The sequence below is a fragment of the Janthinobacterium sp. 61 genome (assembly GCF_002846335.1).
Taxonomy (GTDB): Bacteria; Pseudomonadota; Gammaproteobacteria; order Burkholderiales; family Burkholderiaceae_D; genus Janthinobacterium.
Window position 1 is genome coordinate 509,285 of sequence record NZ_PJMQ01000001.1, and the last position, 56,984, is coordinate 566,268.

Sequence of the window (56,984 nt, forward strand, 5' to 3'; positions counted from 1 at the left end):
CTCACGTAGTCTTGCCAGAAAATATACTTCGAGCCTGCATGAAAAACATCATCCTGATTTCCGCCGCCTGTTTGCTGGCGCTGCTGTCGACCATCGGCGCCTCCCTGCCATATCCTATCCTGCCGCCTTTGTTTGCCGCCGAGGCGCCGAACGCCTTCAACAATTTCCTGGGCTTGCCGTCGAAACTGCTGTTCGGCCTGGCGCTGACCATCAATCCGCTGGGTTTGCTGATCGGCTCGGCTTTGCTGGGACCCTTGTCGGACCGCTACGGCCGCCGTCCCTTGCTGATGCGCACGGCCGTGGGCGCCGCCATCGGCCACGCCATCACGGCCTGGGCGCTGGTGATACAGTCCTACCCGCTGTTCATTGTGGCCCGTTTCATCACGGGTTTGCTGGAAGGAAATGGCGCCGTGGCGCGCGCCATGCTGGCCGACCAGTTGACAGGGCCGCTACGCCTGCGCGCCATGTCCTGGCTGAATGGCGCCTTTTACCTGGGCTGGCTGGTGGGCCCGATCCTGGCGGGCGCCACCTTGCATTGGGGCGTGACGGTGCCGTTCTGGATTGCCGCCGCCGCCCTGATGCTCGTCGCCGTACTGGTGGCCGCCGGCTTGCCGCGCGAAACGCCGTCCTTGCTGACGACGTCGTGGTGGCAGGTGGCGCGCGACCGCCATTCTCTGAACCTGTTGCGCCATGCGGAGCTGCGCACCCTGTTCATCGTGCAACTGGCACTCACCTGCGGCGTGGCAAGCTTTTATGAGTTTTATCCGCTGTGGCTGGTCGAGACGGCCAGTTACCATGCGCAGGAAATTGCCTGGGTGAATGTGGGCCTGTGCGGCACGATGACCATCACTTCGCTGCTGGCGGGCGGTCCCAGCCGCCATGCGCCGCTGCTGCGGGCCAGCTGGTATGCCTGCGGCGTGGCGCTGGCCGTAGGGATCTTGGCGCTAGGCAATATCTGGGTGGGCATCTCTGCCATCGTGCTGTTCGGCATTCCGAATGCGCTGTACAACACGGTGATCCAGGGCTGGTGCGCCGAGCGCTTCAGCGCGCACGGGCAGGGCGCCGTGATGGGCTTGCTGGCCACCACTTTTTGCATCGCCAACATCGTCGTGGCCCTCAGCGGTTCCGTGCTGACCTTGATCGACACGCGGCTGATCCTTGTCGCGGGCGCCTTGTCCGCCGCCTGGGCCGCCTGGCGCATGGCGGCCTGGCGCCGGCAGCTGGACGGCGCCGTGGACGCCAAGGCGGTGGCATGAGCGCGAGTACGTCCGAGCAGACCTTGTTCCTGCTGAAGATGCGCGGGCCGCAAACGGCGCAGCAATTGGCGGCCTTGCTCGATATCACGTCCATGGGCGCGCGACGCCAGCTGGAAGCGGCGCAGGGCAGGGGCCTGGTGGCCTTCGAGGACCTGGCCGACAAGGTGGGGCGCCCGTCGCGGCGCTGGGCGCTGACGCGGGAGGGCCACGCGCGCTATCCTGACCGCCATGCCGACCTGACCCTGGAATTGATTGCGCAAGTCAAAACCCTGTTCGGCGACGAGGGGCTGGATAAGTTGATCGTTGCGCGCGAGCGCAGCAGCGAAGCCGCCTACGCCAGGCTGGTCGACTTGCGGCTTGAATTGGCGCAACGAGTCGATAGCCTGGCGCGGGCGCGCGATGGCGAGGGTTACATGGCCCATGCCGAGCCGCAGGACGATGGCAGTGTCTTACTGGTGGAAAACCATTGCCCGATCTGCGCGGCGGCCACGGCATGCCAGAATTTCTGCCGCTCGGAGCTGGCCATCTTTCAGCGGGTGTTAGGGGACGATTGCAAAGTGGAGCGCAGTGAATATCTGCTGGACGGGGGGAGGCGCTGCGTGTATCGGATCATGCCGGTGGATGCGTCGTCGGCCGGGTCGTAGGTCGGGTTAGCGCTGCGCGCGTAACCCGACATCACCATTGGCGCCAACAATGCGTCGGATTACGCGCGGCCTTGCCGCGCGAATCCGACCTACATCGCTTACTTTTTGGCAGCTTTCGGCTTGGCGGCAGGCGCCGCCTTGTCAGCCGCGGCTTGTGCGCCCGCCGTGGCCTTTTCCGTGGCCTGCGCCACCTGCGCGCTGGCCTTGGCAATTTGATCTTCCACGGTCTTCACAGCTTGCTTGGTGGCCTTGGTCACTTGCTCGTAGCCGAGGAAGGCATTGTCGATGGCGGCCTTGACGATGGCCACGGCGTTTTCCGAGCCCGGCGGCACGTTTTTCGTGACGTCGTAGATCAGGGCGCTCAGATTGCTTTTCGCTTCGGCCACATGGGCTTCTGCGGCCGTGGTGAATTCCGTGTGGATTTCCTTGATGATGTCGTCGAGTTGTTGTTTATAGGCTTTTGCACCGGCCACACCTGGTTGCAGCTGGGCGGCGGCGGCGGCCATGGCGGCCTTCGGATCCTTGGCCTGGCTGATTTCCTTGCTGGCGGCAAGGCCATCTTCGATGCCGGACTTGGCGGTGGCCATGTTCAGCGCCAGTACCTGTTCCACGCCTTGCACGGCTTTGGAGGTGAGCGTGTTGAAGGTCATCAGCTGGAATTCAAACAGGGCCTTGGTGGCCGATGCGAATTGTTCGGGATTCGTAAACATGTGGTCTCCTCGGTTTGAATAGATACGTTCTTATCGTTCCATACTCTTTCGACGCCGCATTGCCATCGCTTGCTCTCAAGCCGGTGCCCCGTGTGGTCATGGCCCCATTATTTAACAAGCGCAGGTTTTTCGCAACGGCTATCTTTGTAAGGTCCTGAAGCCAGTTCCCAGCCAAATCCCAGGGTGGACTGGGCGCACGACAGGGTGCCGTCGACCTTGCTGCGCCACTGGTACCAGGGGGCCGGTCCGGCCATTGCGCAGGCGCACGCTGCCAGCAGGGCCGTGGCGATCAGGTATTTCATAAGTGCTCCGAAATTAATGCCTATGGGCATTGTAGCGCGCTTGCCATTCAGGGGGCGTGCGATTGCGGCGCGGCGGCGGGCAGTTGCAGGGTGAAGGTGGTTCCGCTGCCGGCTCCCGTGCTGCTGATGGCGTCGATATGGCCACCCAGCACGCCGGTGACGATGTTGTGCGCCACATGCAGGCCCAGGCCCGAGCCACCGGAACCGAGCTTGGTCGTGAAGAAGGGGTCGTAGACATGCACCAGGTCGTCGGCGGCGATGCCCACGCCCGTGTCGGCGATGGACAGGGTGATCGTCTGCCCGTCGTCGCTGCCGCGCGCGGTGATGGCGATACTGCCGCCGCTGCGGCCCTCGAAGGCATGGCGCAGGCAGTTCTCCAGCAGGTTGCTGAGCACCTGGCCCAGCGGACCTGGGTAGCTGTCCATGGCCAGGCCGTCCGGCACGTCTTGCGTCAGGCTCAGGCCGGCGGCCTTGAGGGGCGTGGACATGGGCAGCATCAGTTCGGCGACGAACTGGCGCAGCAGGAAGTGCCGGCGCTGCGAACTGGCGCGGTCAACGGCGATCTGCTTGAAGCTGGAGACCAGGTCGGCGGCGCGCTGCAGGTTGCGCAACATAATGGCATCGGCCTCGCTGGCCTGCGCCAGGTAGGCGCCCAGTTCGGAGCGGCGCAGGCCGCCCTGGAGGCTGGCCTGAATTTCTCGCGTGCGCTCGGCCATGGTGGTGGCGACCACCAGGCCGTTGCCGATCGGCGTATTGAGTTCATGCGCGATGCCGGCCACCAGCGCACCGAGCGCGGCCAGCTTGTCGCGGCGCACCAGTTCTTCCTGCGTGATGGACAGGTTTTCCAGCGCTGCGGCCAGTTCGCGGTTCGCCTGTTCGGAGTGTTCCTTGGCCTGCGTCAGGGCAGCCGTGCGTTCGTCCACCAGCTCTTCCAGGTGGGTGCGATGACGCTGCAGCTCGCGTTCATGGCGCATGCGGCCGATGGCGATGCCGGCCAGGTCGGTGGCCGTGTCGATCAGCTCCAGGTCGCGCGCATCGGGCTTGCGCACTTCGCGGTAATACATGGCGAACGAGCCGAGCACGGCGCCATCCTGGCCGAAGATGGGACGCGACCAGCAGGCGCGCAAGCCGAACGGCGCCGCCAGCTCGCGGTAGGGTGCCCACAGGGGATCGCGCATGATGTCGCTGACCACCACCGCTTCGCGCAGGAACATGGCCGTGCCGCAGGAGCCCACGTCGGGGCCGATGGCCACGCCTTCGAGCAGGGCCATGTACTCGGGCGGCAGGCTGGGGCCGGCGGCGCTGTGCATGTGAATGCCGTCATCGTCGAGCAGCATGATGGAACAGAGTACGCCGCGCGACTGGCCTTCGATCAGGAGCAGCAGCTGGTTCAGGGTGGGGCTCAGGGGCGCACCCTTGGCGACCATTTCCAGCAAGGCGCTCTGACCCGCGCGCATCGCTTCGGCGAGGTTGCGTTCGGTCAAGTCGATGATGCGCGCATGCACGAGCTGGCGGCCCGGCACGGACAATCGCATCAAACGGATTTCGCAGGCGATCGGGTGGCTGTCGCGGTGACAGCAGCTGGCGCGAAAGACGACGATCTTGCCTTGCAAGGTATCGAGGATCTTTTCTTCCAGTAATTGCTGCGAGGCGCGGCCATCGTCCTGCTGCCTGGGGAACAGCGGCTCCATGCCGCCTTGCAGCAACTCGGCCAGCGGCATGCCGAACAATTCTTCGGCCAGGTGGTTGGCATCGATCAGCAGGCAGTTGTCGATATCGAACAGCAGCACGGCGTCGGGCGAGCCGGCCAGGATGGAATGGTAATTGACTTCCAGTGTTTGCGGATGCAGGGGCCTCAGTGGCGCGGCAGGGGTGGCGGCGGGGCGGGCAGCGGGCGTTACCGCCTTGTGCAGCGCCAGTTCCATGAGGATTTTTTCCGCCACGTCGCGCGCATTGAAGGGCATCTTGATGTAGTCGCTGGCGCCGGCGCCCACGCTACGGCCCTGTTCCTCGGCGCTGGGGCTGGCTGACATCAGCAGCAGCGGCACGCCATGGCTTCCTCCCGCATTGCGCAGCCGCATGCAGGTCGCGCCGATATTCGTGCCTGCCAGGGCCGCGTCGAGCAGGATCAGGTCTGTGCCGCCGGCCGCCAGTTCCACGCCTTCGTCGATATCGCCCGCCAGTCCCGTCCCCAGGTTATGCCGATCCAGTACATACAGCAGTTCGCGCACATCGTTAGGTGAATTGCTCACCAGTAGCACTTTGGCCCGGTCGGCGATGGTAGAAATCAACTGATTCATGGTGTCGCGTCCTTACGCGTTTTGTGAGGCTAGTATTACATCAAGGCAAGTAGGAGTAAACGATAATTCTTGGTGACCAAAAGCAATGCGTTTGCGTGCTGTTTTACGCTGCGGTTTGCGTAGTCCGTGGCGCCAGTTCGGCGCGCGCCAGTTCGATGCGCGGGTAATTATCCTCGATCCAGTCGACCAGCACGGCCAGGCGTTCGGCCGCTTCGCGTCCCAGCGGCGTGAGGCTGTATTCCACCTTGGGTGGTATCACCAGGTACGCCTGGCGCAGGACGAAACCGTCGCCCGCCAGCGCCTCCAGGGTTTGTGCCAGCATTTTTTCGCTGACCCCGCCTACTTCGCGGCGCAGTTCACTGAAGCGCCGTGTGCCGCTCAGCAGTAGTACCAGCACCAGCACGGCCCAGCGGCTGGTCAGGTGGCTGAGCACGGCGCGTGACGGACAGGCGGCCGCCAGCAGGTGCGCTCCCTGGTTTTGCCGGGCGAGGGCGGTGCGCAGGCTGGCGCCGGGAGTGTCTGTGGACATGATAGTTGGCCTTCAATTTGAGTGTTGATTCATACTTACCAAAAGGTACGTACTTACAATAAGTAAGTAATAGTCCTATTATAGGGTTTTACCCACCACCCTCCAAGGAAAAATCATGATCGTCATCACCGGCGCCACAGGTAATCTGGGCCAGCACGTCATCGCCAGCCTGCTCGAATCCGTCCCCGCAGCCACCATCATCGCTGCCGTGCGCAATCCGGCCAAGGCGGCCAAGCTGGCCGCACTGGGCGTGCAAGTGCGCCAGGCCGACTACAACGATGGCGCCAGCCTCGACGTGGCCTTCAAGGGGGCAACAAAGATTTTGCTGATTTCGTCGAGCGAAGTGGGCCAGCGCGCGCAGCAGCACCAGAACGTCATCGATGCGGCCAGGCGCGCTGGCGTGGCCCTGCTGGCCTACACCAGTGTCTTGCGCGCCGACACGTCGCCGCTGGGCCTGGCCGCCGAACATGTCATCACGGAAGCGGCTATTCGCGCCTCCGGCCTGCCATACGCCTTCCTGCGCAACGGCTGGTATCTGGAAAACCATACGGAACACCTGGCGCCCGTGCTCGAGCATGGCATGGTGCTGGGCGCGGCGCAAAACGGCCGTTTCTCGTCCGCCGCGCGACTTGACTACGCAGCCGGCGCCGCCGCCGTGCTGACGTCGGCCCAGCCGCACGCCGTGTATGAACTGGCTGGCGACCAGGGCTTTACCCTGGCCGAGTACGCGGCCGAAGTGGCGCGCCAGTCGGGCGAGGCGATTGTCTACAAAGACTTGCCGCAGGAGGACTTCAAGGCGGCGCTGGTGAGCGTGGGTGTGCCGGAAGGCTTTGCCGACTTGTTGGCCGATTCCGATGCGGGCGCGGCCAAGGGCGGCCTGGAAGACAATGGCAAGCAATTGAGCGCGCTGATTGGCCGTCCGACGACGAGCCTGTTTGACGCCGTCAAGGCGGCGCTGGCCAAATAAGAGGAGGGGGCCGCGGGTCGGGAAGACTGCGCGGCATTCTGGAATGAAAAAAGCCGCAAACTCGTGAAAGTTTGCGGCTTTTTTGCGAATTAGGTAATGGTGCCCACGAAGGGACTCGAACCCCTACACCCGAAGGCACATGGACCTGAACCATGCGCGTCTACCAATTCCGCCACGTGGGCACTGATACTGCTTGCTGCTGATACTGCTATCTCACTACTTTACTGCGGACTACAACGAAAACGACTCGTTGCTGGTGGTGCCCACGAAGGGACTCGAACCCCTACACCCGAAGGCACATGGACCTGAACCATGCGCGTCTACCAATTCCGCCACGTGGGCATTGTGCTGCTTGTTACTACTGGCTACTACTTTACTGCGGATCACAACAATCAACAACTTGTTGCTGGTGGTGCCCACGAAGGGACTCGAACCCCTACACCCGAAGGCACATGGACCTGAACCATGCGCGTCTACCAATTCCGCCACGTGGGCATTGTTACTGCTTGCTGCTTGTCGCTGCGTGTTCTGCAGCGAGGACAAAATCATAAGGGCTGGCGGGCATTCGGTCAATCAACATTTTGCACTTTTCTTCAAGAAACATGTTTTTTCGCCAGAAAAGGGCTTTTCCCTATGAAAAAAGCCCAAATCTGCCTCTTTTTTCAGCGACTTCCCGCCTGTTTCTGTCCTTGGGTGTGCCGCGCTGCCAGGCCGCCGCAGTGCGGCCGGCTGGCGGGGGAGGGTTTTTGCCCCGGAAATGAAAAAAGCCGCAAACTCGTGAAAGTTTGCGGCTTTTTTGCGAATTAGGTAATGGTGCCCACGAAGGGACTCGAACCCCTACACCCGAAGGCACATGGACCTGAACCATGCGCGTCTACCAATTCCGCCACGTGGGCACTGATGCTGCTGTGACTTACTACTTTTTACTGCTCGAGTACTTGTTGTAAAATAACTTTACAGCAATTCTGCTATTATAGCGACTTGAAGAGTTTTGCGCCAGATGAGCTTTCGCTCCATACTGCACATCAACCCTGTACCGCTTTCCTGCAACTGCATTCCCGTGAAGGTTTGTTGCTGCAAGAGACCAAGATTATAGAGCAATATTTGCCGAAGTCAAATGCATTGCGCAGCTTTTCTCCTTTTTTTCATCGGCGGGGCACTTGTTCGGTTTCCGCTACGCTGTCCGTTAGGCAAACCAAGGCGTCCTCCGGTACACTACCGGACATCACCGTGTCAATATTGACGGTGATGTCATCGGTCTTTGTCTTCCGTTTGATCACTGTCAATAACAACTATAGAAATACTTTTGAGCCAAAATACCCACACCATCCCCAGCCGGGAGGACATTCTCGGCATATTCCGCAGCGTCAACGCGCCTCTCGACCCGCAGTCTCTCGGGAAATCGCTGCAAGTGCATGCCGATTCCATGGATGTCCTGGTCCGTCGCCTGAAGGCGATGGAGCGCGACGGCCAGCTCAAGTCTGATGCCAGCGGTGTTTTCAGCCTGGCCGACCAGAGCGCGCTTGTCGCCGGTCGCGTCACCAGCCACCGCGATGGCTTCGGTTTCGTCATCCCCGACGACGCCAGCGCCGACCTGTTCCTGCCTGAGAAAGAAATGCAGAAAGTACTGCATGGCGACAAGGTCATGGCCCGCATCGTCGGCACGGACCGCCGCGGCCGCCCTGAAGGCACGATCGTCGAAGTCACCTACCGCGCCAATACCCACGTCATCGGCCGCCTGATCCAGGAAAACGGCAACTGGGTGGTGGCGCCGGAAGACCAGCGCATAGGCCAGGACATCCTGGTCACCGGTTCGGTGGGCAAGGCGATAGCCGGCCAGATCGTCAGCGTCGAGCTGACCGAGCAACCGATGCGCTTCAAGCAGCCGGTCGGCAAGATCGTCGAAGTGCTCGGTGCGCTTGATGATCCTGGCATGGAAATTGAAATTGCCGTACGTAAATTCAACGTGCCGCACATCTTTTCCGCTGCCGCCCTGAAACAGGCGGAAAAACTGCCGTTCGACGTGCGCGACGCCGACTTGAAAGACCGTGTCGACCTGCGTGACGTGCCATTGGTGACTATCGATGGCGAAGATGCGCGCGATTTCGACGATGCCGTATATTGCGAGCCCGTCAAGATTGGCCGCACCAACTGCTTCCGCCTGATCGTGGCGATTGCCGACGTCAGCCATTACGTGAAGCCGAACGACGCGCTCGATATCGATGCGCTCGAACGCAGCACATCCGTGTACTTCCCGCGCCGCGTGATCCCGATGCTGCCGGAAAAACTGTCGAATGGCCTGTGTTCGCTGAACCCGGCCGTCGATCGTCTGACCCTCGTCTGCGACGCCGTCGTCAGCGACAAGGGCGAACTCAAGGCTTACCAGTTCTACCCGGCCGTGATCCATTCGGCCGCGCGCCTCACGTATGACGAAGTCGCTGCCGTGCTGGGCAACACCAAGGGACCTGAAGCGGCACGCCGCGCGGACATCCTGCCGCACCTGCAGAATCTGGAAGCCGTCTACCGCGCCTTGCTGAAAGCGCGCACGGAGCGGGGCGCCATCGATTTCGAGACGACGGAAACGTATATCGTTTGCAATAGCGCGGGCAAGATCGAAAAGATCATCCCCCGCACGCGCAATGAAGCGCACAAGATCATCGAAGAGTGCATGCTGGCGGCCAACGTCTGCGCGGCCGATTTGTTGCTGCGCAACAAGCATCCAGGCACCTACCGCATCCACGCCAGCCCGACCAAGGAAAAGCTCACGCAAGTGCGTACCTTCCTCAAGCAAGTCGGCCTGAACCTGACGGGCGGCGACACGCCATCGGCATCGGATTACCAGACTCTGATGCAGCAGATCAAGGCGCGTCCCGACGCGGCCCTGCTGCAAACGATGCTGCTGCGCTCGATGCAGCAAGCTGTCTACAGCCCGGACAATATCGGCCACTTCGGCCTGGCCTACGAGGCGTATGCCCACTTCACCAGCCCGATCCGCCGCTATCCCGACCTGCTGACGCACCGCGCCATCAAGGCTATTCTGCAAGGCAAGAAATACGAGCCTAAGCTGTCCGAAAAGACCGTGCTGAACACCAACGTGTCGAACGCCACGCGCAAGCAGCAGGCGAAGGACAAGGCCGACGGCAAGCCGAAGAAGACGGACCTGACCATCTGGGACGCGCTGGGCGTGCATTGCTCGGCCAACGAGCGCCGCGCCGACGAAGCGTCGCGCGACGTGGAAGCCTGGCTGAAGTGCTACTTCATGCAAGACAAACTGGGCGAGGAATTCACCGGCACCATCACGGGCGTGACCACGTTCGGCGTGTTCGTGCAGCTCGACACCCTGTTTGTCGAAGGCCTGGTGCACGTCACCGAGCTGGGCACCGACTATTTCCAGTACGACGATGCGCGTCATGAATTGCGCGGCGAACGCACGGGAAAACGTTATCAATTGACCGACCGTCTGACGGTGCAGGTGGCGCGTGTCGACCTGGAAACGCGCAAGATCGACCTGCGCCTGGTCACCGATGCGGAACTGGCGGGCGAAGAAGCGCCGGCCAAGCCCAATGGCGGCGGCAAGCGCAAGGGCGAAAAGAAATCCATGGTCAAGCCTGGTCCAGCGACCGAGCAGCGCCACGAAATCAAGGCCAGCGCCAAGGCCGGCAATGGTTCCGGTGGCCGTTCCAATGGCGCCAAGGCGCAAGCCAAGCCTGCAGCCAAGGCAGCCCCGAAGGAAGCCCCTAAGGCGGCAGCCCCCAAGGCCGCCGCGCCCAAGCGCAGCAAGAAAGCTGCCGCGGCACCAGCTGCGGCGGCACCACGTGCAGCAAAAACTGTATCAAAAACAAGCAAAAGCAAGCGATAAAAGAAGCGATAACACATGAAGAATAAAATGATTTTCGGCTTCCATGCCGTCACCTCGCGCCTGCGTCACGAAGCGTCGTCCGTGGAAGAAATTTTCGTCGATGCCAGCCGCGTCGACGGCCGCATGAAGGACATGATCGCCGCCGCCAAGGCTGCCAACGTGCGCGTCATGCCCGTCGACTCGTCGCGTCTGGACAAGATCGTCGGCACGCGCCGCCACCAGGGCGTGATCGCCTTCGCGTCGCAGCTGTCGCTGGCGCGCAATCTCGATGAGCTGCTGGACGCCATCGACGGCCCGCCGCTGCTGCTGATTCTCGACGGCATCACCGACCCGCACAACCTGGGCGCCTGCCTGCGTGTGGCCGACGGCGTCGGCGCACATGCCGTGATCGTGCCGAAGGACCGCGCCGTGGGCTTGAACGCCACCGCCGCCAAGGTCGCCAGCGGCGCCGCCGAAACCGTGCCGTACATCACCGTGACGAATCTGGCGCGCACCATGCGTGAACTGAAAGAGCGCGGCATCTGGCTGATCGGTACTTCGGATGACGGCGAAAAAGGCTTGTACGAAGCCGATTTCACGGGCCCGACGGCCCTCGTCATGGGTTCCGAAGGCGAAGGCATGCGCCGTTTGACGCGCGACACCTGCGACATCCTTGTCAGCATCCCGATGTTCGGCTCCGTCGAAAGCCTGAACGTGTCGGTCGCTTCCGGCGTGTGTCTGTACGAAGCCCGCCGCCAGCGGATTGCTTTAGAAGCTTAAGTTCGCGTCATTTGGGGTCAGACCCGCCGGGTCTGACCCCTGTTTGCCGTTGAGGAGCCTCTCAACGGCAGCTCCCTCCAGCAGTTCCCCGCCGAATACGCTACCATTTGCGTCTTGTCTCTTACCTATTCAGAAATCCGCCTTATGTTCCACCACCTGCGCGAAGATATCAACAGCATCATTGAACGTGATCCCGCCGCCCGCAATGGCTGGGAGGTGCTGACCTGTTATCCTGGCTTGCACGCCATCGTCATGCATGGCTGGGCGCACTGGTGCTGGATGCGGCACATGAAGTGGGTGGGGCGCTTCATTTCGTATATCGCCCGCATCATCACGGGCATTGAAATCCATCCGGGCGCGGTCATCGGCAGGCGCGTCTTCATCGATCACGGCTTCGGCGTGGTGATCGGCGAGACGGCCATCGTCGGCGACGACTGCACCATCTACCAGGGCGTGACCCTGGGCGGCACCTCGCTGCACAGCGGCGCCAAGCGCCATCCGACCCTGGAGCGGGGTGTCATCGTGGGCGCCGGCGCCCAGGTGCTGGGCAGTTTTACGGTGGGCGAATACGCCAAGGTGGGCTCGAACGCCGTGCTGTTGAAGCCCGTGCCGTCCGGCGCCACGGCTGTCGGCAACCCGGCGCACATCGTGCAAAAGGATGTCAGCGCCTTGCGCGAGGGCAGCACGGCGCATTTGTTTGCCGCGTATGGCGTGACGCCCAACGGCGACGATCCGCTGTCGAAAGCCCTGCAGGGACTGATCACGCATGCGGTGGCACAGGAAGAGCGCATCGAAACCATCCTCGCCACCCTGAAGGCGGCGGGTATATGCTGCCAGGCCGTGCCCGAGTGTGATAAATTTGATTCCGAGCAAATGAACAAGCTGGTCGATTAAGGATACAGGCATGACTACAGACGTAAACGCAGCAGAAATGAACACCGACAATCCGAATTTGCTCGACCCCTTCGAGATCCGCGTGCTGGCCGTGCTGGCCGAAAAGGAAGCGCTGACGCCGGACAGCTATCCGCTGTCGCTCAACGCGCTGACGAACGGCTGCAACCAATTGTCCAGCCGCGACCCCGTCATGGCCCTGTCCGAGGAAACCGTCTACGACGTGCTGCAGCGCCTGATGCAGCGCAAATTCGTCAACGGTATCACGCAGGCCGGCGCGCGCGTTGCCAAGTACGAGCACCGCATGCGTATCAAGTGGTCGCTGGAACAGGACAAACTGGCCATCCTGACGATATTGATGCTGCGCGGCCTGCAGACGGCTGGCGAGATCCGCAGCCGCAGTGGCCGCGTGCATGAATTCAAGTCGGTGGCGGAAGTGGAGTCCGGCCTGCAATTCCTGATCGACAAATACCCGCCGCTGGTGGCCAAGCTGGCCGTCGCTCCCGGCGCCAAGGAGCCGCGCTACGGCCACTTGCTGGGCGGCGAAGAAGCACTGGCGCAGATCGAGACGGCGGCCGGTTTTGCCGGCGCCGTCAGCGCGCCGCAGCAGGGCAGCCGTGTCGCCCAGCTGGAACAGGAAGTGCTGCAATTGCGTAGCGACTTCGATGGCCTGGCGGCGCAGTTCGAGGCATTCCGCAAGCAGTTCGAATAACGTCACTGCACGCATGACTTTTTCCTTCCTGTGCCGCTCCTGCGGCGAGACCCATACGGGCATGCCCAGTTTCGGCGCCGATGCGCCGTGGCTGTACGAACAGATGGCGCCCGCCGAGCGCGAAGCGCGCTGCCAGCTCGACAGCGACGCCTGCATCGTCGACGAAACGCACTGCTTCGTGCGTGCCACCATCGACATTCCCGTGCATGGCTCGGTTGAGCCGTTCAGCTGGGGCGTGTGGGTGTCGCTGAGCGGCGAGAGTTTCGACGCCTGGGACGCCTGCTTCGACGATGCCAAACGGGCCCATATCGGTCCCTTCTTCGGCTGGCTCAGCACGCAGCTGCCCTTGTATCCGGCTACCATGAACTTGAAAACCCGCGTGCACCTGCGCGACGATGGCCTGCGTCCATTCCTCGAGCTGGAACCGACGCAGCACCCGCTGGCGGTGGAACAGCGCGACGGCATCACGGCCGAGCGCGTGGCCGAGCTGTATGCGCTGCTGGTGCATGGCGCGTGACAGGCCCGGCTTCTCAGCCGCTCCCTGTCAGTTCGGCCCCGTTTCCGGTATCATTCGGCATGAATAATATTTCCTTCCAACCGTTTGTTATTGGTGTCGCTGGCGGAAGCGGCAGTGGCAAGTCCACCGTATCCCAGCAAGTGCTGGCGTCGTTTGGGGCCGACATGGTCTCCGTCGTGATGCAGGACGATTACTACTGCGACCAGACGCACCTCTCCCCTGAAGTCCGCCGCCAGCAGAATTACGACCATCCGCAGGCGTTCGAATGGCCATTGCTGGTCCAGCACATCCAGGCATTGCGCAACGGCAAAGCCATCGAGATGCCGGAGTACGACTTCACGCTGCACAATCGCTCCAGCAGGACCATTCTGGTCAAGCCGGCCCCGGTGATCGTGATCGAGGGCCTGTTTGCCTTGTATGACGCGGACTTGCGCGACATGATGTCGCTGAAGATCTTTGTCGACACCGCCTCCGACGTGCGCTTCATTCGGCGCATGCAAAGGGATATTACTGAACGCGGGCGCTCGGTGGAGAGCGTCATCGAGCAGTATCTGGAAACCGTACGCCCGATGCACAAGCAATTCATCGAGCCCACCAAGCGCAATGCCGATGTCATTTTGCCGCATGGTGCCAATGGTCCCGCAGTCGACATGATTACCGCCAAGGTGGCCAGCGTCATTGGTCAATTGAAACCGGCCAGTTGAAGCGAGCCACTTGAAGTAGCCGGTCGCGTCATATCACCGCTCCCCCATCGATTCCGAAAACGTCTTGGTGATCGGTTTCGTCAGATAGCGCAAGACAGTTTTGCGTCCCGTATTGATTTCCACGGTAGCCGTCATGCCCGGCTGGATCAGGATCGGCTCGCCATTCTTGCCCATCAGCTTGCGCCCGCTGGTCTTGATCTGCACGCGGTAGTAGGGCTGTTCGTTGCCCTTGTTGTCCTCGCTCAAGGTATCGGCGCTGATGTAGCTGACGGTGCCGCGCAGGCGACCGTAGATGCCGTAGTCGTAGGCGTCGAGCTTGACGGCCGTGGGCAGGCCGGGCTTGATGAAGGCGATGTCGGCCGGTTTTACTTTTGCCTCGATGATCAGATCGTCGTCTGTGGGCACGATCTGCAGGATTTCCTCGCCCGGCTTGGCCACGCCGCCCAGGGTGGTGAGCCGCACATTGCGCACGATGCCGTCGGTGGGCGCGTAAATGTCCGTCGAGCCCAGCTGTTCCTTGCGCTGCGTCACCGTCTGCAGCACGCCGGCCAGGTCTTCCTGGGCTTTCACCAGGTCCGTCTGGCTGTCCTGCAGGTATTTGTTGCGCCGGTTGGTGATCTGCGCCTGGATGTCGACCACCTGCCGCCGCAGTTTCAGTACTTCGGCGCGGCTAACGTCCCCCGTTTCCAGCAGCGGCAGATTCATTTCCAGCTCCTCCCTGATCAGCTTCATGGCGCTGTCCAGCGCGCCCACTTCGGCCTGCACGGCGCCCTGGCGCTTGCTGAACAGGGCCAACTGATTGGTGCGGAAATCGGGATAAGCCTGCAGTTCTGGCGGGAATTTGGGCGCGCCGCCAAACACTTCCGCCTGCAGGCGCGCCACGGTCGCCTTCAGTCCTGCCGCCTTGGCCGTGCTTTCCAGGTAGCTCGTCTCGGCCCGCGTGCGGTCGAAGCGCGCCAGCAGTTCTCCCTTTTTCACCACGCTGCCTTCATGCACGCGCAGTTCTGCCAGCACGCCGCCATCGGCCACCTGGATGATCTGGTTGCGCGAACTGGCGATCACCTGGCCGTTGGCGCGCGTGACCTGGTCCAGCTCCGCCCACGAAGCCCAGGCGATGACACAAGCCAGCGCCGCCGTGCAGCTCCAGATCAGCACCCGGCCCCGTTTGGCTTCTTCCCGCGTTGCCACTTTGGCGAGTTTCATGCGACGGCCCCTTGCGCCACTGGCGCAGTGGCGGCTACCGGCGTGGGCACCGCCTGCGGCTTGCCCGACAGCTTGGCCAGCACGGCATCGCGCGGCCCGTCGAGCAGCACTCGGCCCGCCTGCAGCACCACCAGGCGGTCGAGCAGGGGCAAGAGGGCGTTCTTGTGCGTGGTGGCGACCATGGTCACGCCTTCGGCCGCCAGTTCACCGAGCAGCCCGACGATGCGCGATTCCGTCTTCGCATCCATGGCGCCAGTGGGTTCGTCGAGCAGCCAGATGCGCGGCTTGGCCAGCAGCAGGCGCGTGACGGCGATCAGCTGGCGCTGGCCGCCCGAGACGCCACGTCCGCCTTCGGTAATGGCCAGCGCCAGTCCCCGCGGCTGGCCCAGTATCAGTTCGATCAGGCCCGTGCGTTTTGCCGCGGCCAGGATCGCTTCTTCGCCCGGGTCGGCCAGTCCCAGCAGCAGGTTGTCGCGCAGGCTGCCGCTGAACAGCCGCGTTTCCTGCGGCAGGTAGCCGATCATTTCGCGTACCACGGCTGGCGCCAGCAGGGCCATGTCGACGTCGCCCAGATACACCTTGCCTTCGGCCGGCTGGTACAGGCCCGAGGCCAGTTTCAGCAGGGTGCTCTTGCCCGAGCCGATGGCACCCACCAGGCCGACTCTTTCGCCGGGGCGGATGGCCAGGTTTTCCACTTCCAGCGCCACCTTTTGCGCGCCGCCATACGTAAAGCGGATGCGTTCGAAGCGCAAGCCCGTATCGAGGCTGCGCGGCGTCAGCGCGAATTGCGCATTGTCGGCTTCGTTGGGCAGGCTGATGACCTGCTCCAGGCCGTCGATCGAGGCGCGCGCGTGCGCCCACTGCACCATTACGGCTGGCAGTTGCACGATGGGCATCAGGGCGCGGTTGCTGATGATGGTGCACGCCATCAGGGCGCCCATGGTCATCTGGTTTTCCGCCACGAACCACGCACCCATGGAGATCAGCGCCACGTTGGTCAGTTGCTGGAAGGCGGCCGTGATGTTTTGCGACAGGGCCGCATAGTCGCGGATATTCTGTTCCGCGTGGCTGCTCTCGGCCACCAGTTCGGCCCAGCGCGCCTGCATCATCCATTCGGCGCTGCTGCCCTTGAGCGTTTCCACGCCATCGACGGCTTCCACCAGCAAGCCCGCCTTGCGGTTGCTGGCATTGAGGTTCTTGCGCGTGTGGGCCTGGATGGCGCGCTGGAACATCAGTCCGCACACGAGGGCCAGCGGCAGGGCCACCAGCGGCACCACCACCAACCAGCCGCCGATGATGGTGATCATGGCCAGGAAAATCAGCGCGAAGGGCACGTCCGTCAGCACGAACAGGGACGTCGAGGTGAGCACGCCGCGCACCATCTCGAAGCCTTTCACTTGCGCCGCCAGGGTGCCGACGGAAGCGGGACGCGCCTCCATGCGGATGCCCAGCATGCGCTGGAAAAACCACTCGGACAGTTCATGGTCGACATCGTTGCACGAATGGTCGACGATGCGGCTGCGCACCTGCTTGAGGATGAATTCCAGGCCGATCGACAGGGCTACGCCCACCACCAGCACCCACAGGGTGCTGAAGCTCTGGTTCGGGATGACGCGGTCGTACACCTGCATGGAGAACAGCGAGGTGGCCATGGTCAGCAGGGTCACCAGCGCCGTGGCCAGCACGGCGTCGACAAATACGCTCTTTTTCAGCCACAGGGCATTGCGCACCAGGCCGAGTGCACCGGGGCGGGCGCCGTTTTTCTCGCTGCGGCGGGGCAGGCCCACGCAGGCCAGGCCGGCCAGCGAGGCCAATTGCAAGGCGCGGCCATCGACGCCTTCGCCGCGCCAGGCGCCGTCGGCACCGCGCGACTGCAGCAAGCCCCAGCCCGTGCTGGCACTGTAGACGGCGAACGGCAGCTCGCCCGGCGTCGGTTCGTGCAGCAGGCGCGCCACGCCTTCCAGCCCCCCCGCTTGCCACGCGGTGGTGAGCACTACGCCAGGGGCGCCATTGCCATCGATGTCATCGAGTTGGCGCTGCAGGTCGGCCAGGCGGGCGGCAGGCAGGTGCTGGCCCGTCAGGCGCGCGGCGCGTTCGATGAGTGTCAGCAAGCCATGTTTGATGGAGGTATCCACGCTGTCTCCTGTTGGCATCATGTCGGTGTCAATTCGGTGTCAATTCGGGCGTGCCAGGCCTGCCGGCGCCGTGCGCCCGGCCAGCGTGCCCGTTTGCGCGGCCAGGCGCAGGCTGGCGGCAATCGCCTGCGCGCGCGTGTCTTCCAGTGAAAACTGCGCCTGGGTCGCTTCGCGCACTGCGTTGAGCACATCGTTCCAGGTCTTGCGCCCGATCACGTACTGGCGCGCATACGATTCGAACACCTGCGTCGATGTGGTGCTGGCCTCGCCCGCATTGCCCAGGCGCTGGCGGCTGGCCTCGGCCTCGTTCCAGTCCAGCGTAAAGCGCTCGCGCACGTCGCGTTCGGCCGCATCGTGCGCGGCGCGCGCGCCTTCGCGTTTGGCGACGGCTGCGTCCACGCCAGCCTTGGCCGACAGGCCGGCGCCCGGCTGCGCCTGCAGCACCAGCATGGCGCGCGTGCGATTGTCGGCATTGATGCCACCCGTGGGCTTTTCCATGCGCAGCACGACTTTCGGCATGTAGGCCGAGCGCTGCAGGGTGATGTCGGAATCGGCTGCCTGCGCCTCGAAATCGAGGCGTTGCAGGGTAGGGGAGTAGGCTATGGCCTGGCGCATGACCCGTTCCAGGCTGGCGTCGGGCCGCGGTTCGCCCACGCCAATGCCGGTGCTGCTGACGAGGCGCACGGGCTTGCCGGCCAGTTGCGACAGCTGCGCCAGGGCGTTTTCCAGCGCCTGGCGTGCATTCGACACGTCGTTGGCCGCCTGGTAGCTGCGCGATTCGGCCAGGCGCTGGTCCGTTTGCGAACTGACCGACTGGACCACGCGGCGTTTGATCATGTCCAGCAGGCGCTGGTGCTCCGCCAAGCCCTCTTCGGCCGAGCGTACGCGCGCCGTCTGGCGCAGCGCTTCCGTGTAGGCGGCGATTACGCGCAGGGAGAGGGTCAGGCGTTCTTCCTCGATGGCCGCGCCAGCTGCGTCAACCCGGCTGCCGGCGGCATCGATGCCGGCGTCGATGCGGCCACCGCTCCACAGGGGCTGCTCGATGCGCACCACGCCGCCTGTTTCCTGCGAACCGGTGGGCACTTCGGCCGACAGGCTGGGAAAGCGCTGCCATTGCGCGCCATCGAGCTCGGCCCGTGCAGCCGCCTGTGCGGAGCGCTTGCCCTGGACGGCCGGATGGCTTTGCAACGCTTGCTGCAAGATCTGGTCGAAGGTCCAGGAGGTGGCACCCTGGGCGCTGGCGAAAGAGGATACCGATGCCATGGCCACGGCCGCCAGCAAGGCCGCGATGCCTGGCAGTGAGGATATTGCTGGGAAACCGCGTAATCTCATCCCGTATTTTTCCGGCACTAGGCCTGACGCATTTCAAGGTGTGGCGGGAGCGCGCTGTTTTGCGCTCCCGCTGCCGTGCCAGGCGCGACGCCTGGCGTGGGTGCCCTGCCTCAGACGACGAAGTTGGCCGCCGTCAGTTGCGTGATGTTCACCCCGCTCAGCAGTACCAGCGCCGTGTCGATGGCGTTGGCGTTGCTCAGGTCGCTCGAGTGATACACCGTCACGGCGCCGCTGTTTTGCGCATCGGCGATGACGATGTAGCCCTGGCCCGACAAGACGCTGCTGTCGGCCGCGATGGCGCTGGCCGCCGCGCCGATCGACACGGAGGTGCCGTCGAAGATGAACAGGTTGTCGTTGCCAAAGTCCGTGCTCAGATTGACGCCTACGGCCACCGCTGCCGTCAGGTCGGCGATGGCCGACATGTCGATCACGTCGCCGCCCGCCGCTGGCAATCCGGTGTGGAAGTCGGCTACCGTCAGCGGGTTGTGCAGGGCATTCTGGCTCAGTACGAACAGCTGGTTGGCGTCCGTCAGGTCGGCCTGCGCCTGGGATGCCGCCGCTGCGGCGGCATCGGCATTCGCCGCTACCGTCAGCGCACTGGCGTCCGTCAGGTTCGCCTGCGCTTGCGCCGATGCGGCGGCGGCCGCCGCCGCATCGGCGGCCAGGTGCAGGGCGTTGGCGTCGGTCTGGGCGGCCGTCTGCGCCGCTGCCAGCGCCGCTGCCGCTGCCGCATCGGCGGCCTGGGTGAGGGCCACGGCATCGGTCTGGTCTGCGATGGCTTGCACGGCGGCGGCGTGGGCCGCGTCCGCATTCGATATAAGCGCCAGGGCGCTGGCGTCGGTTTGCGCGGCGAGTGCGTTTGCCTGCGCCAGGGCGATGTCGGCCGCCTGCGCATCGGCATTGGCCTGGGCCGCCGCCGCGTCGTCCGCCTGCGCTGCGTTGGCATTGGCATGCGCCTGCGCCGCTGCTGCCGCTGCGCTGGCGGCGGCGGCGTCATCGGCTTGGGCTGCTTGCAGGGCCAGCAGGGAAGCGGCTGCCTGCGCCTGCGCCAGCGGTGCGGCCGCATCGGCGGCATGGGCGGCCAGCGCGGCCGCCGCCGCGTTGTTGGCGTTGAGGGTGGCTGCCGCTGCAGCCGTATCGTCCGCCTGAGCCGCCTGCGTGAGTGCCAGCGAGATGGCGGCAGTGGCCGCCGCAGCTGCGGCGGCATCGTCGTCGTTCTGTGCAGCGGTGGCCGCTGCCAGGGCGCTGGCAGCCGTTGCCGCCGTGCTGACGGCCAGGGCGTCGGCGGCGATGGCGGCCGTGTGCGCGGCGGTGGCGGCGGCGGCATTGGCCGCTGCCTGGTTGGCGGCCGTGTCGTCGGCCTGCGCCGCCTGGGCGGCCAGCAGTGACGCTGCCGCTGCGGCGGCGCTGGCTGTGGCGGCGGCATCGGCGGCTGCCGCTGCCGTGGCAGCCGTTTGCGCCAGCGCTGCGGTGGCGGCCGCATCCGCTGCGGCCTGGTCGTCGGCGACGGCGGCGTCGTGCGCAGCCTGAGCGTTGGCGGCGTTGGCCGCTGCCAGCGCGGCTGCCGCGTCATCGGCCTGCGCCGCTTGCGTGGCTGCCAGGGTAATTGCTGCCGCGACGGCCGCTGCCGCTGCCGCTGCATCGGCGTCATGCGCGTTTTGCGCCGCCAGTTGGGCGGCGGCTGCCGCAGCGGCGGTGGCGGCGACGTTGGCGTCGGCTGCCAGGGCTGCGTCCAGCGCCAGTTGCGCATTTGCCGCAGCCGTGGCGGCCGCGGCCGCCGTGGCATCGTCTGCCTGGGCATTGAGCGTGGCGGCCAGCGAAGTTGCCGCTTGCGCCGCTGCCGCTGCCGCTGCTGCATCGGCATTTTGCGCCGCGACCGCCGCAGTATGTGCTGCGATCGCGTTCGCGGCAGCGGTGGCCGCCGCCGCATCGTCTGCCTGGGCTGCAGCCAGCGCCGCATGGGCGGCCGCCGCATTGGCATTGGCCTGGGCAGCGTCATCGGCCGATCCCTGGGCGGCGAGGAGGAGATTCAGTTTCAGCGTTTTGTCATTGTCGGCATCCGTGGCGTTGGTATCGGCCGTCACGGCGGCGTTCAGGTTGGCGATGGCCGCGTTCAGCGCGGCATGGGCATTGAGGGCAGCCGTGTCGGCCAGTTGTGCCGCCAGCGTCGCGGCCGCCGAGAGCGCGGCCGTGTGCGCGGCATTGGCGGCGGCATCGTCGGCGGCCAGCGCCGCGCTGGCTGCTGCCAGTGCATTGTTGGCTGCCGTCGCGAGCGCGGCCAGCCCTGCATCGGCCGCCAGCGCGGCATCGGCAAGGACTTGTGCGGCGGCTGCAGCGGCCGCCGTGCTGGCCGCCGTGGCGTCGGCACCCAGGGCGGCATTGGTGGCGGCGAGCGAGGCGCTGGCAGTCAAGATTGCCGCATTGAGTGTTGCCGTGGCGGCATTCAGGGCCGCTTGCGCGTTGCTGGCCGCCGTGCTGGCTGCCGCGGCAGCGCTGTCGTCGGCCAGGGCCTGGTTCAGCGCCGCCAGCGCGCTCGCCGCCGCTGCCGCGGTCGTGCCGACGGCGAGATCGGCGGCCTGGGCGGCCTGGGTGGCTGCCAGCGAGATGGATGCCGTCAGGGCGGCGGCGGCAGCGGCGATATCATCCGCTTGCGCGTGCTGCGTGGCGGCGGCCGAAATGGCGGCCACGGCGGCGGCTGCCGCGGCGGCGGTGTCGGCGGCGGTAGCGGCGACGGCGGCCGCCGTTGCATTGGTGGAGTTCAGTACAGCCGCAGCGGCCGCCGCATCGTCGGCCAGGGCCGCATTCAGGGAGGTTAGCGCGTTGGCGGCGATGGTGGCGGCGCTGGCGGCGGCACTGTCGGCCAGTTGCGCCGCTTGAGCGGCCGCGTGCGAGACGTTGGCGACGGTGGCGGCCGTCGCAGCCGCCAGATCGTCGGCGACGGCGGCGGCAGTGGCTGCGCTCGCCGTCACGGCGGCGGCGGCCGTGGCGGCCGCATTCGCGTCCGCCTGCAAGGCCGCATTCAGGGCTGCCAGGGCATTGGCCGCCGTCGCTGCCGTCGCGGCGGCGGCTGTATCGGCTGCCTGCGCCGCCTGGGCCGCTGCCAGCGAGGTGGCAGCCACGCCAGCGGCAGTTGCCGCGAGCGTGTCGTCCAGCTGCGCCGCCGTGGCTGCTGCCTGGGACGTCAGGGCCAGGGTGGCGGCGGCGGTGGCGGCATTGTCGGCCGCGAGCGCATTGTTCAGGGCGGTCAGGGATGCAGCAGCCGTGGCGGCTGTCGAGGCGGCCGCCGCGTCGTCCGCTTGCGCCGCCAGGGCAGCGGTGTTCGACAAGCCGGCCGTGGTGGCGGCGACGGTAGCCGCCAGCGCCGCCACCAAGTCGAGCGGATGGGCCGTGGAATAGGCAGCCAGGGCGGCCGCATTGGCGGCGTCGTTGTTGGCGATGGTGGTCAGGGCGGCGGCATCCGTCAAGGCGGCCTTGGTGGCTGCCACGGTGGCGGCCGTGACGTCGAGCGTGTGGGCGGTGCCCAGCAGGACGGCATCGGTGAGGCCTGCAACGGTGGCCGCCGCCGTGGCGGCGGTGGCATTCGCGGTCGCTGCCAGGCCCAGGGCGACGGCGTCCGTCAGGTTGGCCGTCGTCTGTGCGGCGGTGGCGGCAGCTGCATCGACGGTGGCCGTCAAGCCCAGGGCCACGGCGTCCGTCAGGGCGGCCGTGGCGGTGGCTGTGTTGGCGGCGGCCGTGGCGGCTGTCGAGACGGTGCCCAGGGCCACGGCATCCGTCAGGTTGGCGACGGCGGCAGCGGTGCTGGCGGCCGTGTTGGCCGCCGTCGAAACGAGGCCCAGTGCCACGGCGTCGGTCAGGTTGGCCGTCGTTTGCAGGGCGGCAGCGGCTGTCGCGTCGGCCGTGGCAACCAGGCCCAATGCCGTCGCGTCTGTCAGCGCTGCCGTGGCGGCGGCCGTATTGGCAGCGGTGTTTGCGGCTGCCGAGAGCGTGCCCAGGGCCACCGCATCGGTCAGGTTGGCAACGTTCGTCGCTGTATTGGCGGCGGTGGCAGCGGCCGTGGCGAGCAGGCCCAGGGCGGCGGCATCCGTCAGGTTGGCCGTTGCCTGCAATACGTTTGCGGCGGTCGCGTCGGCCGTGGAAATGAGTCCCAGCGCTGTGGCATCCGTCAACGCCGCCAGGTTGGCGGCGGAGGTCGCGACCAGCGCATCGGCATTCGAGATGAGGCTCAGCGCGATGGCGTCGGTCTGGCCAGCGTTCGTGACGGCCGCAGCCGCAGCCGCGTCGGCGGCCGACGACACCAGGCCCAGGGCCACGGCATCGGTCTGGTTGGCAACTAATTGTGCCGTCGTCAGCGCGTTTTGCGCCAGCGTATTGGCGGCCGTCAAGCTGGCGACAGCCGTCTGGGCGGCAATTTGAGCGGCGGCGTCGGCAGTGGAGATGATGCCCAGCGCACCGGCATCGGTCAGTGCGGCTGTGGCAGCGGCGGCAGTAGCTGCGGCCTGTGCCGCGGCTGCGGCGCTGACGGCCGAGATGTCGTTGCCGCCCAGCAGGGCGGCCGTTTCCGCCGCCGAGACGGCGGCAGCGGCGGCGGCGGCGAGCGCGACGGCATCAGTCGCACCGGCGATGGTTTGCAGGCCGGCCGCCGTCAATGCATCGGCGGTGGAGATCCCGGCAAGGATGGTGGCATCGAACAGGGCGGCATCGGCATCGGCGCCATCGGCACCGAGCTGCAAGGCATTGACGGTAGCCGTCAGGGCGATGACGCTGGTCTGGCCGGCCGTGACGTTGGCGGCAAGGGCGGCGAGGTTGGCCAGATTGAATGCATTCAGGGCAACATTAACGTCCAGCAGGCTGGCTTGTGTATTGGCGGCAGCCGCATCGGCATCCGCCTGGTCGGCTGCTTGCTGCAGGGCAACGACATCGGTCTGGTCGGCAACTATCTGGGCATTGGCGGCATCGCTGGCGGCGGCTGCGTCGGCAGCGGCCAAGGCGGCCGCATCCGTCTGGTTAGCCGTCGTTTGCGCTGCCAGCGCGGCGGCGGCATCGGCGTCGGAAATCAATTGCAGGGCGGCGGCGTCCGTCAATGCCGCTTGCGCGGCGGCGCTCACGGATGTGCTGGCAGCCGCATCGGCCGTGATTTGCAGGGCGGCAGCGTCGCTCAGGTTGGCGGTGACGACGGCATTCGCCGCCACGGTGGCGGCAAGGGCTGCTGCGGCGTCGAGCGCGGCGGCATCGCTACTGGCGGCCAAGGCGGCGGCTGCCGCAGCAGCAGCGTCGGCATCGGAAATCAGGGCCAGCGCAGCCGCATCGGTCAGGTTGGCCTGTGCCTGTGCCGCATCCGACGCCAGGGTGGCTGCGTCGGCGATCAGGCCCAGGGTGGGCGCGTCCGTCATGTTCGCCTGTGTCTGTGCATTAGCGGCGTTCGTCGCGGCCGCGTCGGCGGCAGCCTGCAGGGCGACGGCGTCGGTGGCGTTGGCGATGGCAGCGTCCTGGGCGGCAACGCCGGCAGCGGCGTCCGCTGCCATGGTCAAGGCGACGGCATCGGTCAGACCCGCTTGCGTACTGGCCGCGGCGGCGGCATTCGCTGCGGCGGTGGCGGCGATGCCCAGTGCCGCGGCGTCGCTGGCATTGGCGGCTGCCGCTGCATTCGCTGCCGCGGTAGCGGCCGCATTCGAGGCGGCGGTCAGGGCGGCGGCATCGGTGGTGGCGGCCACGCTGGCGGCTGCGGCGGCATTGGCGGCATCCGCATCGGAAATGATGGCCAGGGCGGCGGCATCGGTCAGGCCGGCCTGGATGCCGGCCGCGACGGCGGCGTTGGCGGCGGCCGTTGCCGCCAGGTCCAGCGCGGCGGCGTCCGTGGCATTGGCCAGCGCCGTGGCGGCGGCAGCTGCGGCGGCGTCATTGGCTGAGTTGACAGCCAGTGCCGCCGCATCGGTCAGCGCTGCCTGGGTGTCGGCTGCGGTCGCGACCACGTCGGCTGCATCGGCGATGGCTTGCAATGCCGGAGCGTTGGTCTGGTCCGCTTGCGTTTGTGCCGCATCGGCAGCGGCGTGCGCGGCGGCGGCGGCGGCGGCGGCCGTGACGGCAGCCGCATCGTCGTTTTGCGCCGACGTGGTGGCGGCCTGGGAGATGGCGGCGGTAGCGGCAGCCGCAGCGGCCGCGTTGTCGTCATTCGTGGCGGCGGTAGCGGCCGCTTGCGCGCCGGGTACGGCGGCGGCCGTGCTGGCCGCCAGCGTATCGTCGTTGGTGGCGTTATTTGCAGCGAGCAAGGCTGCTGCCGCTGCTGCTGCGGCCTGTGCCGCCAGCTGGTCGGCCAGGAGGGCGGCATTCGCCGCTGCCAGAGAAGCTGCTGCCGTAGCCGCTGCCGCGGCGGCGCTGGCGTCATCGGCCAGGGCATTGGCCGTGGCTGCTGCGGCCGCCGCGGCGGCCAATATTGCCGCGTCGGTGACGATGATGGTGGTGGATTGGTTGCCCGTGCCACCGGTGCCGCCCGTGCCACCTGTGCCGCCCGTACCACCGGTGCCACCCGTGCCGCCTGTGCCGCCTGTGCCATCGGTACCGCCCGTACCCTGGCCGCCGGTCGATCCACCCGTCCCCGTGCCGCCCGTGCCCGTGCCGCCCGTGCCTCCCGTGCCGCCCGTGCCCGTGCCGCCCGTGCCAGTACCACCTGTGCCACCTGTGCCAGTGCCGCCCGTGCCTGTGCCGCCCGTGCCCGAACCGCCGGCCGCGGCGCCGCCTCCGCCGCCACCGCCTGCCGCAGCGCCAACCAGACCAAGGCCGCCGAGCGCACCCAGCACGCCAAGGCCGCCCAGGCCACCCGCAGCGCCGGCACCTGCTCCGGCACCCGCACCAGCCGAGGCGCCGGCGATATCCACGACACTGCCGCTGGGAATCCCGGCGGCGCCTGCACCCGCGCCCGTGGCGCCTGCACCCGCGCCCGTGGCGCCCGCAGCGCCACCGTTGTTATCGCTTTGCTGCGTGCCGGGATCGGCGCTGGCGTTACCGGCCTGGCCTGCGGCCGCGCCACCGCTACCTGCAGCCAAGGCGGCTGCAGCCACCGCAGCTGCCGCGCCAAGGGCGCCGGCATTGCCGCTATCGGCGCTTCCCGTGACTTCGACGACATTTTCAGGCGGCATGGTCTGGCCGGCATCGGCTCCTTGTATGAGTTCATCGTCGTCATACTGCTTGCGGTCGCCGTTTTTCGGATTGGCGGCTTTTTTTGCAGGCGTCGCGATCTTGGTGGCAGCGCCTTCGGCATTGACGGGAGCTGGAGCTGGATTTTGGGTGGTGGCCATTTTAATGTCTCCGGAAGTTGGTATATATTCGTTCAATTTTTTAAGATATTAAAAAATTAATAATGTAATTCGTTTCCTTACTTACTCCGGCATGGCTTGGGCCGTGGTTGAGCTTTGGTGTCGCCGTTGTTGATAGTGGCAAGTAAAACATAACTGGAAAAAAATCGCTGGCGCTCTTTAGTAATATGAAAAATGTTATTTTTGCATTTGTTTTTTGTGGTTACGCTTGCGCGTATTTTTTTTCACCTCGAATGAGTCCTTCGGGCGATATCTACTGTCAGGACGCGATCTTTACATGAAGGTAAGACCTGCTGTCACTCTGAAGATAGTTTCAATTTTGAAACTATCGATTCTATTTTGATCACTCAGTAAGACTTTATTCTGCCTAGCTTTGCAGGAGGGAATAGTCACGAATTGTCACGAAATGGCCTGTTCCGGCTGAATCTGCTGCCGTCTTCCAGTATTTCTGCGCCTTTCATCCAAAAAGCTGTCTCGCTATCGAATTGCTAGTTGTGGTTTTTTTGTTTTTTGTTGATGTAATGTGATGGCTAATACGATTCTATATAAATAATTTTTTGTAATTATTATATCTATTTGATGCTATCGATTGAGTAGCCTTTATTTGATGCTGAGATGGGCTGATAATAACTATCAGGAGAATAGTTATTATTTCAGGTGGCCGAATGGGGCAAAAATGGAAAACGCCCCGACGGGCGGGGCGTTTTTTGATGAGGCAGGGATCGTGTGCTTGTCAGTCTTCTTCGCGCCAGCGGCGCAACCGGATGGCAGCGTATATCAGCGCCGCGCCTGCCGCTGCGCCCAGCCAGACGGCTGGCATGGCCAGGCTGGACCAGGAATTGCTGAACACATCGATGCGTGTCATGTGCGATCCCCCCTCTGCCAGGGCGTGCATGCGCGGCAGCAGTTCCGGTTCGAACAGATACCAGCTGCCGGGGAGAGTGCCCAGCAGCGCGCGTCCGATGACATTCATCTGTATCCAGTTGACGTCGTTTTCCGTCTGCGTCAGCTTGCCGGCCCAGACCGTCAGGATGAGCAGCAGCAAGGGCACGCCGACTGCCCACAGGAAGACTTTCGACTTGGCCCAGCTCGATACCATCAGCAGCCAGCCCACCGTCGGCAAGGCCCACAGGCAATACACGGGCAGCAAGCCGAACACGCGCAGCGGTCCCAGGTATAGCCCGGGAGAGCCAAGCAACTCGGCAAACACGTGGATGCCGTTGGCCGCCAGCACGCCGCTCAGGATCAGGATCAGGGCCAGCGAAGTCAGGCTGGCGGCGGCCGCCACGATGAGCGGCGCGACCAGCAGGGCGATGGCCGCTTTCGACAGCACCGTTTGCGCATCCGAGACGGGCAGCGATTTCCAGAACAGCACGCTGCGGTCGCGGCGGTCGTCATGCAGGGCGCTCAGGCAATAGAAAAATACCAGGAAGCCCAGCGCCAGGAACAGCGGCGCGGCCGCATATGTATAGTTGTTGGCGACGGCATCGATGATTTCCGTGCGGCGCGGGCCGAAGGTGCGGGTATTGAAGACGGTGCTCCAGGAAATTTCTTCGCCATTGACGATGAGCGCCGCGTGCATTTTGCTCTTTGCAACGGTCGCGGCCGCCATCAGGGCGCCCAGCACCGTCATGACGATGCCGATCAGGGCCGGCGTCCACACCAGCATGCCCTTGTGTTCCCACAATTCACGCCGGAGCAGCCATTGCATCTTGTTTGCAGGGGAAATGCTCATTGGTACGATCCTTTCATGGTCGCGACAAACAGGTCAGCCAGGCTGGGCGTGCGTACTTCGCCCAGGGCAGCCAGCTGGGTGCGGGCGACGCCGTCGAACAGCATCACCGACTTGCCAAACACGCTGCGTTCGCTGATCGGCTGCAGGGCGCGCGCTGGATTGAGGTGTTGCGGGCCCACCATCACCTCGATGTAGCGCTCGCCCACCTCTTCCATGGTCGAAGCCAGCACAATCTTGCCGTCGCGAATGAACATCAGGTCGCTGAGGATGTGTTCCACTTCCTCGATCTGGTGCGTGGTGATGACGATGGTCTTGTTTTCGTCGAAATAGTCTTCCAGCAGGTTCTGGTAAAACTGCTTGCGGTACAGGATGTCGAGGCCCAGGGTGGGCTCGTCGAGCACCAGCAGTTTGGCGTCGATGGCCATCACCAGCGCCAGGTGCAGCTGCACCACCATGCCCTTCGACATGGCCTTGACCTTCATCTTCGGTGCCAGCTTGGTGTGGGCCAGGTAGCGTTCGGCCTTGCTGCGATCAAAACGTGGATGCACGCCGGCAACGAAATCGATGGCGTCGGCCACGCGCAGCCAGCCCGGCAGGATGGCCACGTCGGCGATGAAACACACATCGTCCATCAGCGCGTCGCGCTGCACGCGAGGATCGCGCCCCAGCACTGACAGCTCACCGTCGAAGCCCGTCAGGCCGAGGATGGCTTTCAGGGTGGTGGTCTTGCCGGAACCGTTAGGCCCGATCAAGCCGACGATGCGCCCCGGCGCGATATCAAAGCTGATGCCATCGATGGCCACCTGTTTGCCATACTGCTTGCGCAGGCCCCGAGCGCTGATGACGCTATCGTTGTTCAATGCATTCATGCGCTCTCTCCGTGTGCGCCACTGTCGCGGCTCGCTTGCAGCAGTTGATCGAGGTCCAGGCCCAGTTGCGTGATGCGTTCCAGCATCGCCGGCCATTCTTCGCGCATGAAGCGTTCGCGTTCACTGGCCAGCAATTTGTCGCGGGCGCCTTCCAAGACATACATACCGAGTCCTCTGCGTTTTTCCACCAGGGCATCGTCGACCAGTTCCTGATAGGCGCGCGAGACCGTGATGGGATTCAATTGATAGTCGGCCGCCACCTGGCGCACCGAAGGCAGGGCGTCGCCGGACTGCAGCACGCCATCGAGCATCATGCCCACCACCCTGGCCTTGAGCTGGCGGTAGATGGGGCTATTGTCATTCCATTCCGCGCTCATGGGATGCGCTCCGATAGAGACGGGGCGACGCGGCGCGAGAGTAGTGCTGAGGGCATAGTGACTCCTTTGTGTTTTGTTGATTCGGTGTTGTAGTTAACTATAACACTAAGAATCGGGAATGCAAGCATTCTTTCAGGCAAGCCGCCGCCGCAGGTCCAGCGCATTGAACAGGGCGGCATCTGCTGCCGTGTTGTCGAAGACGCACCAGCTACCGGCCTGTGCCTGCGTGCGCAAGGAGATGGCCAGACTAGCCAGATACTCGGCGGTGTAGTCCGAGCAGTAGATTTTCGGGCTGCCGTGCAGACGGAGGTAGGCCAGGTCCGTGGTCGGCACATGCGGGGCGGCCTGGCCGGCTGGCGGATCGGCGCGCACGCGCGTGATGCTCTGCTGTATCAGTAATTCGGTGGCCTGCGCATCGAACCAGCTGGCGTGGCGCGCTTCGCACGCGAGCATGCCGCCGAAGCGCTGGCGCAGCGCATGGAAAAATACGGCGGGCACGTCTGCCTCGAAATGCAGGCTGGGCGGCAACTGCACCAGCACGCAGCCCAGTTTTGTTCCCAGTTGCAAGGCTTCCCCCGCAAAGCGATCCAGCTCGGCCGCGCTATCGCGCAAACGCCGTTCGTGCGTGATGCTGCGCGGCAATTTCACGCTGAAGCGGAAATGCTCAGGCACGCTGGCGGCCCAGCGCGCGTAAGTGGCGGGCTGGTGCGGGCGGTAAAAGGAACTATTGATTTCGACGCAGTCCAGCACCTGGGCGTAGCGCTGCAGATGACTGCCATCAAGGGGGAAGTGGCTGGCGGCGGCGCTGGAAATGCTCCAGCCGGCCGTGCCGATCAAGGGCGTGGAAAAGGGTGTGGTCATGCCACCATTACAGCAAAGCTTGGCGGGCGCAGCTGTCAGACAAACGCCCGTGGGGCGGTCGGCGCAGGGCTAGTCGATGATGTTGCCGCTGAGATCGTGGCGCGTGATGTTGCCGCGCGCATCGATGGCGATCCAGCCGCCGCGCGGCTGTTCCGGCGGCGTCACGTCGCATTCCCAGTCGGGCAGGACATAGCGCAAAGTCTGGCCGACTTTATGCACGGCAGGGCGGTGCGTATGGCCGTGGATCATCACGGCACTGGCATGTTCGGCAAATACTTGCGCCACCGCGTCGGGTGTGACATCCATGATGTCCATGGCTTTTTCGCCATTGTGCTCGCGGCTGCTTTTGCGCAAACCGGCTATGATGGCCTTGCGCTGCGCCAGCGGCATGGACAGGAACTGTCTTTGCCAGGCGTGCTGGCGCACCATGGCGCGAAACTCCATGTATTTGACATCGTTCGTGCATTCGGCGTCGCCATGCAGCAAGACGATGCGCTGGTCGGCAATCGCCGCCACGTGCGGTTCGCTGAGCAGGGTGGCGCCGGCGGCGGCGGCAAAGCCGGAGCCGACGAGAAAATCGCGGTTGCCGGCGATCCAGTAGACGTGCACGCCAGCATCGCTGACCGCGCGGATGGCAGCCGTCATGCGTGCGTTGAACGGGTCTTCCAGGTCATCGTCGCCGGCCCAGTATTCGAACAGGTCGCCTAATAGATACAGCGCTTGCGCATATTGCGCATGGTGTTCCAGGAAAGAAAGAAACGCCGCGCTGGTGCGCGGGTGCGAGCTCTGCAGATGCAGGTCGGAAATAAAGAGTGCGGCAGGCATTGTCATCGTTCAACGCTCCCAAAAAGTGAAGTGCATGGAGTGGTGCAAACGCTGCAATGCCTGTTATTCATGATGCCAGAGCCTGATTAAGCGGCTTCGACTTTTTCGATGATGACATCGGTCACTGGCACGTCGGCGAACATGCCGGCGCGCGAGGTTTTCACGGCGCGGATGGCGTCGACGACTTCTTTGCCATCGGTAACTTTACCGAACACGGCGTAGCCCCAGCCGTCCTGGCCTGGGTAGTCGAGGAAGCTGTTGTTCTTGATGTTGATAAAGAACTGTGCCGATGCCGAGTGCGGGTCCGACGTGCGGGCCATGGCCAGGGTGTAGGTATCGTTTTTCAAGCCGTTCTTGGCTTCGTTTTCCACGGTGGTATCGGCAGGCTTTTGTTTCATGCCTGGCTCGAAACCGCCGCCCTGAATCATGAAGCCGTCGATGACGCGGTGGAAAATCGTGTTGTCGTAGTGACCGGCTTTCATGTAGGCCAGGAAGTTGGCAACCGTTTTCGGCGCTTTTTCGGCGTCCAGTTCAGCGGTGATCTTGCCCAGATTGGTGGTGATGATGACGGAGGTCATGATGATCCTTAATAAATTAGATGAAGAATGATTCGACGGCCCCCGTGGTTCAGGGCCGCAAAAACGCTATTTTACAGTTTTGCGGGCGCTGATTTGAGTAAAGTCGCCGATTCGATCACCACGGGAGTGACCGGCACGTTCTGGTGCGGTCCCTTGTCGGCAACGGGCACGGCCTTGATCTTGTCGACCACGTCCATGCCGCTGACGACTTTGCCGAACACCGTGTAGCCGAAGCCGTCGCGGCCAGGGTAGTCGAGCGCGCCGTTATTGTTCACGTTGATGAAGAACTGCGACGTGGCCGAATGCGGGTCGCCCGTGCGCGCCATGGCGATGCTGTAGGTCACGTTCTGCAAGCCGTTTTGCGCTTCATTCTTGATCGGCGCTTTTGTCGCTTTCTGCTTCATGTTCTTGTCGAAGCCGCCGCCTTGTATCATGAAGCCATCGATCACGCGGTGAAACACGGTACCCTTGTAGTAACCGCTTTTGACATACCGCAAGAAATTGGCCACGCTTTGGGGCGCTTTTTCCTGGTCCAGTTCCAGCACGATCTCGCCCAGGCTGGTTTTCAGGGCCACGTGCGGCGTGGGATCGAGGGTAGCCGCAGGGCTGGCTGGCGCGGCTGCCACGACGGCGCTGCCCAGGGTGAGACCGGCAAACAGGGTGCAAAAGCGGGCCAGGAAAGACAGGCGTTTCGATTTGATTTCTTGCATGAAGTTGTCCTTGATCGTTATTTTTCTCTAAACTTGCTTTAATTGTAAAGAACTGAAAATTCGGTTGAACATCGTAAAAACCTGATTCATATCGGGCCAGTATGGTTTTTATCAATGTTATACTTGACCGCTAACGCCCTAATTCTAACAAACAAGAACAACACTATAGCGGCTCGACCAGTCTTGGCGCACACGGCAGTTCAGTGGCGCGGCACCCCCGGTGTCCGCGCCTGTCTGTCGTTTTGCCAGGCTGGCGGCCGCTCCACTTGCAAAGTACGATGAGCAATCTAAAGATTTACAACACCCTGGCTCGCGAGAAGCAGGTATTCGTCCCGATGGAAGCGGGCAAGGTACGCATGTACGTTTGCGGCATGACCATCTACGATTATTGCCATATCGGCCATGCGCGCATGATGATGGCGTTCGACGTCATCTATCGTTGGCTGAAAGCGTCCGGTTTCGACGTCACCTATGTGCGCAATATTACGGACATCGACGACAAGATCATCCGCCGCGCAGTGGAAAACGGCGAGACCATTTCCCAGCTGACATCGCGTTTCACCCAGTACATGGATGAAGACACGGCCGCGCTGGGCATTTTGACGCCCGACCATACGCCGCGCGCTACTGAATACGTGCCGCAGATGGTGCGCCTGATCGAGCAGCTGGAAGCGAAGGGCCTGGCTTACCAGGGCGCCGATGGCGACGTCAATTACGCCGTGCGCAACTTCCCCAGCTACGGCAAGCTATCGGGCAAGTCGCTCGACGACCTGCGTGCGGGCGAGCGCGTCGACGTGAACACGGGCAAGCGCGATCCGCTCGACTTCGTGCTGTGGAAGTCGTCGAAAGAGTCCGAGCCGGACGAAGTCAAATGGGATACGAAGTGGGGCAAGGGCCGCCCGGGCTGGCATATCGAGTGCTCGGCCATGTCATGCGCCTTGCTCGGCGAACAGTTCGACATCCACGGCGGTGGCGCGGACTTGCAATTTCCGCACCACGAAAACGAGATCGCCCAATCCGAAGGCGCGTTCGGCCACACCAGCGTGAATTACTGGATCCATAACGGCTTCGTGCGCCTGGACAATGAAAAAATGTCCAAGTCCTTGGGCAATTTCTTTACCATCCGCGAAGTGCTGCAAAAGTTCGATGCCGAAGTGATCCGCTTCTTTATCCTGCGCGCGCACTACCGCAGCCCCCTCAATTATTCGGACGTGCACCTCGATGATGCTCGCCTGTCGCTCACGCGCTTGTACACGGCGCTGGCCGACGTGGTGGTGGAAGAGGGCGCCATCGACTGGAGCGAAGCGCATGCCGCCCGCGTGGCCGAAGCCATGGATGACGATTTCAACACACCGCTGGCTGTAGCCGCCCTGTTCGACCTGGCGACGGAAGTCAACAAGAGCAAGTCGCCGGCCCTGGCGCGTCAATTGAAGGGCCTGGCGGGCGTATTCGGCTTGCTCGAACGCACGCCGCAGCAATTCCTGCAGGCAACCGTTGGCGCTGCCGCCGGCGGCCAGGATGAGGCGGCTGGCATCGAAGCGGCCATCGCGGCGCGCAGCGCGGCGAAAAAGGCGCGCGACTTTGCTCAGTCCGACAAGATCCGGGCTGAACTGTTGGCGGCAGGCATTATTCTCGAAGACAAGCCTGACGGCTCGACGAACTGGCGCCGGGCATGATGCCAACGTCCAGGGAAAACGGGGAAGCCACCAGCATGACGGCCACGGCAGCAGTGATCCAGGTGCCGGCCTACTGGGAAGAGGCGAAGATCGAGCTGATGAAGCGCGACCGCATCATGAAAAAGCTCATCCCGCAATTTGGCGACCTGCACCTGGTCGGCCACAGCGACCCGTTTACCACCCTGGCCCGTTCGCTGGTGGGTCAGCAGATCACGCCCAAGGCGGCGGATGCTGCCTGGAAAAAGCTGCTGCTGGCTTGCCCGAAATGCACGCCTTCACAAGTATTGAAGGCGGGCGCCGAGCAACTGTCCGCCTGCGGCTTGTCCAAACGCAAGACCGAGTACATCCTCGACCTGGCCGACCATTTCAAGGCCAAGCGTGTGCACGCCAGCCAATGGGACCAGATGGATGACGAAGCCGTCATCGCCGAACTGGTGCAAATCCGCGGCATCGGCCGCTGGACAGCCGAGATGTTTCTGATATTTAATCTGCTACGGCCGAATGTCTTGCCGCTCGACGACCCCGGTTTGATCCAGGGTATCAGCGTCAATTATTTTTCCGGCGAACCCGTTTCTCGCAGCGATGCGCGCGAAGTTTCCGCCAATTGGGAACCGTGGCGCACCGTGGCGACGTGGTATTTGTGGCGCAGTCTCGACCCTGCAGCTGCCCCTGCCTCACCCGATGCAGCCCCCGGCGCAGCAGCCGGTACGGTAAAATAAACATAGATGACGCCGCGCGCCCTGGCGCCGTGGCCGGTAAAACCTGGAGGTACAATGACTAAAACGACTTTCCTCAATTTTGAACAGCCGATCGCGGAACTCGATTCCAAGATTGAAGAATTGCGCTTCGTGCAAGACGATTCGGCCGTCGACATCTCGGAAGAGATCGACCGCCTGGCCAAGAAGAGCCAGCAACTGACCAAGGATATCTACGCCAAGCTGACGCCTTGGCAAGTGGCGCAGATCGCGCGCCACCCGCAGCGGCCCTACACCATGGATTACGTGAATGAAATCTTTACCGATTTCCACGAATTGCATGGCGACCGCAGCTACGCCGACGATCTGTCCGTCGTGGGCGGCCTGGCCCGCTTCAACGGCCAGCCCTGCATGGTCATCGGCCATCAGAAGGGCCGCGACACGAAAGAGCGCGCCATGCGCAATTTCGGCATGCCGAAACCGGAAGGCTACCGCAAGGCCATGCGCCTGATGAAAGTGGCTGAAAAGTTCAACTTGCCCATCTTCACCTTCGTCGACACGCCAGGCGCCTTCCCCGGTATCGATGCGGAAGAACGTGGCCAGTCGGAAGCCATCGGCCACAACCTGTACGTGATGGCTGAATTGAAAGTGCCGCTGATCGCCACCATCATCGGTGAAGGCGGTTCCGGCGGTGCACTGGCCATTGCCGTGGGCGATGCCGTGCTGATGCTGCAATACTCGACCTATGCCGTGATTTCGCCGGAAGGCTGCGCCTCCATCCTGTGGAAGAGCGCCGAGCGCGCCTCCGACGCGGCCGAGGCGCTGGGTCTGACTGCCCACCGCCTGAAAGCCATGGGCCTGATCGACAAGATCATCAATGAGCCGCTGGGCGGCGCCCACCGCGATCCGAAACAGATGGCCACCTTGCTCAAGCGCGCCTTGGCCGACACCCTGCGCCAGTTCCATGGCATGAAAACCAAGGATCTGCTGGCCGCACGCCATGAAAAACTGCTGAGCTACGGCAAGTTCAAGGAAACCACGCCGAGCGAGTAAGCGTTATTGGCTACGCAGCAAAATGCTGGGGTTAGACGGGGACGCCGAGTCCCGTCGGGTCCGACCCCTGATTTTCGCCTGCAATGAATAAGTATTTCCAGGGACAGTCCGCTAAACGACACCATCCGTTTAGCCGCCTGTCCCTCTTTGCATTCCCGGAGTCCACATTGAAAAAGCAACAAACCGCCACCGTCGCCGATATCTTTGCCAGCGCGCTGGACGCCTGTGCGCCGCCATCCTGCAGCAGGGTGGGTATCGCCCTCAGCGGCGGCCTCGATTCCTCGGCCCTGCTGCATCTGGCACATGCCTGGGCGCAAGAACACGGCGTGGCCCTGCACGCGTTTCACGTGCACCACGGCCTGAGCCCGAATGCGGATGCCTGGCTGGCGCATTGCGAGCAGTTGTGCGCCGCCATGGGCATCGCCTTCGAAGCGCGCAAGGTGGTCCTGGAAAAGAAGGCGAAGACGGGCACGGAAGAAGCCGCCCGCAAGCGCCGTTATGCCGCCTTGGGCGAGCTGTGCGCCACGCACGGCGTGCGCCTGCTGCTGACGGCCCACCACCAGGATGACCAGGCCGAGACGGTGCTGCTGCAATTGCTGCGCGGCTCCGGCACGGCGGGCTTGTCCGGCATGGATGGTGCCAACAGCGCGCCCGAGCTGCTGGGCAACCCGGACCTGGTGATGGCGCGTCCCTTGTTGCCCGTGTCGCGCAAGCAGCTCGAAGCGTACGTGGCGAAGCATGCGATAGCGCATATCCACGATGAATCGAACGACGATCCTCACTTTGCCCGCAATGCCTTGCGGCACCAGGTGATGCCCGTGCTGGCGCAGGCGTTTCCCGGTTTCCAGGAGCGTTTCGCCCGCAGCGCCCAGCATGCGCAATCGGCGCAGCGCCTGCTGACGGAACTGGCGACGCAGGATCTGGCCGCTTGCCTCGACGGCGATTGCATCGAACTGGCGAAATTGCGTGAGTTAAGCACGGACCGCTGCTACAACTTGCTGCGTCACTGGTTCAGCACGCGCGGCTTGCGCATGCCGTCGACGGCGTGGCTGGCGGAAATGCTGGCGCAATTGCTGGAAGCGCGGCCCGATGCGCAACTACTGGTGACGCATCCCGAATGCCATGTGCGGCGCCACCGCGACCGGTTGTACCTGACGCCCAAGCTCGATGACCTGGCTGGCATGCGCGACAAGAGTGACGCTGGCATTCCCGGCCTGGAAAAGGCTGGCCAGCAATTTGCGTGGCGCGGCGAAGCCAGCATGGCCTTCCCCGCGTATGGCGGCGTGCTGCATTTCGATGCGGTGGAAGAGGGCGGGCAAGGTATCGATATTGCCTGGTTGCAATCTCAAACCTTGACGATCGATTTCCGCCAGGGTGGCGAGCGCCTGAAACTGGCCCTGAACCGTCCCACCAAGAGCTTGAAATACCACTACCAGGCGTTTGACGTGCCCGCCTGGGAGCGCGAACGCCTGCCACTTGTCTGTGCGGCGCAACAATTGCTGTATGCGGCCGGTATTGGCCTCGATTGTCATTGCATGAGCCTGCTGGATCGTCCCCGCGTCGCCTTGCGCTGGGTCTCCTGCTGAGCGTAAGCGCAGCCCCTACGGCCACTCTCGGGGTGGCCGGCAAGTGGCTGCCCATGCGCGCCGGACTGCATGGATTGGTTATTTCCATATGCGCAATCGGTATGAGCTAATGCGCTTTTTAGCTTGTTATTTTGCATTGCGGCATGTAGAGTAAAGCCCTCCTTTTTTATTCTTCTTGAGCGGAAACTTCACTCTTATGGCTTTAATCGTCCACAAATATGGCGGTACGTCGATGGGCTCGACTGACCGTATCAAGAATGTCGCCAAGCGCGTTGCCAAGTGGCACGACGCTGGGCATCAAATCGTGGTGGTGCCATCGGCCATGTCGGGCGAAACCAACCGCCTGATTGGACTGGCCAAGGAAATCATGGATCAACCCGATCCCCGTGAACTTGACATGATCGCCTCGACAGGCGAACAAGTGTCCGTCGGCCTACTGTCGATGGCACTGCTGGCGATCGGCAAACAAGCCGTATCCTATGCTGGCTGGCAAGTCGCGATCAAGACCGATTCCGCCTTTACCAAGGCACGCATCCAGTCGATCGATGACGAAAAAGTCAAACGCGACCTCGATGCGGGCAAGATTGTCATCATTACCGGTTTCCAGGGCGTTGACGAACACGACAACATCGCGACTTTGGGCCGCGGCGGTTCCGATACGTCGGCCGTGGCGATTGCCGCCGCCATGAAGGCGGCCGAATGCCTGATCTTCACGGACGTCGACGGCGTCTACACGACCGATCCGCGCGTGGTCTCCGAGGCGCGCCGCCTGAAGACCATCACCTTTGAAGAAATGCTGGAACTGGCTTCGCTGGGCTCCAAAGTGCTGCAAACGCGTTCGGTGGAATTTGCCGGTAACTACCGCGTTCCCACGCGCGTGCTGTCGTCGCTGACCGACCCGATGTTGCCGCTGGAAATAGAAGCCAATTCAGGCACCCTGATTTCGTTTGAGGAAGATACAAACATGGAACAAGCAGTCATCTCCGGCATCGCCTTCAACCGCGATGAAGCCAAAATCACCGTGCTCGGCGTGCCCGACCGCCCAGGCGTGGCCTACCACATCCTGGGGCCGGTGGCGGACGCGAATATCGAAGTCGACATGATCATACAGAATCAGTCGGTCGACGGTAAAACGGACTTCACCTTCACCGTCTCGCGCGGCGAATACACGCGCGCGCTGGCCGTGCTGGAAGCGAACCGCGAATCGCTGGGCGCGGCCAGCATCACGGGCGACGCCAAAGTGTCGAAATTGTCCGTCGTCGGCGTGGGCATGCGCAGCCACGTTGGCGTGGCATCGCAAATGTTCCGTACCCTGTCGGAAGAGGGCATCAACATCATGATGATCTCCACTTCAGAAATCAAGATCTCCGTGCTGATCGATGAAAAGTACATGGAACTGGCCGTGCGCGCGCTGCATAAAGCGTTCGAGCTGGAAAAAGCTTAAATATCTAAAAATATTGCCCCACGCCCTTGACCAAAGGGGGGGCAATCGATATTATGACGTTCGTCGCTGCAGCGCAGTTAGCTACAGAGACATAGTTGAGTAATCAGCTAGGAGACGTGGCCGAGTGGCCGAAGGCACATCCCTGCTAAGGATGCATACGGCTTATACCTGTATCGTGGGTTCGAATCCCACCGTCTCCGCCAGAATCAAACAAAAAAGCCTCCCCTGCGGGAGGCTTTTTTGTTTGTCTGGACGGAACGGCGGGATTCGAAGGGCTGGGCCGTACTGGCCCAGCCCTCTCCGAATTGCCATTCTGCCGCGCTGTGCGCGGCCGGTGGCCGCACAGCGGCCAACGCCGTCCCCTCACTTCAGGCACTGGCGGCCAGCACATACGCCGCTGTCCACAGCACATACGCCGGCCCAGCCGCACGTATCCATTCTATCCTCCTCATCGCCCCCATCCCTTTGACGGTTGCATAATCTACAAAAGCTGCGCAGAAACTTCGTTCTGGTGAAGCATCACCGTCGCTTAGCGCGAAATCGCGGCCGGCAATTTCGATCTGTCGTCGGGCATGCAGGCGCAGGCCAATCAGTTACTGGTATCGGCGTCCGAATTTGCCGTGCAGGGCGGGCAGGAGGTCGGGCGCGTGGTCGATACGATGGGCGCCATCAATGCCAGCTCGCGCAAAATCGTCGATATTGTCGATGTGATCGACGGCATCGCTTTCCAGGCGAGTATCCTGGCCCTGAATCGATGGCCAGGCACTTGCCTTGCCGGCGCGTGATGTATTGGCAGTCGCCCCTTGCGTACGGGCCATGCGACGGCGCCGTAGGCGGTACAGTGCCGCGCCTGTCAATGTCGCAATGCTCTTGCCTGCGTGCCGCTTACTCATATGGAAGCAACATGAATGCACGGTATCGCACTGCGATCGTCGTCCTGTGCGCCGGCCTGCGCGGTCGAATTGCAGGAACGCATGGGCGTTTCGCTGCAGGACGATGTCTGGCAGCGCTAGCTGTCCTTTCCGCCGCATGATGCGACGGCGTTCGCATATCCCGCATGCGCACAAATAGTAATGATTCTCATTTATAATGCAGATCCATGAGGTATTGATGGGTTGGCGCCCCGGCGCCACGCTCGGTGAAGGAGGGCAAGATGGGCAGTGTGTATGGCAAGGAGGACGTGATCGCGCATGAGCATCGCGTACTGATGGGTGAATATGGCCGCGCGCAGGCGCGCTGCAGTGCGCAGCTGGCCGCGCAGGCTGCCCGTATCGCGCAGCTGGATTCGGAATTGATGCGCGCGCGGGCGCAAGTCGTGATCCGTGATACGCAGCTGGCGCTGGCACGCGACGAGCTGGCTGAACTGGCGGCCAGCGTGCCGGGCTTGCCTACGCGTGCGCGGCTGGCCCGCCGGGTCGAGTGGCTCGGTGAGCGCGTGCAGGAATTGATGCGCGAGTTGCTGCGCTTGCAGTGGCTGCCCGTGCCAGGCTTGCAGGCCGACGTACGTGAGAAAGCCGTGCTGTATGTGGGCAGCTATTTGACCCAGGATGCGGGCCAGGTTGCGCACGGTGCGCACATGGCGCAGCAGGCCGTCGAGCAGGCTGGTGGACGCTTCCTGCACCACGCTGGCGGCGACGCTGGTGCCGACGATGCGGCGGCGCTGGAAGCGGGCCTGGTGGCGGCCGACCTGGTGATTTGCCAGACGGGCTGCGTCAGCCACGATGCCTATTGGCGCGTGCATGACCACTGCCGGCGCACGGGCAAGCAGTGCGTGCTGGTGGACCAGCCGCAAGCCATGCATTTTGTGCGCAAGGAGGCGCTGGTCACCTGACTTTCGTGCCGCTTAACGCCGGCTTAATCCGCATGGGTCACAATGGCCATCCATTCGACGTGATAGAGAGTGCCCATGCTGTCCCTGCAAATCGGCCCCCTGGCCCTTCCTACGGGCCTGGTCCTGCTGTTCGTTTCCCTGTGCGTCGCTTACGGCGTCGCGTGGTGGCTGCGGCGGTACCGCCAGTTGCCGGACGCCGGCCCCCTTGTTTCCGACTTGCTGATCGCCGGCCTGCTGGCGGCGCGGCTGGCGTTTGTCTTGCGCTGGCATGAACAGTATCTGGCTGCGCCCTGGTCCATCCTGAATATCCGCGACGGCGGCTTCATGGCGCCGGCCGGCATCGCTGCCGCGCTGGCCATCGCCGCGTGGCGCTGCCGGCGTCCCGCCATGGCGGCCATGCGGCGGCCCCTGGCCATCAGCGTGGCGTCCGGCGCGCTGGCCTGGGGTGTGTTGAGCGCGGGCGTGGGGCTGGCCTATGACAAGCCGACAGCCTTGCCGGCCGTGGCCCTGCATACGCTAGCCGGCGCGCCAACGACTCTGGCGGCGTTCGCCGGCGGCAAGCCCATGGTCGTCAATCGGTGGGCCAGCTGGTGCCCGCCATGCCGGCGCGAAATGCCCGTTCTGGCAGCCGCGCAGCAGGCGCGCGCCGATATCGTCTTCGTGTATGCCAACCAGCGCGAAGAGGCGGCGGCCGCCAGCGCTTTCCTGGACAGTAGCGGCGTGACCCTGCGCAATGTGGTGCTCGACAGCGAGGCGGCACTGGGCAAGGCGGCCGGTTCCTCGGCCTTGCCCACCACCCTGTTTTATGACGCGCAGGGGCGCCTGGTCGATACCCACCTGGGCGAACTGTCCGATGCCTCGCTGGCCAGCAAGCTGCAGAAAATCGCCGCGCCTGCGCCGTAAGGCGCCTCGCGTCCAGATTCAGCCGTTCATCCGCGAGGATGCGCGGCTTTTTTTTACCCCTTGCCGCTGCCCGGCTCTCTTTGATAGTATACCCCCCTATAGTATTTATCGAGGTGGAATCATGGGACACACAGCGCACAACAAGACCAAGTTGCTCAATCGCGTGAAGCGCATCCGCGGCCAAGTGGAAGGCCTGGAGCGGGGCCTGGAAGAGGGCCGCGACTGCGGCGAAGTGCTGCAGCTGATCGCCGCCGTGCGTGGCGCCGTGAATGGCCTGATGGCCGAAGTCATCGAAGAGCACTTGCGCGAGCACGTGGCCAGCCCCGATCTGGCCAGCGACGAGCGTGCCAGGGGCGCCGACGACATCGCGGGCATCCTGCGCACCTACCTCAAATAATCATCGGAGAGACCAGCATGAAACTGCAACATATCGAGGAAGACCTCTCCGCCTGGCAGCACGAACACGTCTTTGGCGGGGCCAGCGACAAGGCGGAACGCCGCGCGCGCATCGTCATGTGGATCACCCTGGCCACCATGGTGCTGGAAATCGTCGCCGGCTGGTGGTACAACTCCATGGCCCTGCTGGCCGATGGCTGGCATATGAGTTCGCACGCGCTGGCCATCGGCCTGGCCGCCTTTGCGTATGCGGCCGCGCGCCGCTATGCGCGCGATCCCCGCTTTGCTTTCGGCACGTGGAAGATCGAAGTGCTGGCCGGCTACACCAGCGCCATCCTGCTGCTGGGCGTGGCCGTGCTGATGGTGGCCGCTTCCGTCGAGCGCCTGTTCTCGCCGCAGCCCATCCACTATCCGCAGGCGATGGCGGTGGCGGCCTTCGGCCTGCTGGTGAATCTGGTGTGCGCGCTGATCCTCGGCGGGCACCACGACCACGAGCATCACCATGGTCACGGCCACGATCATCATGATCACCACGGTCATCACGACCACCATGGCCATGGCGAAGACCTGAACATGAAGGCCGCGTACATCCACGTGCTGGCCGACGCCGCCACCTCCGTGCTGGCCATCCTTGCGCTGGGCGGCGCGTGGGCTTACGGCTGGCGCTGGCTCGATCCCGTGATGGGCATCGTCGGTGCCATACTGGTGGCCCTGTGGGCGAAAAAGCTGATGCACGAGACGGGCAAGGTCCTGCTGGACCGCGAGATGGATCACCCCGTGGTGGAGGAAATCCGCGAGGCGGTAGAAGTGGAAAACGCCGGCGACACGCCGCGCATCGTCGACCTGCACGTCTGGAGAGTCGGCAGGCAGCTGTACTCGTGCGCCTTGTCCGTCGTCAGCCGCGATCCCTCGCTGACAGGTGCCAAGCTGCGCGCGCGCATCGGCATCCACGAGGAAATTGTCCACAGCACCATCGAGATTATTCGTCGAGCTTGACAATGATGGCGAAAAAAGCGCGCTGATACGGGGCGTAGGCACTATACTGTCGGCTTTTACAGCACACGCTGTTCACCAGACAGAGAAGAAAATGAGCACATTACCACCATGCCCGCAATGCAAATCCGAATTCACGTATGAAGACGGCAGCCAGTTGATCTGCCCTGAATGCGCGCATGAATGGTCGGCCACGGCAGGCGAAGCGGCGGAAGAGGGCGCCAGGGTGTACCGCGATTCGGCCGGCAACATCCTGCAGGATGGCGACACGGTCAGCGTCATCAAGGACTTGAAATTGAAGGGTGGCGGCGGTGTCGTCAAGATGGGCACCAAGGTCAAGAACATCCGCCTGGTCGACAGCGACCACGATATCGACTGCAAGATCGACGGCTTCGGTTCCATGAGCCTGAAGACGGAATTCGTCAAGAAGGTGTAACGCTTTTACCCGTAACACGGCGCGCTGGCTTCATTCCTGCGCGCCGTTTTTTTATTCAGAATCCATGCAAATCGATCATCTCCGCCAGCGCCTGCGCGCGCTGGGCGCCAAGCCCCTGCACGAACAGCGCGTGCTGCGCGACTGGATACAGGGTCAGCCGCACGACCAGGGCCGGCGCCGCGCCGAAGACTTTTTGCCGCTGCCCGTGCGCGAGGCTTTGCCTGCGCTCGACCTCGAATTACAGGGCATGCTGAAGTTGCTCAGCACCCATCCGGGCGCCGACGGGTCCGCGCGCCTGCTGGTGGGGCTGCACGACGGCCAGACGGTGGAAAGCGTGCTGCTGCCGCGCGACGGCCTGTGCGTATCGAGCCAGGTCGGTTGCGCTGTCGGCTGCCAGTTCTGCATGACGGGCCGCGACGGCTTGATCCGCCAGGTGACCAGCGGCGAGATCGTGGCACAGGTGGTACTGGCGCGCACCCTGCGCCCCGTGAAAAAAGTCGTCTTCATGGGCATGGGTGAACCGGCGCATAACCTGAACAATGTGATGGAAGCGATCGAACTGCTGGGCACCGAGGGCAATATCGGCCACAAGAACCTGGTGTTTTCCACGGTGGGCGACCCGCGCGCCTTCGAGCGCCTGCCGCAAGGGCGCGTCAAGCCGGCGCTGGCCCTGTCCCTGCATACGACCAAGCCGGATCTGCGCGAACAGCTGCTGCCGCGCGCGCCAAAGTTGTCGCCGCGCGAACTGGTGGACTTCGGCGAATCGTATGCGCGCCTCACCAGCTACCCGGTGCAATATCAATGGACCCTGATGGAAGGCGTGAACGATGGCGATGACGAGATGGACGGCATCGTGGCGCTCCTGAAGGGCAAGTACGCCGTGCTTAACATGATCCCGTACAACACCATCGATGACTTGCCGTTCAAGCGCCCCAGCTGGGAAAAGGCGCGCGCCATTGCCGCCGCCCTGCACGAGCGGGGGGTGCTGACCAAATTGCGCGATTCGGCCGGGCAGGATGTGGAGGGCGGCTGCGGGCAGTTGCGCGCACGCGCAGCAAAGGGCAAGAAAATGATCGAGATACACGTAGCGTAGAACCGGGGTCAGCGGCGTAGCGGCGTAGGTCGGATTAGCGGGAACCGCGTAATCCGACATTGCGAGGCCAACAATGGTGTCGGATGACGCTCCGCTAATCCGACCTACTCGGCTCACACCCCACCCAGCAAATCGTTTTCATTCAGGATTGCAAACGCGATCTCGGGATGCGCGGCCAGGCAGCGCCGCACGGCGGCCGGAATGGCGGCGCGCGTCTTGCGGCACAGGCCGGGTTGCTCCACCAGGCGTATCTGGAAGCCGCGCACGGTGCGCACTTCGCCGCCGCCCGGCGCGATCTGCAGTTCCACGCCCAGGTTCTTCTTCAGCAGCAGCTGCAGCTTCTGCAGCTGCGCATGCGTGGCGATGCCTTCGATGTGGGCTAGCAGGCGCTTTTCTTCCGTCAGGTTCAGTCGCAGGATGGCAACGTCTGTCTGCGGATCGTGCAGCAGCCGCTCGCGCTCGCAGTCGCACAGCTGCGGCGGGCACTCCTTGCGGACTTCAAAATCGACGATGCGCATGCTGGTATTCCAATGGCGATCCCGGATGAATCAAGTATCGTCCGCCACCTGGCGCGTGTCAATCAGCGCGGGCTGACGATCAGGCGCCAGCGGATGGCACCTTGCTCGCTGCTGTGCTGGTGATGGTTTTGCGGCGGCATGACGTGGCCTTCCGTGGACACAATTTCATGCGCGCAGCCATCGCAGCGATAGATGCCCGAATACGGCACGGCTTCGCCGGGCGAGGTCAGTTCATCGAAGCGTGGGTGCATGGAGCGGGCCACGTAGCTGGGGTTCTTGTAGTCGGCCATGGATTACTCGGGAAGTGGGTGGCCCCCATTCTGGCACACAATCGTGCGCGGCCTTGACCGCGTGTCTTGGCGTGCGCGCTACCCTGTGTTGTAATGTTGATCATCCCGATTGAGCGCGCAAGGCCATGAGAACCCGTATCAAGATTTGCTGCATCGCTTCCATCGACGAAGCGCAACTGGCGATTGCCGCCGGCGCCGATGCGCTGGGCCTGGTGGCCGCCATGCCGTCCGGCCCCGGCCCGATTCCCGACGCGCGCATCGCGCAGATCGCCGCCTGGACTCCGCCGCCCGTCGCCACGTTCTTGCTGACGTCCGAAACGACGGCGCAGCGCATTGTGGAACATGTGCGCGCCACGCAGCCGTCCACCGTGCAGATCGTCGGGCATATCGACCCAGGCGAAGCGGCGCAGCTGGCGCGCCTGCTGCCGCACGTGCGGCGCGTGCAGGTGATCCACGTGGAAGGGCCGGAGGCTTTGGCGCTGATTCCCGCCTACGCGCCCCATGTGCATGCCTTCCTGCTCGACTCGGGCCGCCCTGGCGCTGCCGTGCCGGAATTGGGCGGTACGGGCCGCCCGCACGACTGGTCCGTCAGCGCGCGCTTCGTGCGGGCCAGCCCCCGCCCTGTCTTCCTGGCCGGTGGGCTGGACGACACCAACGTGGCCGACGCGCTGCGCCAGGTACGCCCCTACGGCATCGACCTTTGCTCGCGCGTGCGCACCGACGGCAAGCTCGATGTGATGAAGCTGGCCTTGCTGATGGGGGCCGTGCGCGATGTGGATGCGGCACTGTACGCGGAAGGTTAAACGGCCGTTGCCAAGGCGTTCATCTCGCGCACGAACGCTTCTGTAAACGCGGCCACCATGCCGCTGGCGGCGCGTGGCGAGATCAGGCCCACGATGGAATGTGATTCTTCGTCCGGCAGCGCTATAAAACACACGCCGGGCGGCGCCACCAGGCGCATGCTGTCGGGGACGATGGCGATGCCCATGTTGGCCTCGATCAGGTTCAGCTGCGAGGTCTTGCGCGACAGGGCGCGCGCCGCCTTCGGAAAGAAGCCCTGCGCCAGGCAAAGGCCCGCCACCAGGTAGCTCAGGCCACCGCGGTCCTTGTGCGGGATCGAGACGAACGCTTCGTCGCGCAGGGCGGCAATCGTCGTGCGCTCCAGCGCGGCCAGCGGCGAGGCCGACGACACGGCCACCACCAGTTTTTCCGCAAACAGTTCGTGTACGACGATATTGGCGTGCTTGCGCAAGGTGGGCAGGCGCACCAGGCCCAGGTCGGCGCGGCCTTCCTCGATATCGGCTGCCTGGTTTTCCGACGATCCCTTTGATATATCCAGCGAAACGCCTGGAAACTGCGCCAGCAGGCGGTTCAGCACGGCGCCGATGGCGGGCGTGAGGGTGACGGAACTTGAATGCAGCAGGCGGATGATGCCTTGCGCGCCTTGCCCTACATGGCGGGTCTGGCGCACGGTTTCGTCGATGTCTTCGAGGATGCGTTTGGCGCGTTCATAAAATACCTGGCCCGCCGGCGTCAGTTCGATGTGGCGCGCGTCGCGCGTCAGCAGCAGCGCTTGCACCTCGCCTTCCAGCTCCTTGATCTGCCGGCTCAGGGCCGACTGCGCGATATACAGCTTTTCCGCCGCACGCGAGTAGCTGCCCGCATCGACGATTTCGACAAAATAGCGGAACTGTCTGATGGAAATCAATCGTATGCCTTTTCGAGATCGGTGACTGCCTGATTTGATATTAGCCTTGCCCCGGCGTTCAGGCTACAGTGGATTGCTCTGCTGTCACTGCAAAGGAAAGGCCATGCTGGAATTGATCGGGTTGCTGGGTTTGCTCGTCAGTATTATCGCAAAACTGATTTTCGTCCAGATCGGTGGAGCTGATGATGGCAAGGAGGATTGAGAGGGAATCAACCCAACGGCGTAAAGCTGGGGTCAGACCCGTCGGGTCTGACCCCGGATTGTCGCTAACATAGCCACGAAATTTTGCGGCGTCTCCACGGCTTGCAAATGACAATTCAATGCTATCCCATCCCACTCCATCAATTGTAAACCCGCGCACTTGAGCGCCGCTTCGCGCGCCGTCCACGCCCGTGCCAGCGCTGCGGGGCGCAGGGAGGCGGGGCCGGCGGCCAGTTCCTGCGCTACCTGCGACCCCAGGTAATCGCGCGCCAGATTCGCCCAGTCGGCAATGTCTTGCACGCGCATCACGTCGATGCCGACAGCGCCATGCAGGTGGATGGCGGCCAGCGACATTCCCTCGTCATGGGTCAATGACAAACCTGCTGTGCGGCCGGCCAGCAGCAGGCGGGGAGGAGCGCCCGGCGTCGACTCCAGTGAAACTGCCTCGCTGTTCAACTTCAGCCACTGCGCCGCCGCTTCGCGCACGGCGGCGCGGATGCGCAGGCGGGCTTCGGCGCGCGGCAGGACGGCGGCGATGCCGATCACCAGCACGCCGTCGCCCGACCAGAGCACTGTTGAATCCATCAGCTGCGCAGTGGCGCCGCCGGGCAACCGGCCCAGTTGCTGCCAGCTGGGATGTGTTCGCCCTTCATCACCAGGGTCAAGGGACCCAGGCGCGCATTGTCGCCCACCTTGGCGCTGTACAGCACGGAGCTGCGCGGGCCCATGTAGACGCGCTGGCCGATCTCCACGTGGTCGATCTTCATCACGCGGTCTTCAAACAAATGCGTTTGCGGGCAGGTCAGCGCGTTCAATTCGCTGTAGTCGCCGATATGCACGCAGTCGAATTCCGTAATGTCCGTCGTGTCCATGTAGACGCCGCGGCCGATCTTGCAGCCGAACAGGCGGAAGGCCAGTGGCAGCCACGGCGTGCCGCGCAGGTAGCGCATGAAGTTGGGCACGGCGATGCCTTCATACAGGTTGGTCACGCCTTCCGAAATCCATACGAACGGCGTCCACATGGGCGCCGCATGCTTGCGGTAGCGTCCCAGCAGCAGCCACTTGAACAGCACGACCACCAAAAAATTGCCGATACCGTAGGCGATGCCGGCGATGGCCAGGTCGCCCACCACTTCGCCCCAGCGCCCGGCGCCTGCGATCGGCATCACGTCCAGCACCAGGGTGTAGCCGACGGCAATCACCACCGCGTGCGGCGCGACGATGCGGAAGGCTTCGATCAGGCTGCGGCCCAGGCGGCGCAGGATGGATGGCTTGAAGGTCAGGTGTTCCGCAAAACCGCTGACCTGTTCGCGCGCAGGCAGGTGCATGGGCGGAGAACCGAGCCACGTGTCGCCACTGTGCATCTGCTCATTGCGCGGCGCATGCGTGTGCACGCCGATCAGCACGTGCTCGGGCAGCACGGTGCCGTCCGGGATATAGCTGCCGTTGCCGACGAAGCTGCGGTGCGAGATGACGGTGGGGCGCATGGTCATCCAGCCGCCGTCGATCTGCTCGTCGCCCAGCATGACGGCGTCGGCGATAAAGGTGTCGTCACCCAGGGTCAGCATGTCGGGCACCACGCCCAGGGCCGTGGAAATCTCGGCGCCCTTGCCCACCTTGGCGCCGAGCAGGCGGTACCAGTATGGGGCGTACACGGTGGCGTAGATGCCGTGCAGGACGTTCAGGCTCGATTCCTGGATATGGCTGACCAGCCACTTGGCGCAATAGATATTGCTGTGCACGGGCGAGCTGCCCGGCTTCAAACGGGGCAGCGCGCTCCAGCGGATGGCGGCCGACAGCAGGGCCGTCAGCACGATCAGCACGGCGCTGGCGGGGAAGGCCAGCAGGAAGTAGCGAGCCAGCTGGGTCGTCACGTCGCGCCCCTGCAGCCACGGCATCATTTCGCGTTCGTCGAACCAGTCGATCAGCACGAAGCTGGGGAAAACGGGCATGAAGAACAGCACGGCGATGAGGACCATGCCAAAGCAGAAAAACAGGGTTTCGCCCGTCAGGCGCAGGCGCGAGACGGCGGGGCGGGGCGGCTGGCTGGCAGGATCGTAAGGGCCGATGTCGCGCGCGGGCGAACCCGTATAGACGCGGCCGTCCGGCACGAAGGCGCCGTCGGCCAGCGCCGATTGACCCTCCAGGTGGCCGAAGGCGCCCACCCTGGTATTGCCTTCCAAAATCGCATAGGAACTGATGCAGGCATCGTCGCCGATGCTGATGCGGCCCAGCAGCAAACGGCCCCGCTCGACCCTGGCGTTTTCAAAGTTGACGGCATTGCCCACACTGACGTTGTCGCCGATGGACAGCAGGTCGGGCGCGCGCAGGGTCATCGAGCCGATGACCACTTCCTTGCCCACTTTCGCGCCCAGCGCGCGCAGCCACCAGCTGTTCAGAGACGAGCCGCTGAGCAGATACGCGGGCGCCGATTCGACCAGTCGGTCGGCCAGCCACCAGCGGTAATAGGTGATGCCCCACAGCGGATAGCTGCCCGGTTTCAAACGCCCCGCGATCAGCCACTTGCCGGCAATCGCGATGGCAAATTCGGCCAGGGTCGCCAGCAGGAACACGCCGATGGAGGCGGCGATGGCGCGCGGCACGGTATCTCCCGTGTCGCCCGTGAAGAAGTGGTAGGTGAAAAACGGCGCCATCCATTGCGCCATGCGCAAGGTGACGAGGCCCGGCACGGCGGCCGCCTGCGCCGCGCCGCAGATCCAGCGTTTCAGGGTCGACGGCGGTGTCCACTCCGCTTCCGGCGTGGCAAGCGCGGGCGCTTCGTTCAGCACGGCGGCGATCTTGCCGATCTGGCGATTGTGATAAATATCGCGCACCGTCATGTGGGCGTAAGCCGGATTTGCGCGCAGGGCGGAGGCCAGGCGCGCGGCCAGGAAGGAATGGCCTCCAAGGTCGCTGAAGAAGTCCAGCTGGCGCCGTATCGGCTGGCCAGGGAAGAGTGTGGCCAGCGCCGCGCACAGGGCCACTTCGGCGGGGGTTTCCGGCACGTCCGATTCACCCGCTTCGCCAGCCGGTGGTGCGGACAGCGGCATGGCCTTCAGGGCCTTCCTGTCGATTTTTCCCGAAGTCAGGCGCGGCATCAGCGGCAGGAGCTCGAAGCGGCCAGGCACCATATATGGCGGCAAATGCAGGTTCAATGCGCTGCGCAGGGTTTTCGCCGTCAGTGCATCGTCGGGTGCATCGTCGCTGGCGACGATGTAGGCTACCAGCTGGTCGATACCGTCATCCTTGCGCAACAATACGGCCACCGTTCCCACGCCGGGCTGCTGCGCCAGCACGGCCTCAATCTCGCCCAGTTCCACGCGAAAGCCGCGGATCTTCACCTGGTCGTCGGCGCGGCCCAGGCACAGCACCTGGCCGTCGGCATCGATGCGGGCCAGGTCGCCCGTGCGGTACAGGCGCGCATCATCTTCGTTTGTCGCCCACGGGTTGGGCAGGAATTTTTCTACTGTCAGGTCGGGCCGGCCCAGATAACCCTCGGCCAGGCCGGGACCGATGATGCACAATTCCCCCGTTTCGCCGCGTGGCAGCAGGGCCAGGGGGCGGTTTTCTCCCGGCTCGGCCACCTGCAGCACCAGCAAGCCATAGTTGGGTAGCGGCGTGCCGATGGTGACAGGTTCACCGGGCCGCAGGCGCGCCAGGCTGCATGACACTGTCGCCTCGGTGGGGCCATAGGTGTTGAACATGGCGCGGCCAGGGCGCGACCAGCGCTCGACCAGCGATTCCGGGCACATCTCGCCGCCCAGGTTTATCAGGCGCAGACTGGGCACCTCTTCGGCGAACAGGGCCAGCAAGGTCGGCACCGCATGGAGAACAGTTACCTTGTTCTCGGCCAGCGCGCGCGGCAAGGCTTCCGGGTCACCCGAGATATCCTTGGGGCCCAGCCACAGGGTGGCGCCCACCAGGTAGGCGATCCAGATTTCTTCGAACGACATGTCGAAGGCGACGGAAAAGCCCTGATAGACGGTGTCGGCTTGCGTCACTTCCAGCACGGCGTTTTCGCTGCGCAGGAAGTGGCAGATGCTGCGCTGATTGATCAATATGCCCTTGGGCTTGCCCGTGGAGCCGGAGGTGTAGATTACATACGCCGGGTGTTCGGGCAGCACGGCGCCGCGCGCGGGCAAGTGTTCGCCCGGTGCGGCGGGGGCCAGCAGGCTTTCCGCCGTCCATACGGGGCGTTTAATGCCAGCATCAGACAGGCGCGGCGCGAACTGCGTACAGCTGACGACGCCAGCGCCATTGGCGTCATCGAGGCACACCTGCAGGCGCTCGACGGGCGTGTCTTCATCGACGGGCAGCCAGGCGGCACCCGCCTTGGCAATCGCCGCCTGCATCAGCAGCAGAGGGGCCCCGCGCGGCAGCCACAGGCCCACGATGTCGCCGGGCTTGACGCCGGCCGCCACCAGGCGCGACGCGGCCAGACCCGCCTGGGCATCGAGTTCCGCATACGTGATGCGGCGCTCGCCATCGATCAGGGCGATCTGTCCAGGGCAGCGGCGGGCGGTCGCTTCGAGCAGGTCGGCAAGCACTTCCTCGCGCAGCAGATCCGGTCGCGGCGGGCCGTACAGGATATCGGCGTGGGTGGAAGGGATGCCTGGGCTGACTGCGGTGAAATCGTTCATGGATGACGCTTATCTGTAATGCTGTGTGAGGAATCTGACGGGCTGCACGTGGTGCGCAACACAGTTGATACATTACAGCACGCAAGACTTTTCAGCGTTGCAGAACGGGGAATTTTGTGGGGCTTTCAGCAATTATGTGGCGACAAGCTCAATTGCCATGATTACGGAATGTAAAACGGGGAAACATGGCGCCGATTTGCGCCACGGTGCGCGCCGCAGGATAGCCGTGCAGGGGGCGTCCGGCCAGCGCCGTATCCAGGCAGCCTTCGGCGCGGAACTGCTGCAGCACGTAGTTGTCGACGCCTTTCGCGGCCAGGGTGGTGGCCAGGGCCAGCAGCTGTTCGTCCGGCAGCAAGTCTGGGTGGGTGGTGGTGCGGCATTCGTAGGCGACGCCGCTGGCGAGGATGGCGTCCAGGCAGGCGCGCGCCGGGTCGCCGCTGCCGGCCACGCGGGTCACTTGACGATAGTCGGCAAACGGCGCCTTGATGTCGAAGCCCACCCAATCGACCAGGGGCAGCACTTCCTGCAGGCGCTGCGGATAGATGCAAGCCGTGTGCAGGCCGACGCCGAACCCCAGTTCCCTGACGTCCTGCATGGCGCGCGCCAGCGCCGGGTCCATGCACGCCTCGCCGCCGCTGAAGACGACGGCGTCGACCAGGCCCACGCGGCGGCGCAGCCAGGTCAGTACGTCCTGCCAGGGCATGGTGCCCTGCGGCGTGCGCGCCTGCAGATGGGGATTGTGGCAATAGCCGCAACGCCAGGGACAACCCTGCACGAAGACCACGGCCGCCAGCTTGCCCGGGTAGTCGGTGGCGGAAAAGGGCGTCAGGCCGCCCACTTTCAAATCAGCCGCCATGGCAGGCGGGCTGGCCAACCCTGGCGCTCGCTTCCGTAAAATACTGGCGCTCGTGGAATTCGCCCTGCTTGCCGATGTTGAACGAGGCGACGGGACGGTGGTAGCCCATCACGCGGGTCCAGATTTCGCAGCGCTGGCGTTCTGTGTCGAGCAGGGTGATGGCGGGAGTGAAGTCGGTACGTGCATTCATGGCGTTTCCTCAAGTGATGGAACAGGGTGGGCTTGTTTGCGGGCGATCAGTTCCGCGTCGCAAATGGGGCAGAATTCATGTTTGCCGGCCAGGTAGCCGTGTCGCGGGCAGATGGAGAAGGTGGGCGTGACCGTGATGTAGGGCAGCGAGAAGCGGCTCAGGGCGCGTTTCACCAGTTCGCGGCAGGCGTTGGCGTCGGACAGCGCTTCCGTCATGTACAGGTGCAGCACCGTGCCGCCCGTGTACTTGCGCTGCAGCGCATCCTGCAATTCCAGCGCTTCGAACGGGTCGTCCGTGTAGCCGACGGGCAGCTGCGACGAGTTCGTGTAATACGGATTGTCGACCGTGCCGGCCTGCAGGATGGCGGGATAGCGCTTGCGGTCTTCGCGGGCGAAGCGGTAGGTGGTGCCCTCGGCCGGCGTCGCTTCCAGGTTGTACATATGGCCTGTCTCTTCCTGGAATTGCACCATGCGGGCGCGCACGTGGTCGAGCAGGCGCACGGCCAGCGCATGGCCTTTCGGCGCCGTGATGTCGTAAGCGTCGCCGCTGAAATTGCGGATCATCTCGTTGATGCCGTTCACGCCCAGGGTGGAAAAGTGATTGCGCAAGGTGCCCAGGTAACGCTTCGTGTACGGGAACAAGCCTTGCTGCATCAATTCCTCGATGGTGCGGCGCTTGATTTCCAGGCTGGTTTTGCCCAGTTCCAGCAGGCGGTCCAGGTCCGCCATCAAGGCTTGCTCGTCGCCGCGCCACAAGTGGCCCAGGCGCGCGCAATTGATCGTCACCACGCCCAGGGAGCCCGTCTGCTCGGCGGAACCAAACAGGCCATTGCCCCTTTTCAGCAGTTCGCGCAAGTCCAGTTGCAATCGGCAGCACATGGAGCGGATCATGTTCGGCTTGAGTTCCGAATTGATGAAATTCTGGAAGTAGGGCAGGCCGTAGCGGGCCGTCATTTCGAATAGGCGTTCTGCATTCTCGCTATGCCAGTCGAAATCTTCGGTGATGTTATAGGTGGGGATGGGGAAGGTGAAGACGCGGCCCTTGGCGTCGCCCGCCATCATGATCTCGATGTAGGCGCGGTTGACCATGTCCATTTCCGCCTGCAGCTCGCCATAGCTGAAGTCCATCTCCTGGCCGGCGATGACGGGAATCTGCTCGCGCAGGTCGTCCGGGCAGACCCAGTCGAAGGTGAGGTTGGTAAACGGCGTCTGCGTGCCCCAGCGCGATGGCACGTTGAGGTTGAAGATCAGCTCCTGCATATACTGGCGCACGTCTTCGTAGCGCAGGCTGTCCTTGCGGATGTAGGGTGCCATGTAGGTGTCGAAGGAGCTGAACGCCTGGGCGCCGGCCCACTCGTTTTGCAGGGTGCCCAGAAAATTGACGATCTGGCCGATGGCGCTCGACATGTGTTTCGGCGGACCCGATTCGATCTTGCCCGGCACGCCATTCAAGCCTTCATGCAGCAGGGTGCGCAGCGACCAGCCGGCGCAATAGCCGGCCAGCATGTCGAGGTCGTGGATGTGCAGCGCCGCTTCGCGGTGCGCCGCGCCCACTTCCGGCGGATATACCTGGTCCAGCCAGTAGTTGGCGATGACCTTGCCCGACACATTGAGGATCAGTCCACCCAGGGAATATCCCTGGTTGGCATTGGCGTTCACGCGCCAGTCGCGCCGTTCCAGGTATTCATTGATGGACGCGGCGACATCGACCTGGCCGCGTGTGGGGGAAACTGCATTCGTCGTCATGAAACCTCCAATAAACACAACATGCGGTGTTTTTATGAAGGTTATCTACTAAATGTAGTGTAGTCAAAGGTGGCGTGCAAGCGATTCGCGTATCCTTGATCCAGGTGAAAAAACCACTTCAGCCGGTTTTGTTCCAGCGCGTTTCGCGCAGGATCAGCCAGCTCGCGCAAAAGAACGCGGCGCCGCAGGCGGCGATGCTGGCGGCGGAGGCGGGCAGCACGTGGGTCCAGATTTCCAGTGGCGTATAGGTGCTCCAGCTGGCCACGCGCGCATCGAAGGTGGCGTAGTTCGCCAGCAGCCAGTAGATGGCCAGCAGGCCCGTGCAGATGGCGGCCTGACGCAGCAGCGGCATTTGACGGCGCGCGAACACGGCCAGCAGGAACAGCAGCAGCACGCCCGGATAGGCGCCCAGTACTTCCGGCGACAGCACGGAGATGGTCCCTGCGTCATAGCCATCGGTCGGGCCGGCCCACTGCACTTGCAGCGCGGTGATGAACAGGGTCAGAAGGAAAATCAGCAGCGGTTTGCGGGTCATGGTGGGAACTGAAACAGGAGGAAAGATGGGCATTTTACAGCCAGGTCAAGCAAGTTGAAGCTGCGCCAGCCATGCATGCATTCCTTCACCTGCGTCAAGGACTGGGCGGCATGGGCGGGGCTATAGTCTGCACCCTGAGCCGATACAGGACTGTGAACATCATGATGCTTGAATCAACCACCGCCACCCGCGTGGCCGGACCGCTGGAACTGGTCTGCCCCGCCGGCAGCCTGCCTGCCTTGAAAGCGGCTGTCGACAATGGCGCCGATACCGTTTACCTGGGCTTTCGCGACGCCACCAATGCGCGCAATTTCGCCGGCCTCAATTTCGACGAGAAGGCCATCGCCGAAGGCGTGCGCTACGCCCACCAGTATGGACGCAAGGTGCTGCTGGCACTGAATACCTATCCGCAGCCGCACAGCTGGGCCGTGTGGCGCAGCGCCATCGACCGCGCCGCCGCGGCGGGCATCGACGCCATGATCGTCGCCGACCCGGGCCTGATGGCCTACGCGGCCCAGCACCAGCCGCAGCTGCGCCTGCATTTGTCTGTGCAGGGCTCGGCCACGAATTACGAAGCGATCAACTTCTATCACGAGCACTTCGGCATCGCCCGCGCCGTGCTGCCGCGCGTGCTGTCGATGGCGCAGGTTGAGCAATTGATCAGCAAGACGGAGGTGGAGATCGAAGTATTCGGCTTCGGCAGCCTGTGCGTGATGGTCGAAGGGCGCTGTGCGCTATCGTCGTATGCGACGGGCGAGGCGCCGAATACGCACGGCGTGTGCTCGCCGGCGAAATCCGTGCGCTGGCTGGAAACGCCGAACGGTCTGGAATCGCGCCTGAACGGCGTGCTGATCGACCGCTATGCGCCAGGCGAAAACGCCAGCTATCCCACCCTGTGCAAGGGGCGTTTCGAAGTCAATGACGAAGAATATTACGCGATCGAGGAACCGGCCAGCCTGAATACCCTGGCGCTGCTGCCGCAACTGATCGCCATGGGCGTGCGCGCCGTGAAAATCGAAGGGCGCCAACGCAGTCCCGCCTACGTGGCCCAGGTCACGCGCGTGTGGCGCGAAGCGATCGACGCCTGCCGCGAAGGCAATCCACGCTATGCCGTCAAGCCGGGCTGGATGGCGGCCATGGACAAGCTGGCAGAAGGTCAGCAGCACACCTTGGGCGCTTATCATAGATCTTGGAAATAGAGGATGAACATGCTGAAGCTTTCTTTGGGTCCTTTGCTGTACTACTGGCCGCGCCCCACGGTCTTCGAGTTTTACCAGCAGATCGCCGGCACCGCCGTCGATATCGTGTATCTGGGCGAAACCGTGTGCTCGCGTCGGCATGAGCTGCGCCTGGCCGACTGGCTCGATATCGCCGACCTGCTGGCCGCTGCCGGCAAGGAGGTGGTGCTGTCGACGCAGGCGCTGATCGAGGCGGGCGCCGAACTGGCGACCCTGCGCCGCATCACGGGCAATGGCCGCTATACGGTCGAGGCCAACGACATGGGCGCCGTGCACTGCATGGAAAAGGGCGCGCCCTTTGTCGCCGGCCCCCATCTGAACTTGTTCAATGGCCCCAGCCTGCAACTGCTGGCGCGCCTGGGCGCGCGGCGCTGGGTGATGCCGCTGGAAATGGGGCAGACGGCGCTGGCCGAAATGCAGCGCCAGAAACCGGAAGGGCTGGAGACGGAAGTCTTTGCCTACGGCCGCATGCCGCTGGCGTTTTCCGCCCGCTGTTTCACGGCGCGCAACCGCAACCTGCCGAAGGACGATTGCGGCTATAGCTGCCTGGAAGAGCCGGACGGCCTGCTGCTGCGCACGCGCGACGAGGTGCCCTTCCTCGTACTGAATGGCACGCAGACGCAGTCGGCACTAGTCTATAACCTGGTGCGCGAACTCGACGCCATGCGCGACATGGGCGTGGCGGTGGCGCGTATCAGCCCGCAGGCGATGCATACGGAACAAGTCATCGCCATCTTTGACCGCGCCCGCCGCGGCCAGGTCAGCGGCGTGGGCGCCCAGGCCCAGCTGGCGGCCTGCCAGCCCGCCGGCGCCTGCGACGGCTACTGGCATGGCCAGCCCGGCATGGAACAGCACGCCGCCCATTGAACGCA

The 56,984-nt window shown here is 63.8% G+C and carries 47 protein-coding genes, 5 tRNA genes and 1 pseudogene; 25 read left to right on the forward strand and 28 right to left on the reverse strand.

From position 1 onward, the window contains the following. The first annotated feature begins 38 nt into the window (after positions 1-38). Entirely contained in the window at positions 39-1,256 is a 1,218-nt protein-coding gene (locus CLU92_RS02355) for an MFS transporter (RefSeq protein ID WP_101480561.1), read from the forward strand. After that, positions 1,253-1,900 (forward strand): metalloregulator ArsR/SmtB family transcription factor, encoded by a 648-nt coding sequence (locus CLU92_RS02360; RefSeq protein WP_101480562.1) that lies wholly within the window; start codon positions 1,253-1,255, stop codon positions 1,898-1,900. The genes CLU92_RS02355 and CLU92_RS02360 overlap by 4 nt, the downstream gene beginning before the upstream one ends. 98 nt (positions 1,901-1,998) lie before the next feature. On the opposite strand, the gene phaP is transcribed toward CLU92_RS02360, so the two are convergent. The 4 genes from phaP to CLU92_RS02380 all read right to left on the reverse strand — a co-directional run bounded on the left by phaP (position 1,999) and on the right by CLU92_RS02380 (position 5,741). After that, positions 1,999-2,610 (reverse strand): TIGR01841 family phasin, encoded by a 612-nt coding sequence (gene phaP, locus CLU92_RS02365; RefSeq protein WP_101480563.1) that lies wholly within the window; start codon positions 2,608-2,610, stop codon positions 1,999-2,001. Positions 2,611-2,717: 107 nt separating this feature from the next. Beyond that, positions 2,718-2,912: a hypothetical protein gene (locus tag CLU92_RS02370; protein ID WP_071078190.1), complete on the reverse strand. Its 195-nt coding sequence runs from the start codon at positions 2,910-2,912 to the stop codon at positions 2,718-2,720. Positions 2,913-2,959: 47 nt separating this feature from the next. Next, positions 2,960-5,212: an ATP-binding protein gene (locus tag CLU92_RS02375; protein WP_101480564.1), complete on the reverse strand. Its 2,253-nt coding sequence runs from the start codon at positions 5,210-5,212 to the stop codon at positions 2,960-2,962. A gap of 103 nt (positions 5,213-5,315) precedes the next feature. After that, the gene (locus CLU92_RS02380) at positions 5,316-5,741 is read right to left on the reverse strand and encodes a helix-turn-helix domain-containing protein (protein WP_101480565.1); all 426 of its coding nucleotides are present in this window, start codon (positions 5,739-5,741) and stop codon (positions 5,316-5,318) included. 115 nt (positions 5,742-5,856) lie between these two features. Between CLU92_RS02380 and CLU92_RS02385 the strand changes: the two genes are divergently transcribed. Continuing rightward, positions 5,857-6,708 carry an SDR family oxidoreductase gene (locus CLU92_RS02385; protein ID WP_101480566.1) on the forward strand — a complete coding sequence of 284 codons (852 nt, stop codon included), beginning with the start codon at positions 5,857-5,859 and terminating at the stop codon, positions 6,706-6,708. 97 nt (positions 6,709-6,805) lie between these two features. Here the strand turns inward: CLU92_RS02385 and CLU92_RS02390 are convergent. The 4 genes from CLU92_RS02390 to CLU92_RS02405 form a co-directional block, all read right to left on the reverse strand. Continuing rightward, positions 6,806-6,890: transfer RNA gene (locus CLU92_RS02390), tRNA-Leu, on the reverse strand. A 75-nt stretch (positions 6,891-6,965) separates the two neighbouring features. Then, positions 6,966-7,050: transfer RNA gene (locus CLU92_RS02395), tRNA-Leu, on the reverse strand. Between the two features lie 68 nt (positions 7,051-7,118). Then, positions 7,119-7,203: transfer RNA gene (locus CLU92_RS02400), tRNA-Leu, on the reverse strand. Between the two features lie 316 nt (positions 7,204-7,519). After that, positions 7,520-7,604, reverse strand: a tRNA-Leu gene (locus CLU92_RS02405). Positions 7,605-8,014: 410 nt separating this feature from the next. Here CLU92_RS02405 and rnr point away from each other — a divergent pair. The 6 genes from rnr (at position 8,015) to udk (ending at position 14,150) form a co-directional block, all read left to right on the forward strand. Then, positions 8,015-10,567: a ribonuclease R gene (rnr, locus tag CLU92_RS02410; protein WP_101480567.1), complete on the forward strand. Its 2,553-nt coding sequence runs from the start codon at positions 8,015-8,017 to the stop codon at positions 10,565-10,567. A 15-nt stretch (positions 10,568-10,582) separates the two neighbouring features. Next, positions 10,583-11,326 carry a 23S rRNA (guanosine(2251)-2'-O)-methyltransferase RlmB gene (rlmB, locus tag CLU92_RS02415; RefSeq protein ID WP_034756912.1) on the forward strand — a complete coding sequence of 248 codons (744 nt, stop codon included), beginning with the start codon at positions 10,583-10,585 and terminating at the stop codon, positions 11,324-11,326. 144 nt (positions 11,327-11,470) lie between these two features. After that, complete coding sequence (gene cysE / locus CLU92_RS02420; protein ID WP_101480568.1) at positions 11,471-12,220, forward strand: serine O-acetyltransferase; 750 nt, start codon at positions 11,471-11,473, stop codon at positions 12,218-12,220. A gap of 10 nt (positions 12,221-12,230) precedes the next feature. Then, positions 12,231-12,929 carry a YceH family protein gene (locus CLU92_RS02425; protein WP_101480569.1) on the forward strand — a complete coding sequence of 233 codons (699 nt, stop codon included), beginning with the start codon at positions 12,231-12,233 and terminating at the stop codon, positions 12,927-12,929. Between the two features lie 13 nt (positions 12,930-12,942). Then, positions 12,943-13,446, forward strand: a complete 504-nt coding sequence (locus CLU92_RS02430) for a DUF2199 domain-containing protein (RefSeq protein ID WP_101480570.1) — start codon at positions 12,943-12,945, stop codon at positions 13,444-13,446. A gap of 59 nt (positions 13,447-13,505) precedes the next feature. Beyond that, positions 13,506-14,150 carry a uridine kinase gene (gene udk / locus CLU92_RS02435; RefSeq protein ID WP_101480571.1) on the forward strand — a complete coding sequence of 215 codons (645 nt, stop codon included), beginning with the start codon at positions 13,506-13,508 and terminating at the stop codon, positions 14,148-14,150. A 33-nt stretch (positions 14,151-14,183) separates the two neighbouring features. Here the strand turns inward: udk and CLU92_RS02440 are convergent, their stop codons facing one another. From CLU92_RS02440 to CLU92_RS02490, 11 genes are all read right to left on the reverse strand, one after another. Then, positions 14,184-15,353, reverse strand: coding sequence for an HlyD family type I secretion periplasmic adaptor subunit (locus CLU92_RS02440; RefSeq protein ID WP_101480572.1), 1,170 nt, complete (start codon positions 15,351-15,353; stop codon positions 14,184-14,186). Further along, positions 15,350-17,488 (reverse strand): ATP-binding cassette domain-containing protein, encoded by a 2,139-nt coding sequence (locus tag CLU92_RS02445; protein ID WP_218973434.1) that lies wholly within the window; start codon positions 17,486-17,488, stop codon positions 15,350-15,352. Before CLU92_RS02445 ends, CLU92_RS02440 begins: the two co-directional genes overlap by 4 nt. Before the next feature lie 39 nt (positions 17,489-17,527). Further along, positions 17,528-18,820 carry a TolC family protein gene (locus tag CLU92_RS02450; RefSeq protein ID WP_101480573.1) on the reverse strand — a complete coding sequence of 431 codons (1,293 nt, stop codon included), beginning with the start codon at positions 18,818-18,820 and terminating at the stop codon, positions 17,528-17,530. A gap of 110 nt (positions 18,821-18,930) precedes the next feature. Continuing rightward, positions 18,931-26,112 carry a hypothetical protein gene (locus tag CLU92_RS27645; RefSeq protein WP_101480574.1) on the reverse strand — a complete coding sequence of 2,394 codons (7,182 nt, stop codon included), beginning with the start codon at positions 26,110-26,112 and terminating at the stop codon, positions 18,931-18,933. A gap of 751 nt (positions 26,113-26,863) precedes the next feature. Next, the gene (locus CLU92_RS02460) at positions 26,864-27,865 is read right to left on the reverse strand and encodes a hypothetical protein (RefSeq protein ID WP_101480575.1); all 1,002 of its coding nucleotides are present in this window, start codon (positions 27,863-27,865) and stop codon (positions 26,864-26,866) included. Then, positions 27,862-28,734 carry an ABC transporter ATP-binding protein gene (locus tag CLU92_RS02465; RefSeq protein ID WP_101480576.1) on the reverse strand — a complete coding sequence of 291 codons (873 nt, stop codon included), beginning with the start codon at positions 28,732-28,734 and terminating at the stop codon, positions 27,862-27,864. Before CLU92_RS02465 ends, CLU92_RS02460 begins: the two co-directional genes overlap by 4 nt. Next, on the reverse strand, positions 28,731-29,111 hold the full coding sequence (locus tag CLU92_RS02470; protein WP_101480577.1) for a GntR family transcriptional regulator: 381 nt from the start codon (positions 29,109-29,111) through the stop codon (positions 28,731-28,733). Before CLU92_RS02470 ends, CLU92_RS02465 begins: the two co-directional genes overlap by 4 nt. A 132-nt stretch (positions 29,112-29,243) precedes the next feature. Continuing rightward, positions 29,244-29,972, reverse strand: a complete 729-nt coding sequence (locus CLU92_RS02475; protein WP_101480578.1) for a DUF72 domain-containing protein — start codon at positions 29,970-29,972, stop codon at positions 29,244-29,246. Between the two features lie 69 nt (positions 29,973-30,041). Beyond that, entirely contained in the window at positions 30,042-30,797 is a 756-nt protein-coding gene (locus CLU92_RS02480) for a UDP-2,3-diacylglucosamine diphosphatase (RefSeq protein WP_101480579.1), read from the reverse strand. 86 nt (positions 30,798-30,883) lie between these two features. After that, positions 30,884-31,375 carry a peptidylprolyl isomerase gene (locus tag CLU92_RS02485; protein ID WP_071326571.1) on the reverse strand — a complete coding sequence of 164 codons (492 nt, stop codon included), beginning with the start codon at positions 31,373-31,375 and terminating at the stop codon, positions 30,884-30,886. A gap of 71 nt (positions 31,376-31,446) precedes the next feature. Further along, positions 31,447-32,085, reverse strand: coding sequence for a peptidylprolyl isomerase (locus CLU92_RS02490; protein WP_101480580.1), 639 nt, complete (start codon positions 32,083-32,085; stop codon positions 31,447-31,449). A 278-nt stretch (positions 32,086-32,363) separates the two neighbouring features. Between CLU92_RS02490 and cysS the strand changes: the two genes are divergently transcribed. The 13 genes and pseudogenes from cysS to CLU92_RS02555 all read left to right on the forward strand — a co-directional run bounded on the left by cysS (position 32,364) and on the right by CLU92_RS02555 (position 44,191). Continuing rightward, positions 32,364-33,761 (forward strand): cysteine--tRNA ligase, encoded by a 1,398-nt coding sequence (gene cysS, locus CLU92_RS02495; protein ID WP_101480581.1) that lies wholly within the window; start codon positions 32,364-32,366, stop codon positions 33,759-33,761. A 35-nt stretch (positions 33,762-33,796) separates the two neighbouring features. Further along, a complete protein-coding gene (locus tag CLU92_RS02500; protein ID WP_101484455.1) occupies positions 33,797-34,480 on the forward strand; it encodes a DNA-3-methyladenine glycosylase in 684 nt (227 codons plus the stop codon). Between the two features lie 54 nt (positions 34,481-34,534). Then, a complete protein-coding gene (locus CLU92_RS02505; RefSeq protein WP_034756951.1) occupies positions 34,535-35,509 on the forward strand; it encodes an acetyl-CoA carboxylase carboxyltransferase subunit alpha in 975 nt (324 codons plus the stop codon). Between the two features lie 167 nt (positions 35,510-35,676). Further along, positions 35,677-37,095, forward strand: coding sequence for a tRNA lysidine(34) synthetase TilS (gene tilS, locus CLU92_RS02510; protein ID WP_101480582.1), 1,419 nt, complete (start codon positions 35,677-35,679; stop codon positions 37,093-37,095). 196 nt (positions 37,096-37,291) lie between these two features. Beyond that, positions 37,292-38,539 (forward strand): aspartate kinase, encoded by a 1,248-nt coding sequence (locus tag CLU92_RS02515; protein ID WP_035817435.1) that lies wholly within the window; start codon positions 37,292-37,294, stop codon positions 38,537-38,539. Between the two features lie 110 nt (positions 38,540-38,649). Next, positions 38,650-38,742 (forward strand) — tRNA-Ser (locus tag CLU92_RS02520). Between the two features lie 330 nt (positions 38,743-39,072). Beyond that, a pseudogene (locus CLU92_RS02525) lies at positions 39,073-39,291 on the forward strand (methyl-accepting chemotaxis protein); the annotation flags it as partial. A 542-nt stretch (positions 39,292-39,833) separates the two neighbouring features. Then, positions 39,834-40,370, forward strand: coding sequence for a DUF2325 domain-containing protein (locus CLU92_RS02530; RefSeq protein ID WP_243858329.1), 537 nt, complete (start codon positions 39,834-39,836; stop codon positions 40,368-40,370). Between the two features lie 75 nt (positions 40,371-40,445). After that, a complete protein-coding gene (locus CLU92_RS02535) occupies positions 40,446-41,273 on the forward strand; it encodes a TlpA disulfide reductase family protein (RefSeq protein ID WP_101480584.1) in 828 nt (275 codons plus the stop codon). Between the two features lie 121 nt (positions 41,274-41,394). Further along, entirely contained in the window at positions 41,395-41,670 is a 276-nt protein-coding gene (locus tag CLU92_RS02540) for a metal/formaldehyde-sensitive transcriptional repressor (RefSeq protein ID WP_101480585.1), read from the forward strand. 17 nt (positions 41,671-41,687) lie between these two features. Continuing rightward, positions 41,688-42,665: a CDF family Co(II)/Ni(II) efflux transporter DmeF gene (dmeF, locus tag CLU92_RS02545; RefSeq protein ID WP_101480586.1), complete on the forward strand. Its 978-nt coding sequence runs from the start codon at positions 41,688-41,690 to the stop codon at positions 42,663-42,665. A 91-nt stretch (positions 42,666-42,756) separates the two neighbouring features. Next, positions 42,757-43,098: a zinc ribbon domain-containing protein YjdM gene (locus CLU92_RS02550; protein WP_071078124.1), complete on the forward strand. Its 342-nt coding sequence runs from the start codon at positions 42,757-42,759 to the stop codon at positions 43,096-43,098. A gap of 64 nt (positions 43,099-43,162) precedes the next feature. Next, entirely contained in the window at positions 43,163-44,191 is a 1,029-nt protein-coding gene (locus CLU92_RS02555; protein WP_101480587.1) for an RNA methyltransferase, read from the forward strand. A 113-nt stretch (positions 44,192-44,304) separates the two neighbouring features. On the opposite strand, the gene CLU92_RS02560 is transcribed toward CLU92_RS02555, so the two are convergent. Both CLU92_RS02560 and CLU92_RS02565 read right to left on the reverse strand, forming a co-directional pair. After that, the gene (locus tag CLU92_RS02560; RefSeq protein ID WP_101480588.1) at positions 44,305-44,709 is read right to left on the reverse strand and encodes a hypothetical protein; all 405 of its coding nucleotides are present in this window, start codon (positions 44,707-44,709) and stop codon (positions 44,305-44,307) included. Positions 44,710-44,771: 62 nt separating this feature from the next. Continuing rightward, positions 44,772-44,999, reverse strand: coding sequence for a hypothetical protein (locus tag CLU92_RS02565; protein ID WP_070218305.1), 228 nt, complete (start codon positions 44,997-44,999; stop codon positions 44,772-44,774). 125 nt (positions 45,000-45,124) lie between these two features. On the opposite strand from CLU92_RS02565, the gene CLU92_RS02570 reads away from it, so the two are divergent. Further along, positions 45,125-45,802, forward strand: coding sequence for a phosphoribosylanthranilate isomerase (locus CLU92_RS02570; protein ID WP_101480589.1), 678 nt, complete (start codon positions 45,125-45,127; stop codon positions 45,800-45,802). Here the strand turns inward: CLU92_RS02570 and CLU92_RS02575 are convergent. From CLU92_RS02575 to CLU92_RS02605, 7 genes are all read right to left on the reverse strand, one after another. Further along, entirely contained in the window at positions 45,799-46,707 is a 909-nt protein-coding gene (locus CLU92_RS02575) for a LysR family transcriptional regulator (RefSeq protein ID WP_101480590.1), read from the reverse strand. The two genes, CLU92_RS02570 and CLU92_RS02575, sit on opposite strands and share 4 nt — an antisense overlap. A 234-nt stretch (positions 46,708-46,941) precedes the next feature. Next, positions 46,942-47,493 (reverse strand): 4'-phosphopantetheinyl transferase superfamily protein, encoded by a 552-nt coding sequence (locus CLU92_RS02580; protein ID WP_143452518.1) that lies wholly within the window; start codon positions 47,491-47,493, stop codon positions 46,942-46,944. After that, positions 47,493-51,548, reverse strand: a complete 4,056-nt coding sequence (locus CLU92_RS02585) for a Pls/PosA family non-ribosomal peptide synthetase (protein WP_101480592.1) — start codon at positions 51,546-51,548, stop codon at positions 47,493-47,495. Before CLU92_RS02585 ends, CLU92_RS02580 begins: the two co-directional genes overlap by 1 nt. Before the next feature lie 148 nt (positions 51,549-51,696). Then, positions 51,697-52,404: an anaerobic ribonucleoside-triphosphate reductase activating protein gene (locus tag CLU92_RS02590; protein ID WP_101480593.1), complete on the reverse strand. Its 708-nt coding sequence runs from the start codon at positions 52,402-52,404 to the stop codon at positions 51,697-51,699. Next, positions 52,394-52,594 (reverse strand): anaerobic ribonucleoside-triphosphate reductase, encoded by a 201-nt coding sequence (gene nrdD, locus CLU92_RS02595; RefSeq protein WP_101480594.1) that lies wholly within the window; start codon positions 52,592-52,594, stop codon positions 52,394-52,396. Before nrdD ends, CLU92_RS02590 begins: the two co-directional genes overlap by 11 nt. Next, positions 52,591-54,339, reverse strand: coding sequence for a ribonucleoside triphosphate reductase (locus CLU92_RS02600; protein ID WP_101480595.1), 1,749 nt, complete (start codon positions 54,337-54,339; stop codon positions 52,591-52,593). Before CLU92_RS02600 ends, nrdD begins: the two co-directional genes overlap by 4 nt. Positions 54,340-54,457: 118 nt before the next feature. Beyond that, positions 54,458-54,874: a hypothetical protein gene (locus CLU92_RS02605; protein WP_101480596.1), complete on the reverse strand. Its 417-nt coding sequence runs from the start codon at positions 54,872-54,874 to the stop codon at positions 54,458-54,460. A gap of 164 nt (positions 54,875-55,038) precedes the next feature. On the opposite strand from CLU92_RS02605, the gene CLU92_RS02610 reads away from it, so the two are divergent. Then, complete coding sequence (locus tag CLU92_RS02610) at positions 55,039-56,073, forward strand: peptidase U32 family protein (RefSeq protein WP_101484456.1); 1,035 nt, start codon at positions 55,039-55,041, stop codon at positions 56,071-56,073. 9 nt (positions 56,074-56,082) lie between these two features. Then, positions 56,083-56,979, forward strand: coding sequence for a U32 family peptidase (locus tag CLU92_RS02615; RefSeq protein ID WP_101484457.1), 897 nt, complete (start codon positions 56,083-56,085; stop codon positions 56,977-56,979). The last annotated feature ends 5 nt before the right edge of the window (positions 56,980-56,984 follow it).

What these genes read in the sequence shown, in the direction of transcription:
- CLU92_RS02355 (WP_101480561.1), top strand. Translation starts at nt 39, where the DNA reads ATGAAAAACATCATCCTGATTTCCGCCGCCTGTTTGCTGGCGCTGCTG.
- CLU92_RS02360 (WP_101480562.1), top strand. Translation starts at nt 1,253, where the DNA reads ATGAGCGCGAGTACGTCCGAGCAGACCTTGTTCCTGCTGAAGATGCGC.
- phaP (WP_101480563.1), bottom strand. Translation starts at nt 2,610, where the DNA reads ATGTTTACGAATCCCGAACAATTCGCATCGGCCACCAAGGCCCTGTTT.
- CLU92_RS02370 (WP_071078190.1), bottom strand. Translation starts at nt 2,912, where the DNA reads ATGAAATACCTGATCGCCACGGCCCTGCTGGCAGCGTGCGCCTGCGCA.
- CLU92_RS02375 (WP_101480564.1), bottom strand. Translation starts at nt 5,212, where the DNA reads ATGAATCAGTTGATTTCTACCATCGCCGACCGGGCCAAAGTGCTACTG.
- CLU92_RS02380 (WP_101480565.1), bottom strand. Translation starts at nt 5,741, where the DNA reads ATGTCCACAGACACTCCCGGCGCCAGCCTGCGCACCGCCCTCGCCCGG.
- CLU92_RS02385 (WP_101480566.1), top strand. Translation starts at nt 5,857, where the DNA reads ATGATCGTCATCACCGGCGCCACAGGTAATCTGGGCCAGCACGTCATC.
- rlmB (WP_034756912.1), top strand. Translation starts at nt 10,583, where the DNA reads ATGAAGAATAAAATGATTTTCGGCTTCCATGCCGTCACCTCGCGCCTG.
- cysE (WP_101480568.1), top strand. Translation starts at nt 11,471, where the DNA reads ATGTTCCACCACCTGCGCGAAGATATCAACAGCATCATTGAACGTGAT.
- CLU92_RS02425 (WP_101480569.1), top strand. Translation starts at nt 12,231, where the DNA reads ATGACTACAGACGTAAACGCAGCAGAAATGAACACCGACAATCCGAAT.
- CLU92_RS02430 (WP_101480570.1), top strand. Translation starts at nt 12,943, where the DNA reads ATGACTTTTTCCTTCCTGTGCCGCTCCTGCGGCGAGACCCATACGGGC.
- udk (WP_101480571.1), top strand. Translation starts at nt 13,506, where the DNA reads ATGAATAATATTTCCTTCCAACCGTTTGTTATTGGTGTCGCTGGCGGA.
- CLU92_RS02440 (WP_101480572.1), bottom strand. Translation starts at nt 15,353, where the DNA reads ATGAAACTCGCCAAAGTGGCAACGCGGGAAGAAGCCAAACGGGGCCGG.
- CLU92_RS02450 (WP_101480573.1), bottom strand. Translation starts at nt 18,820, where the DNA reads ATGAGATTACGCGGTTTCCCAGCAATATCCTCACTGCCAGGCATCGCG.
- CLU92_RS27645 (WP_101480574.1), bottom strand. Translation starts at nt 26,112, where the DNA reads ATGGCCACCACCCAAAATCCAGCTCCAGCTCCCGTCAATGCCGAAGGC.
- CLU92_RS02460 (WP_101480575.1), bottom strand. Translation starts at nt 27,865, where the DNA reads ATGAGCATTTCCCCTGCAAACAAGATGCAATGGCTGCTCCGGCGTGAA.
- CLU92_RS02465 (WP_101480576.1), bottom strand. Translation starts at nt 28,734, where the DNA reads ATGAATGCATTGAACAACGATAGCGTCATCAGCGCTCGGGGCCTGCGC.
- CLU92_RS02470 (WP_101480577.1), bottom strand. Translation starts at nt 29,111, where the DNA reads ATGAGCGCGGAATGGAATGACAATAGCCCCATCTACCGCCAGCTCAAG.
- CLU92_RS02475 (WP_101480578.1), bottom strand. Translation starts at nt 29,972, where the DNA reads ATGACCACACCCTTTTCCACGCCCTTGATCGGCACGGCCGGCTGGAGC.
- CLU92_RS02480 (WP_101480579.1), bottom strand. Translation starts at nt 30,797, where the DNA reads ATGCCTGCCGCACTCTTTATTTCCGACCTGCATCTGCAGAGCTCGCAC.
- CLU92_RS02485 (WP_071326571.1), bottom strand. Translation starts at nt 31,375, where the DNA reads ATGACCTCCGTCATCATCACCACCAATCTGGGCAAGATCACCGCTGAA.
- CLU92_RS02490 (WP_101480580.1), bottom strand. Translation starts at nt 32,085, where the DNA reads ATGCAAGAAATCAAATCGAAACGCCTGTCTTTCCTGGCCCGCTTTTGC.
- cysS (WP_101480581.1), top strand. Translation starts at nt 32,364, where the DNA reads ATGAGCAATCTAAAGATTTACAACACCCTGGCTCGCGAGAAGCAGGTA.
- CLU92_RS02500 (WP_101484455.1), top strand. Translation starts at nt 33,797, where the DNA reads ATGACGGCCACGGCAGCAGTGATCCAGGTGCCGGCCTACTGGGAAGAG.
- CLU92_RS02505 (WP_034756951.1), top strand. Translation starts at nt 34,535, where the DNA reads ATGACTAAAACGACTTTCCTCAATTTTGAACAGCCGATCGCGGAACTC.
- CLU92_RS02515 (WP_035817435.1), top strand. Translation starts at nt 37,292, where the DNA reads ATGGCTTTAATCGTCCACAAATATGGCGGTACGTCGATGGGCTCGACT.
- CLU92_RS02530 (WP_243858329.1), top strand. Translation starts at nt 39,834, where the DNA reads ATGCGCGCGCGGGCGCAAGTCGTGATCCGTGATACGCAGCTGGCGCTG.
- CLU92_RS02535 (WP_101480584.1), top strand. Translation starts at nt 40,446, where the DNA reads ATGCTGTCCCTGCAAATCGGCCCCCTGGCCCTTCCTACGGGCCTGGTC.
- CLU92_RS02540 (WP_101480585.1), top strand. Translation starts at nt 41,395, where the DNA reads ATGGGACACACAGCGCACAACAAGACCAAGTTGCTCAATCGCGTGAAG.
- dmeF (WP_101480586.1), top strand. Translation starts at nt 41,688, where the DNA reads ATGAAACTGCAACATATCGAGGAAGACCTCTCCGCCTGGCAGCACGAA.
- CLU92_RS02550 (WP_071078124.1), top strand. Translation starts at nt 42,757, where the DNA reads ATGAGCACATTACCACCATGCCCGCAATGCAAATCCGAATTCACGTAT.
- CLU92_RS02555 (WP_101480587.1), top strand. Translation starts at nt 43,163, where the DNA reads ATGCAAATCGATCATCTCCGCCAGCGCCTGCGCGCGCTGGGCGCCAAG.
- CLU92_RS02560 (WP_101480588.1), bottom strand. Translation starts at nt 44,709, where the DNA reads ATGCGCATCGTCGATTTTGAAGTCCGCAAGGAGTGCCCGCCGCAGCTG.
- CLU92_RS02565 (WP_070218305.1), bottom strand. Translation starts at nt 44,999, where the DNA reads ATGGCCGACTACAAGAACCCCAGCTACGTGGCCCGCTCCATGCACCCA.
- CLU92_RS02570 (WP_101480589.1), top strand. Translation starts at nt 45,125, where the DNA reads ATGAGAACCCGTATCAAGATTTGCTGCATCGCTTCCATCGACGAAGCG.
- CLU92_RS02580 (WP_143452518.1), bottom strand. Translation starts at nt 47,493, where the DNA reads ATGGATTCAACAGTGCTCTGGTCGGGCGACGGCGTGCTGGTGATCGGC.
- CLU92_RS02585 (WP_101480592.1), bottom strand. Translation starts at nt 51,548, where the DNA reads ATGAACGATTTCACCGCAGTCAGCCCAGGCATCCCTTCCACCCACGCC.
- CLU92_RS02590 (WP_101480593.1), bottom strand. Translation starts at nt 52,404, where the DNA reads ATGGCGGCTGATTTGAAAGTGGGCGGCCTGACGCCCTTTTCCGCCACC.
- nrdD (WP_101480594.1), bottom strand. Translation starts at nt 52,594, where the DNA reads ATGAATGCACGTACCGACTTCACTCCCGCCATCACCCTGCTCGACACA.
- CLU92_RS02600 (WP_101480595.1), bottom strand. Translation starts at nt 54,339, where the DNA reads ATGACGACGAATGCAGTTTCCCCCACACGCGGCCAGGTCGATGTCGCC.
- CLU92_RS02605 (WP_101480596.1), bottom strand. Translation starts at nt 54,874, where the DNA reads ATGACCCGCAAACCGCTGCTGATTTTCCTTCTGACCCTGTTCATCACC.
- CLU92_RS02610 (WP_101484456.1), top strand. Translation starts at nt 55,039, where the DNA reads ATGCTTGAATCAACCACCGCCACCCGCGTGGCCGGACCGCTGGAACTG.
- CLU92_RS02615 (WP_101484457.1), top strand. Translation starts at nt 56,083, where the DNA reads ATGCTGAAGCTTTCTTTGGGTCCTTTGCTGTACTACTGGCCGCGCCCC.